This is a genomic window from Streptomyces sp. NPDC017056 (genome assembly GCF_044332485.1).
Lineage (GTDB): Bacteria > Actinomycetota > Actinomycetes > Streptomycetales > Streptomycetaceae > Streptomyces.
This window is the reverse complement of sequence record NZ_JBIRPD010000006.1, coordinates 288,358-331,335: the sequence shown is the minus strand read 5'-3', so window position 1 is coordinate 331,335 and position 42,978 is coordinate 288,358. Positions and strand designations below refer to the sequence as shown.

38 protein-coding genes and 3 tRNA genes are annotated in these 42,978 nt (G+C 73.1%); 13 read left to right on the top strand and 28 right to left on the bottom strand.

Features of this window, described 5'->3' with window-relative positions:
* Positions 1-90: 90 nt before the first annotated feature.
* The 6 genes from ACH4OW_RS13875 to ehuB all read right to left on the bottom strand — a co-directional run bounded on the left by ACH4OW_RS13875 (position 91) and on the right by ehuB (position 4,388).
* A tRNA-Lys gene (locus ACH4OW_RS13875) sits at positions 91-164 on the bottom strand.
* A gap of 65 nt (positions 165-229) precedes the next feature.
* Positions 230-988 (bottom strand): IclR family transcriptional regulator C-terminal domain-containing protein, encoded by a 759-nt coding sequence (locus ACH4OW_RS13870; RefSeq protein ID WP_360123038.1) that lies wholly within the window; start codon positions 986-988, stop codon positions 230-232.
* Positions 989-1,266: 278 nt separating this feature from the next.
* Positions 1,267-2,091 carry an ectoine/hydroxyectoine ABC transporter ATP-binding protein EhuA gene (gene ehuA, locus ACH4OW_RS13865; protein WP_360123035.1) on the bottom strand — a complete coding sequence of 275 codons (825 nt, stop codon included), beginning with the start codon at positions 2,089-2,091 and terminating at the stop codon, positions 1,267-1,269.
* On the bottom strand, positions 2,081-2,734 hold the full coding sequence (gene ehuD / locus ACH4OW_RS13860; protein ID WP_360123032.1) for an ectoine/hydroxyectoine ABC transporter permease subunit EhuD: 654 nt from the start codon (positions 2,732-2,734) through the stop codon (positions 2,081-2,083). Before ehuD ends, ehuA begins: the two co-directional genes overlap by 11 nt.
* Complete coding sequence (ehuC, locus tag ACH4OW_RS13855) at positions 2,731-3,462, bottom strand: ectoine/hydroxyectoine ABC transporter permease subunit EhuC (RefSeq protein WP_398027547.1); 732 nt, start codon at positions 3,460-3,462, stop codon at positions 2,731-2,733. The genes ehuD and ehuC overlap by 4 nt, the downstream gene beginning before the upstream one ends.
* Complete coding sequence (gene ehuB / locus ACH4OW_RS13850) at positions 3,459-4,388, bottom strand: ectoine/hydroxyectoine ABC transporter substrate-binding protein EhuB (protein ID WP_398027545.1); 930 nt, start codon at positions 4,386-4,388, stop codon at positions 3,459-3,461. Before ehuB ends, ehuC begins: the two co-directional genes overlap by 4 nt.
* A gap of 268 nt (positions 4,389-4,656) precedes the next feature.
* Here ehuB and ACH4OW_RS13845 point away from each other — a divergent pair, with 268 nt between their 5' ends.
* On the top strand, positions 4,657-5,157 hold the full coding sequence (locus ACH4OW_RS13845) for a DUF3830 family protein (RefSeq protein WP_360123023.1): 501 nt from the start codon (positions 4,657-4,659) through the stop codon (positions 5,155-5,157).
* Here the strand turns inward: ACH4OW_RS13845 and ACH4OW_RS13840 are convergent.
* On the bottom strand, positions 5,138-6,562 hold the full coding sequence (locus ACH4OW_RS13840) for an amidase (RefSeq protein WP_398027543.1): 1,425 nt from the start codon (positions 6,560-6,562) through the stop codon (positions 5,138-5,140). The genes ACH4OW_RS13845 and ACH4OW_RS13840 overlap by 20 nt on opposite strands.
* Positions 6,563-6,613: 51 nt before the next feature.
* Positions 6,614-7,579: a D-2-hydroxyacid dehydrogenase gene (locus tag ACH4OW_RS13835; protein WP_360123017.1), complete on the bottom strand. Its 966-nt coding sequence runs from the start codon at positions 7,577-7,579 to the stop codon at positions 6,614-6,616.
* Positions 7,580-7,787: 208 nt separating this feature from the next.
* Between ACH4OW_RS13835 and ACH4OW_RS13830 the strand changes: the two genes are divergently transcribed.
* From ACH4OW_RS13830 to ACH4OW_RS13820, 3 genes are all read left to right on the top strand, one after another.
* Positions 7,788-8,714 (top strand): decarboxylase, encoded by a 927-nt coding sequence (locus tag ACH4OW_RS13830; protein WP_360123014.1) that lies wholly within the window; start codon positions 7,788-7,790, stop codon positions 8,712-8,714.
* Positions 8,715-8,869: 155 nt separating this feature from the next.
* Positions 8,870-9,610: a decarboxylase gene (locus ACH4OW_RS13825; RefSeq protein WP_398027541.1), complete on the top strand. Its 741-nt coding sequence runs from the start codon at positions 8,870-8,872 to the stop codon at positions 9,608-9,610.
* 111 nt (positions 9,611-9,721) lie between these two features.
* On the top strand, positions 9,722-10,834 hold the full coding sequence (locus tag ACH4OW_RS13820) for an LLM class flavin-dependent oxidoreductase (RefSeq protein WP_398027539.1): 1,113 nt from the start codon (positions 9,722-9,724) through the stop codon (positions 10,832-10,834).
* A gap of 4 nt (positions 10,835-10,838) precedes the next feature.
* Here the strand turns inward: ACH4OW_RS13820 and ACH4OW_RS13815 are convergent, their stop codons facing one another.
* Positions 10,839-12,752 (bottom strand): EAL domain-containing protein, encoded by a 1,914-nt coding sequence (locus ACH4OW_RS13815; protein WP_398027537.1) that lies wholly within the window; start codon positions 12,750-12,752, stop codon positions 10,839-10,841.
* 361 nt (positions 12,753-13,113) lie between these two features.
* Between ACH4OW_RS13815 and ACH4OW_RS13810 the strand changes: the two genes are divergently transcribed.
* The gene (locus ACH4OW_RS13810; protein ID WP_398027535.1) at positions 13,114-14,364 is read left to right on the top strand and encodes a M6 family metalloprotease domain-containing protein; all 1,251 of its coding nucleotides are present in this window, start codon (positions 13,114-13,116) and stop codon (positions 14,362-14,364) included.
* An 83-nt stretch (positions 14,365-14,447) separates the two neighbouring features.
* On the opposite strand, the gene ACH4OW_RS13805 is transcribed toward ACH4OW_RS13810, so the two are convergent.
* From ACH4OW_RS13805 to ACH4OW_RS13775, 7 genes are all read right to left on the bottom strand, one after another.
* Positions 14,448-14,521: transfer RNA gene (locus ACH4OW_RS13805), tRNA-Lys, on the bottom strand.
* A gap of 68 nt (positions 14,522-14,589) precedes the next feature.
* The gene (locus ACH4OW_RS13800) at positions 14,590-15,285 is read right to left on the bottom strand and encodes a hypothetical protein (RefSeq protein WP_398027533.1); all 696 of its coding nucleotides are present in this window, start codon (positions 15,283-15,285) and stop codon (positions 14,590-14,592) included.
* Positions 15,286-15,530: 245 nt separating this feature from the next.
* Positions 15,531-15,914 carry a hypothetical protein gene (locus tag ACH4OW_RS13795; RefSeq protein ID WP_360122996.1) on the bottom strand — a complete coding sequence of 128 codons (384 nt, stop codon included), beginning with the start codon at positions 15,912-15,914 and terminating at the stop codon, positions 15,531-15,533.
* Positions 15,915-16,170: 256 nt separating this feature from the next.
* Positions 16,171-17,529 carry an AAA domain-containing protein gene (locus ACH4OW_RS13790; RefSeq protein ID WP_360123318.1) on the bottom strand — a complete coding sequence of 453 codons (1,359 nt, stop codon included), beginning with the start codon at positions 17,527-17,529 and terminating at the stop codon, positions 16,171-16,173.
* A 26-nt stretch (positions 17,530-17,555) separates the two neighbouring features.
* Positions 17,556-19,109 carry a hypothetical protein gene (locus ACH4OW_RS13785; RefSeq protein WP_398027531.1) on the bottom strand — a complete coding sequence of 518 codons (1,554 nt, stop codon included), beginning with the start codon at positions 19,107-19,109 and terminating at the stop codon, positions 17,556-17,558.
* Positions 19,100-20,383, bottom strand: a complete 1,284-nt coding sequence (locus ACH4OW_RS13780) for a hypothetical protein (protein ID WP_398027529.1) — start codon at positions 20,381-20,383, stop codon at positions 19,100-19,102. The genes ACH4OW_RS13785 and ACH4OW_RS13780 overlap by 10 nt, the downstream gene beginning before the upstream one ends.
* Positions 20,280-21,206, bottom strand: a complete 927-nt coding sequence (locus tag ACH4OW_RS13775; protein WP_398027527.1) for a phosphatase PAP2 family protein — start codon at positions 21,204-21,206, stop codon at positions 20,280-20,282. Before ACH4OW_RS13775 ends, ACH4OW_RS13780 begins: the two co-directional genes overlap by 104 nt.
* A gap of 301 nt (positions 21,207-21,507) precedes the next feature.
* Between ACH4OW_RS13775 and ACH4OW_RS13770 the strand changes: the two genes are divergently transcribed.
* Complete coding sequence (locus ACH4OW_RS13770; protein WP_360122987.1) at positions 21,508-22,101, top strand: histidine phosphatase family protein; 594 nt, start codon at positions 21,508-21,510, stop codon at positions 22,099-22,101.
* A gap of 42 nt (positions 22,102-22,143) precedes the next feature.
* On the opposite strand, the gene ACH4OW_RS13765 is transcribed toward ACH4OW_RS13770, so the two are convergent.
* A complete protein-coding gene (locus ACH4OW_RS13765; RefSeq protein WP_398027524.1) occupies positions 22,144-23,640 on the bottom strand; it encodes a tetratricopeptide repeat protein in 1,497 nt (498 codons plus the stop codon).
* Positions 23,641-23,871: 231 nt separating this feature from the next.
* On the opposite strand from ACH4OW_RS13765, the gene ACH4OW_RS13760 reads away from it, so the two are divergent.
* Both ACH4OW_RS13760 and ACH4OW_RS13755 read left to right on the top strand, forming a co-directional pair.
* Positions 23,872-24,420 (top strand): hypothetical protein, encoded by a 549-nt coding sequence (locus ACH4OW_RS13760; protein ID WP_398027522.1) that lies wholly within the window; start codon positions 23,872-23,874, stop codon positions 24,418-24,420.
* A gap of 63 nt (positions 24,421-24,483) precedes the next feature.
* Positions 24,484-25,350, top strand: coding sequence for a fused MFS/spermidine synthase (locus ACH4OW_RS13755; protein WP_360122981.1), 867 nt, complete (start codon positions 24,484-24,486; stop codon positions 25,348-25,350).
* 12 nt (positions 25,351-25,362) lie between these two features.
* Here ACH4OW_RS13755 and ACH4OW_RS13750 read toward each other — a convergent pair whose 3' ends face one another.
* A complete protein-coding gene (locus tag ACH4OW_RS13750; protein ID WP_398027520.1) occupies positions 25,363-25,938 on the bottom strand; it encodes a hypothetical protein in 576 nt (191 codons plus the stop codon).
* Between the two features lie 129 nt (positions 25,939-26,067).
* Here ACH4OW_RS13750 and ACH4OW_RS13745 point away from each other — a divergent pair, with 129 nt between their 5' ends.
* From ACH4OW_RS13745 to ACH4OW_RS13735, 3 genes are all read left to right on the top strand, one after another.
* Positions 26,068-26,763, top strand: coding sequence for a response regulator transcription factor (locus tag ACH4OW_RS13745; RefSeq protein ID WP_398027518.1), 696 nt, complete (start codon positions 26,068-26,070; stop codon positions 26,761-26,763).
* Positions 26,764-26,800: 37 nt separating this feature from the next.
* Positions 26,801-28,240, top strand: coding sequence for a HAMP domain-containing sensor histidine kinase (locus ACH4OW_RS13740; RefSeq protein WP_360122975.1), 1,440 nt, complete (start codon positions 26,801-26,803; stop codon positions 28,238-28,240).
* 184 nt (positions 28,241-28,424) lie between these two features.
* Complete coding sequence (locus ACH4OW_RS13735; RefSeq protein ID WP_398027516.1) at positions 28,425-29,471, top strand: chitinase; 1,047 nt, start codon at positions 28,425-28,427, stop codon at positions 29,469-29,471.
* A gap of 65 nt (positions 29,472-29,536) precedes the next feature.
* Here the strand turns inward: ACH4OW_RS13735 and ACH4OW_RS13730 are convergent, their stop codons facing one another.
* The 4 genes from ACH4OW_RS13730 to ACH4OW_RS13715 all read right to left on the bottom strand — a co-directional run bounded on the left by ACH4OW_RS13730 (position 29,537) and on the right by ACH4OW_RS13715 (position 34,280).
* Positions 29,537-30,991 (bottom strand): GH1 family beta-glucosidase, encoded by a 1,455-nt coding sequence (locus ACH4OW_RS13730; protein WP_360122969.1) that lies wholly within the window; start codon positions 30,989-30,991, stop codon positions 29,537-29,539.
* 103 nt (positions 30,992-31,094) lie between these two features.
* Positions 31,095-31,937, bottom strand: a complete 843-nt coding sequence (locus ACH4OW_RS13725; protein ID WP_360122966.1) for a carbohydrate ABC transporter permease — start codon at positions 31,935-31,937, stop codon at positions 31,095-31,097.
* 9 nt (positions 31,938-31,946) lie between these two features.
* Positions 31,947-32,945, bottom strand: coding sequence for a carbohydrate ABC transporter permease (locus ACH4OW_RS13720; RefSeq protein ID WP_398027513.1), 999 nt, complete (start codon positions 32,943-32,945; stop codon positions 31,947-31,949).
* A gap of 3 nt (positions 32,946-32,948) precedes the next feature.
* Entirely contained in the window at positions 32,949-34,280 is a 1,332-nt protein-coding gene (locus tag ACH4OW_RS13715; protein ID WP_398027511.1) for an extracellular solute-binding protein, read from the bottom strand.
* A gap of 193 nt (positions 34,281-34,473) precedes the next feature.
* Here ACH4OW_RS13715 and ACH4OW_RS13710 point away from each other — a divergent pair, with 193 nt between their 5' ends.
* Positions 34,474-35,532 carry a LacI family DNA-binding transcriptional regulator gene (locus ACH4OW_RS13710; protein ID WP_398027509.1) on the top strand — a complete coding sequence of 353 codons (1,059 nt, stop codon included), beginning with the start codon at positions 34,474-34,476 and terminating at the stop codon, positions 35,530-35,532.
* Between the two features lie 173 nt (positions 35,533-35,705).
* On the opposite strand, the gene ACH4OW_RS13705 is transcribed toward ACH4OW_RS13710, so the two are convergent.
* The 3 genes from ACH4OW_RS13705 to ACH4OW_RS13695 all read right to left on the bottom strand — a co-directional run bounded on the left by ACH4OW_RS13705 (position 35,706) and on the right by ACH4OW_RS13695 (position 39,692).
* Entirely contained in the window at positions 35,706-37,121 is a 1,416-nt protein-coding gene (locus ACH4OW_RS13705; RefSeq protein WP_398027507.1) for a glycoside hydrolase family 6 protein, read from the bottom strand.
* A 199-nt stretch (positions 37,122-37,320) separates the two neighbouring features.
* The gene (locus ACH4OW_RS13700) at positions 37,321-38,478 is read right to left on the bottom strand and encodes a glycoside hydrolase family 5 protein (RefSeq protein WP_398027505.1); all 1,158 of its coding nucleotides are present in this window, start codon (positions 38,476-38,478) and stop codon (positions 37,321-37,323) included.
* A gap of 239 nt (positions 38,479-38,717) precedes the next feature.
* Complete coding sequence (locus ACH4OW_RS13695) at positions 38,718-39,692, bottom strand: AraC family transcriptional regulator (RefSeq protein ID WP_398027503.1); 975 nt, start codon at positions 39,690-39,692, stop codon at positions 38,718-38,720.
* A 124-nt stretch (positions 39,693-39,816) separates the two neighbouring features.
* Between ACH4OW_RS13695 and ACH4OW_RS13690 the strand changes: the two genes are divergently transcribed.
* Entirely contained in the window at positions 39,817-40,467 is a 651-nt protein-coding gene (locus ACH4OW_RS13690) for an NAD(P)-dependent oxidoreductase (RefSeq protein WP_398027501.1), read from the top strand.
* Positions 40,468-40,586: 119 nt separating this feature from the next.
* On the opposite strand, the gene ACH4OW_RS13685 is transcribed toward ACH4OW_RS13690, so the two are convergent.
* From ACH4OW_RS13685 to ACH4OW_RS13675, 3 genes are all read right to left on the bottom strand, one after another.
* Positions 40,587-40,662 (bottom strand) — tRNA-His (locus ACH4OW_RS13685).
* Positions 40,663-40,773: 111 nt separating this feature from the next.
* On the bottom strand, positions 40,774-41,379 hold the full coding sequence (gene orn / locus ACH4OW_RS13680; protein ID WP_398027499.1) for an oligoribonuclease: 606 nt from the start codon (positions 41,377-41,379) through the stop codon (positions 40,774-40,776).
* A gap of 5 nt (positions 41,380-41,384) precedes the next feature.
* On the bottom strand, positions 41,385-42,851 hold the full coding sequence (locus ACH4OW_RS13675) for a helix-turn-helix domain-containing protein (protein ID WP_360122939.1): 1,467 nt from the start codon (positions 42,849-42,851) through the stop codon (positions 41,385-41,387).
* Positions 42,852-42,978 lie beyond the last annotated feature (127 nt).

The window sequence follows — 42,978 nt, the reverse complement described above, 5'->3', positions numbered from 1 at the left end:
GGCGGGGGCGCGGGCCGTGTGCGGCCGGCGGGCAAACGACCCCCGGGGGGGGGCCGGGGGGGGGGGGCCCCCCCCCCCCCCACTCTCAGGTGCGCCGCCAGGGACTCGAACCCCGGACCCGCTGATTAAGAGTCAGCTGCTCTAACCAACTGAGCTAGCGGCGCGCGCTGACAAAAGAAATACTACCTGGTCCCGAGGGGTGCTCCCGACCACCCGCGCGACCGCGGCCTCAGAGCGTCAGCGACAGCAGTACCGGAGCCGCCCGCCGGTTCAGCGCGTCGGCGGCCGAGCGCAGCCGGTGGGCGTGCTCCAGCGGCATCGACAGCGCCAGGCAGCCGACCGTGGCGCCCGCCGTGATCGGTACGGCCGCGCAGACCGTGCCGACCGCGTACTCCTGGAGGTCCAGCATCGGGACCGTCGGCGGCTGGCTGTCCAGCTTGTGGAAGAGCACCTTCTCGTTGGTGATCGTCCGCGAGGTGAGGCGGGCGGTCTTGTGGCGGGAGAGGTGGTCCATCCGGCCGTCGTGGTCCAGCTGCGCGAGCAGGCATTTGCCGACCGCGCTGGCATGTGCCGTACGGCGGAATTCCGCCCACTCGTTGACCTTGGGCGCGCGCGGCCCGTCGGCGTAGTGCAGGATCCTGACCTCGCCGTCGATGTAGCGGCTGATGTAGACCGCCGCGCCGACCGAGTCGCGCAGCTCGACGAGGGTGCGCTGGAGCTTGGCGCGCAGCGCGTCCTCGCGGTCGCCGCCCGAGCCGAGCAGGACCAGCGACTCGCCGACGACGTACGCACCGTCGGCGACCTGTGCGACGTAGCCCTCGCGGCGCAGCATGGCCAGCATGTGGGCGAGGTGGCCGGTGGGCAGGCCGGTCTCGCGGGCGACCTGGACGTCCGTCACGCCGTCGGCGTGCCGGGCGATGGTTTCGAGCACGCGGAGGGCGTACTGCACCGAGTGGAACGGCGCGGTCGGCTCGGGCTTCAGCGCCACGGTGTCCCCCTAGCAGGTTGTGACCGTTTGCGTCGCTGCCGTCGCTGGCGGTCACGACCGACGAACATTACCGGCCGATCCCGGGCAGCGGGGCACGTACCACGATAGCGGTCAAAGCCGTCCGCTGGAGGGGGTCTTGACCGAAAAGGGTGCCAACCCATGCACGTGTACTGGGGTGTGGTCCGCTGGCATATGTCGGCGTCATTCCGGGTGGGTTCCGGCGGGCGGACCCGCCGGACACACGTCCGAACATCCGGCGGGCCCGCTCCGTCCGGCGCTCAGAGCACCGCGCTCAGGAACTCGCGGGTGCGGTCGTTCTCCGGCTCGCTGAAGATCTTCTCCGGGGTGCCGAACTCGATGACCCGCCCCTGGTCGAACATCATCACGCAGTCGGAGATGTCACGGGCGAAGTTCATCTCGTGGGTGACGATGAGCATCGTGATGTCGGTGGTGTGCGCGATGTCGCGCAGGACGTCCAGGACACCGGCCACCAGCTCCGGGTCGAGCGCGCTGGTCACCTCGTCCAGCAGCAGCACCTGCGGACGCATGGCCAGCGCCCGCGCGATGGCGACCCGTTGCTGCTGGCCGCCGGAGAGCTGCGACGGGTACTTGTCGATGTGCTGGGTCAGGCCCACCAGGTCCAGCAGCCCGCGGGCCCGTTCCTCGGCGGCGTCCTTGGACAGGCCCAGCACGTGCACCGGCGCCTCGGTGATGTTGCGCAGCACCTTCATGTTGGGGAAGAGGTTGAACTGCTGGAAGACCATCCCGATGTTCTTGCGCACCTCCCGGCAGTGCTTCTCGCCCGCCGGCACGAGTTTGCCGTTCTTCTCCTCGTGGGTGAGGTACGCGTCACCGACCTTGATCGTTCCTTCCTCCGGCTTGAGCAGCGTCATCAGCAGCCGCAGGATCGTGGTCTTGCCCGACCCGGACGGCCCGATCAGCGTCACGTGCTTGCCGGAGTAGACCGTCATGTCCAGCGAGTCCAGGACGGTGTGCGCGCCGAAGCGCTTGGTGACCCGGTCGAAGCGGACCAGCTCGGGCCCGTCCTCCTCGGTGCCGACCGTGGGTTTCGTGGGCTGCGCGGGAGTGCTGTCAGCGGACAAGGCGACGCTCCAGGGCTCGCAGGGCAAGAGAAGTGGGGTACGAGATCACGACGAACAGGACGCCGACGACGGTGATCGGCTCCATGTAGTCGAAGGTGGTCGCGCCGATGCTGTTCGCCTCGAAGAGCATCTCCGCGACCGTGATGGCCGCCAGCATCGGCGTGTCCTTGAACATCGCGATGACGTAGTTGCCGAGCGCCGGGATCACGCGGCGGAACGCCTGCGGCAGGATCACCGAGGTCCAGGTGCGCCGGCGCGGCAGGCTGAGCGCGGTCGCCGCCTCCCACTGGCCCTCCGGTACGCCGTCGATGCCCGCCCGGTAGACCTCGGCGGTGTACGTCGAGTAGTGCAGGCCCAGGCCGATCACGCCGGTGGTCAGCGGGTCGAAGGTCAGGCCCCACCCGGGCAGCACGAAGAAGAGGAAGAACAGCTGTACCAGCAGCGGCGTGTTGCGGACGAACTCCACCACGACGCTGACCGGCCACGTCACCCAGCGGCTGGGGGAGCGCAGGAGCAGCGCCCACACCAGGCCCAGCACGAAGGCCACCAGCGAGCCGAGCAGGGTCGCCTGGACGGTGACCAGCAGCCCGCGGAGCAGGTCGGGCAGGATGTCGCCGACGTACTCCCACGACCAGTTGTTCACGGCTTACCTCCTGGGGTGGCGATCACCTGGGGGCCTTGCTTCTCGACCGGCAGCCGCCGCGAGAGCCAGCCGGACTTCTCCGGGGCGCGGCCGATCGACGCCTTGGCCCGGCGCTCCAGCAGGCGCATCACCCGGGTCACCACGAAAGCGATCACGAAGTAGAGGACCAGGATGATCCCGTAGACCTGGGCGCTCTGGCCCGTGGAGAGGCGGGCCAGCTTGGCCTGGAAGGTCAGCTCGCCGATCGAGAGCAGCGAGGCCAGGGCCGTGCCCTTGAGCAGTTCGATCAGCAGGTTGTTGAACGGCGGCATCATCTCGGGCACGGCCTGCGGCAGGATCACCTTCCGCAGCCGCTGCCAGGGCGTGAAGCTCAGCGCGATCGCCGCCTCACGCTGGGCGGGCGCCACCGCCTGGACGGAGCCGCGCACCACCTCGGAGCCGTACGCGCCGTAGGACAGCCCGAGCGCCAGGGTGCCCGCCCAGAGCCCGGCCAGCTGCCAGCCCAGCAGCGGCAGCGCGAAGAACAGCCAGAACATCAGGACCAGCGCCGAGGTGCCGCGGAAGAACTCCACGTACACGCCGGACAGGAAGCGGACGATCCACAGCCGCGACGTACGGGCCAGGCCGATGCCGAAGGCGACGACGGCGGCCAGGGCGGCGCTGTAGACCATCAACTGGACGGTGATCCACACCCCTTTGAAAAACAGTTCCCACAAGGCTCCGGTCACCGGGCACAGAGCTCCTTCGCCGTGAGGTCGGTCATGAACTCCTCGGTGAACCCGAAGGGCCGGGCGATGCGCAGGAGTTCGCCGCTCTTCTTCATCTCGTGCAGCTCACGGTTGAAGGCGTCCCGCAGCTTCGTCTCGCCGATCCGGAAGCCGTAACCGCCGCCGTCGCGCTGGGGTTTGCCGCCGACCTCCGGTGTGAAGGGGCGGGTCATCTCCACCTTGGGGTGCTTGCCGGTCTTCAGTGCCTCCATCATCGTCAGCGCGGTGCCGGCGAAGCAGTCGATGCGGTCCGCCTCCAGTGCCTCCATGCCGGCGATCTGGTCGCCGTACGTCTGGATCTTGTCCTTCGCGACACCGTTGCCGACCGCGTAGTCGATCTCCGCGTACCCGATGCCGGTGCCCATGCGGAGGTCCCCCTTGGCCACGTCCTCGTAGGAGGCGATCTTCTTCGGGTTGCCCTTCGGCACGAGGAAGCCGTCCTTCGACTCGTAGTCCGGGTCGGAGAAGAGCACGGCCTGGCAGCGGGCCTTGTTGATGAACATGCCCGCCACGATCACGTCGTACTGGAAGGAGTGCAGTCCGGGCACGAGGGCGCCGAACTCGACCGGCACCGGCTCGAAGCGCTGCACCCCCAGCCGCTGGAAGATCGTCTTGGCGACGGCCGGTGCCTCGCCGGTCAGTTCGCCCTGGCTGTTGATCGACGCGTAGGGCGGCTCGCTGGCGATGCCCATGCGCACGACTTTCCTGCTGCGAAGATCGTCGAGTAGGTGTCCCCCGTCCGTAGCTCCGGTGATGTCGACCTGCGAGCAACCGGTCGTCGCCCCCAGCGCACCTGTCAAACCCAGCGCCGCCGCCCCTGCGAGCAGTGAGCGGCGGCGGAACCCTGAAGCGGTGTTTCCTGAGCTGTTCCCCTGTGGTGGAGCCATGGGCGCGCGACTACCCGGACGGGCCGAAAACATGCCGGTCGTTTCCAGCCCTTGATGCAAGCGGTGCGGGAGCGTGGCGCATGTCGGTCATGCGTACATACGACACCAGTTCTGGGACGGTAACTGCTGGGGCGGGGTGGCTTGTTGACGCCCCTTGCGGACGGCCGGACGGCGTGCGCGGCGACCCGCGCGCCGGGCCCCGCGTCCTGTGTGCATTGCGCCGTCCGCTGGTCCACTATGGGTCCGCAAAGCACCGTTAGGAGGCAAAATGGTCGACCGTTTCATCGAAGTCTCCCTCGACAAGCGGGGCGTGAGCTGCACCGCCAAGCTGCTCGACGACCGCGCGCCGGTCACCTGCAAGGCCGTCTGGGAGGCGCTGCCGCTCGGCGGCGACGTCTACCACGCCAAATACGCCCGCAACGAGATCTACGCCCTCGTCCCGCCGTTCGCCCCGGAGGAGCCCCCTCTGGAGAACCCGACCATCACGCCCATCCCCGGCGACCTGTGCTACTTCACCTTCACCGAGACCCAGTTGGGCACCGCCTCCTACGGTTACGAGAGCCAGGCCAAGCACCAGGGCCGCGCCACCGTCGTCGACCTCGCGCTCTTCTACGAACGCAACAACCTGCTGATCAACGGTGACGCGGGCTGGGTGCCGGGCATCGTGTGGGGCGCGGTCGTGGAAGGGCTGGACCGGATGGCCGACGCCTGCCAGGACCTGTGGCGCGCCGGCGCCCTGGGGGAGACCCTCAGCTTCCGCCGGGCGTAGGAGGCGCGGGGATCGTGGCGGCCCCCGACGTATAAAGGGCGTGCGCGGCGCGCAACACCAGCGCGTCCGCGTGCCGCGCGCCCACCAGCTGCACCCCGATCGGCAGCCCGTCGCCGTCCACGCCGCACGGCACCGTGGCGGCGGGCTGCTGCGTCATGTTGAAGGGGTACGTGAACGGGGTCCACCCCGTCCACCGCCGGTGCGCCGACCCGGCCGGCACCTCGGCGCCCGCCTCGAAGGCGGTGATCGGCTCGGTCGGCGTCACGAGCAGGTCGTACGTGCTGTGGAAGCGGCCCATCGCCACGCCCATCGCCATCCGCACGTCCACCGCCGCCAGGTAGTCCAGCGCGCTGCGCCGCGCGCCCTCGTCGCAGATCTCGCGCAGGCCCGGGTCGAGCAGTTCCCGGTCCGCCGCGCCCAGGTGCTGCACCACCCGGGCCGCCCCGCTGAACCACAGTGTGTGGAACTCCTCCACCGGGTCCGTGATCTCCGGGTCGGCCTCCTCGACGTGCGCCCCCAGCTCGGCGAGCCGGTCCACCGCGCGCCGCACCGCCGCGGCGATCTCCGGGCGCACCGGCACGTCCCAGCCCAGCGTCGGGCTGTAGGCCACCCGCAGCCCGGCCACCGGCCGCGCCAGCTCCTCCCGGAACGAGCCGGCGGGCGGCGCCAGCTGCGACCAGTCCCGCCAGTCGGCCCCGGTGATCACGTCCATCAGCAGCGCCGCGTCGGCCGCGTCCCGGGTCATCGGCCCGACGTGCGCCAGCGTCCCGAAGGGGCTCGCGGGGAACAGCGGCACCCGCCCGTACGTCGGTTTCAGCGCGAAGATCCCGCAGAACGAGCCGGGGATGCGCACCGACCCGCCGCCGTCCGTGCCCAGGCTCAGCGGCCCCGCGCCCAGCGCCACGGCCGCCGCGCTGCCGCCGCTCGACCCGCCCGCCGTCCGGGACGGGTCGTACGGATTGCCGGTCACCCCGTGCCGCGGGCTGTCCGTGACGCCCTTCCACCCGAACTCGGGCGTCGTGGTCTTCCCCGCGAACACCGCGCCGTGCTCGCGCAGCCGGGCCACCGACGGCGCGTCCGCGTCCCAGACCGCGCCCGTTTCGCGCACCGTCCGCGACCCGCGCAGCGTCGGCGCGCCGCGGGTCAGGAGCAGGTCCTTGACCGTGGCCGGCACCCCGTCCACCAGCCCGGCGGGCCGCCCGGAGCGCCACCGCTCCTCGGACGCCCTGGCGGCGGCCAGCGCGCCGTCCCCGTCGATCCGGGTGAAGGCGTTCACCCGGTCCTGCGCGTGCCCGGCCCGTTCGAGCACCGCCCGCACGGCCTCGACCGGCGAGAACTCGCCCGCCGCGTACCCGGCGACCAGCCGCACCGCGGAACAGTCGGCAAGATCCGTCACATCAGCCATCCCGGTCTCCCTCCACCTCCACGAACACTCCGGCTCCACGGTCCCGGAGAATCAGGCGCCGGGTACGTATCCGAGCCGCTTGTCCACCACATTGGTGAGCGGCTCGCCCGCGGCCCACCGGTCGAAGTTGTCCATGAACTGCTCGGCCAGGGCGTCGCGCCAGCCCAGCGTGTCGCCGCTCATGTGCGGGGAGACGATCAGGTGCGGTACGTCCCACAGGGGGCTGTCCGAGGTCAGCGGCTCGTGCTCGAAGACGTCCAGGGCGGCCGCCGCGATCCGCCATTCGCGGAGCGCCGCGACGAGGTCGTCCTCGACGACGAGCTGCCCGCGCCCCACGTTGACGAAGCGGGCCCGCTGCCGCATCCGGGCGAAGGCCGACCGGTCGAACATGCCGCGGGTCTCGTCGGTCAGCGGCGCCGCGCACACCACCCAGTCGGCCCGGCCCAGCAACCCGTCCAGGGCGCTGTTGCCGTGCACCCGGCCGAACTCCGGATCGTCCGGGCGCTCCCGTCGGCCGACCAGCTCGACCTTGACACCCAGTGCCAGCAGCGTCCGCCCGATGGCCCGGCCGATCGGCCCCGAGCCCACCACGACGGCGCGGCTGCCCGCCACCCGCAGGGTTTCGCGGTGCTGCCAGCGGCGCTGGCGCTGGAGTTCCCAACTTCCGTAGAAGTCCTTGGCCATGGCGATCACCAGCCCGGCCACGTACTCGGCGATCGGCTGCTCGAAGACGCCGCGCGCGTTGGTCACCAGGGTCTGGTCCGCGGCCAGCTCCGGGCACATCAGCCGGTCGACGCCCGCGCTGGCGGTGTGCACCCAAACGGGTCGCGGGCCGCCGCCCGGCCAGGCTTCGCGGATCGCGTCGGAGGTGAAGTCCCAGGCCAAGAGCACATCGGCGGAGCCGAGTTGGGTGGCCAAGGTCTTGTCGTCGGCGTGGACCACCCGGGCCCGGCCCGCTAGGCGGTCCAGCTTCGGAGGCGGGTCGGAGCCAAGGACAAGGACGGTGCTTTCGGACATAGGCCAGAAACCGTTCTGAAACGTGTGCCCCTTTGAATGAAAGGAGGCGCCGACAGATGCCTGAGATGCGAGGATTGACCACGCTAAGAAGTCGTAACTACCGTGTCAACAACGGCTCTGTCCCGACGTCCCCGGCCCGTGCCGGAAGCACCACAACCCCTGGCCAATGGCCTAGCCCTTACCAGCCCTTCGCTCTTCTGGGGGCAGCATGGACGTCTCTTTTCTGGGGGGCCCGAAGCCTCAGCTCGGCGTGGGTGTCGTCGCTCCCTTCGACTTCGCCCTGGACCGCGAGCTGTGGCGCTGGGTCCCCGACGATGTGTCCCTCCACCTCACCCGTACTCCTTTCGTGCCGGTCGAGGTCAGCCTCGACCTGGCCCGCCTCGTCAGCGAGCACGAAACCCTCCACGCCGCCGTCCAGGCGCTGTGCGCGGTCTCCCCGCAGGTCGTCTCGTACGCCTGCACCTCGGGCAGCTTCGTCGGCGGCATGGCGGGCGAGCGCGCCATGTGCACCGCCATGACCCAGGCGGGGGACCGGCTCCCGGCGCTCACCACCTCCGGCGCGCTCCTCGAAGCGCTGCGCGAGATCGGCGCGCGGCGGATCGCGGTCGTCACCCCCTACACCAAATCCGTGACCGACTCCCTGGAGGAGTACCTGAAAGAGGCCGGCATCACCGTCACCGGCCGCGCCTACCTCGGCCTGACCCGGCACATCTGGAAAGTGCCGTACCGGGACGTCGTCGACATGGCCCGCCAGGCCGTCGTCGGCGCCGCCGACGCCCTGTTCATCAGCTGTACGAACCTGCCGACGTACGACGTCATCCCCCAGTTGGAGGCCGAGCTGCGGATGCCGGTCCTGTCGGCCAACCAGGTCACCATGTGGGCCTCGCTGCGGGCCATCGGCGCGGACGCGGTGGGCCCCTACCAGGCGCTCGTCGACCCCGTCGCCAGACGCGGACCGGCCGCCATGACCTCCTCCTGGGCCCCCGAGGACGGGGCGGGGATAGTGCGGCGCGGCACTCCCGAGGCCGCGTTCGCCGGGTCGGCGGTCCCTTCGCCGGAGGCGGAGCAGGCCGACGGACTGGACGCGCCCCCCTTTCATCCCCCGGAGGAACCGGGCCCGCAGCCGGGCCGCTGACGCGCACGTGCGGCGTGCGCGCGGCCGCCGTCCGTGCGCCACACCCCGACGGCGTGCCCGGCGCGACCGCGCCCGGCCGAGCGCGTAGCAGCACGGACCGGAGCGCGCACGAGTACGCACCCCCACCCGCACCCCCACGCAGTCAGGAGACATGCATGGCATCCACGGTCGGCTTCCTCTACCCCGGCCACTCCGCCGAGGACGACTACCCCCGCCTCGAAACCCTCCTTGGCAACGGGCTGCGCCTCCCGCTCGTCCACACCGACATCGGCGAGGACGCCCACCGCGTCGACGCGCTGCTGGAGATGGGCTCCGCCGCGCGGCTCGCGGCCGGCGTCGAGGAGCTGAGGAGCCGTGGCGCCGAGGCCGTCGTCTGGGCCTGCACCAGCGCCAGCTTCGTCTTCGGCTGGGAAGGCGCCCGGAAGCAGGTGCGCGAGCTGTCGGCCACCGCGGGGCTGCCCGCGTCCAGTACGTCCTTCGCCTTCGCGCACGCCGTACGCGCCCTGGGCGCCGAGCGCGTCGCCATCGCCGCGACCTACCCCGACGACGTCGCCGAGTGCTTCATGGCCTTTCTGAAATCCGCTGGCACGGAGGTCGTCTCGACGCGCGGCAGCGGGATCGTCACCGCCGCCGAGGTCGGCACCTGGGGCCTGGAGGAGGTGCTGCTGCTCGCCCGTACGGGGGACCATCCCGACGCGGAAGTGGTGCTGCTGCCCGACACGGCCCTGCACACCGCCGAGTACCTGCCCGCCATCGAGGCGGAACTGCGCAAGCCGGTGCTCACCGCCAACCAGGTCACCGCCTGGGAGGGGCTGCGGCTGCTGGACCGTACGGTCGCCTGCCCGGCGCTGGGCACGCTTTTCGCGAAGCCGTCCGTGCCGGCCGCGGCGGGATAGCCGCGGCGGGTCCGTCCGCCGGACCGCCCTCCTCGCCCGCCCGGGAATAACCGGAGAACTACTCCGGTTGTCCTTCCGGCAGACCAGAGCGACGCGAGGAGGGCCCGCACCGTGAGCGGCGACCACGACGAGAACCGGGACAACGACGGCATCCGGGGCACCGCCCACGGCACCGCGCCCGTACCCCTGTCCGTACTCGACCTGGTGACCGTGGGCACCGGGCACACCGCCACCGAGGCCGTACGGACCGCCGTCGGCATCGCCCGCACGGCCGAGCGCCGCGGCTTCCACCGGTACTGGGTCGCCGAGCACCACTCGATGCCCGGCGTGGCCTCCTCGTCCCCCGCGGTCCTGCTGGCCCACCTCGCCGCGCACACCGACCGCATCCGCCTCGGCTCCGGCGGCGTGATGCTGCCCAACCACGCGCCGCTGGTGATCGCCGAGCAGTTCGGCACCCTGGAGGCGATGGCCCCCGGCCGCGTCGACCTCGGCCTCGGCCGCGCGCCCGGCACCGACGGCGCCACCGCGGCGGCGCTGCGCCGCACGGAGCGGCTCCACGAGGGCGCCGACGAATTTCCCCAGCAGCTCGCCGAACTGACGCGCTTCCTGGACGACGACTTCCCCGACGGGCACCGCTACAGCCGCATCCACGCGGTACCGGGCCCGGTACAGGCGACGTCCCCCGGCGGCGTCCAGTCGGCGCACCGGCCGCCGCTGTGGCTGCTCGGCTCCTCCGGTTTCAGCGCCCAGCTGGCGGGCCGCCTGGGCCTGCCGTTCGCCTTCGCCCACCACTTCTCGGCCGCGAACACCATCCCCGCGCTGGACCTCTACCGCGAGTCCTTCCGCCCCTCGGCGGTCCTGGCCGAGCCGTACGCGCTGATCGGCGTCGCCGCGCTGGCCGCCGAGGACGAGAAGGAGGCGCACCGCCAGATCCTCACCGGCGCGCTGTCCATGATCCGGCTGCGTACCGGGCGCCCCGGGCTGGTGCCCAGCCCCGAGGAGGCCGCGGCGTACGCGTTCAGCGGGATGGAGCGCGACTTCGTCGACAGCTGGCTGTCCAACATCGTTTACGGCACCCCCGACGCGGTGCGCGGCGGCCTCGACGACCTGGCCAAGCGCACCGGCGCCGACGAGCTGATGATCACGGCCAACGCACACAGCGGCGCGGCCAGGCTGCGTTCGTACGAGCTGATAGCGGACGCGTACGGGTTGCCGGAGGCGTAACGCACTACGTCCCGGTCCGCCGGGCCGTGCCGACCAGGTCGGGGACCCGGTCGGGGGACACCGGGCGGGAGTACAGCCACCCCTGCCCGGTGTCGCAGCCGATGCGGCGCAGCCGTTCGGCCTGCTCCGCGCTCTCCACGCACTCCGCCGTGACCGTCAGGCCCAGCCGGTGGGCGAGCGCGACCAGCGCCTCCACGATCGTCTCGTCGGCCGGGTTGGGGTGCTCCTGCGAGCGGAAGCCCCGTACGAAGGAGCCGTCCAGCTTCAGTACGGACACCGGCAGCCGGCTGAGGTAGGCCAGGTTCGAGTAGCCGGTCCCGAAGTCGTCGATGGCGATCCGTACGCCCATGTCGCTGAGCGCCTGGAGGGCCTGCAGCGGGCGCCCGGCCGAGCCCATCACGGCCGACTCCGTCAGCTCCAGCTGGAGCAGGGCGGGCGGCAGCCCGGTCTCGGCGAGGATGCCCGCCACGTCGGCGACCAGGTCGGAGTCCCACACCTGCCGTACGGCGACGTTCACGCTGACGAACAGGGGTTCGGCGCCGGGGCGCTCCAGCTGCCAGGCGCGGGCCTGGTGGCAGGCCCGTTCCAGGACCCAGCGGCCCAGCTCGACGATCGAGCCGTTCTCCTCGGCCAGTCCGATGAACCGATTCGGCGACAGTGTGCCGAACTGCGGATGCCGCCAGCGCACCAGGGCCTCGACCCCCTGCGCCCGCCCGTCGCCGAGCCCGACCAGCGGCTGGTACTCCAGCGTGAACTCGCCGCGGTCCACCGCGGGGCGCAGCGTGCTGGACAGCGCCTGGCGGGTCATGCGGTGCGCGTTGCGCTCGGGGTCGAAGAGCGTCCAGCGGGCCTTGCCGTCCTCCTTGGCCCAGTACAGCGTGGTGTCGGCGGCCTGCATCAGGCCGGTCGCGGTGGTGCCGGTCGCCGCGCGCTCCACGACGCCGATGCTCGCCGAGACCGACAGCCGCTGCCCGGCCAGGTCGAACGGCCGCTGGAGCGCGTCCAGCACGCGCTGGGCCAGCTCCGCCAGTTGTTCGGTGCCGGCCGAGTCCTCCACCAGGAGCGCGAACTCGTCGCCGCCCAGCCGTGCCACCAGGTGGCCGCTGCTGCCGCGTACCGCGCCGCGCTCGGCCAGGCTTTCGGCGCAGTGCGTCAGGCGCTGGGCCACCGCCCCGAGCAGCCGGTCGCCGACCCGGTGGCCGAGGGTGTCGTTGACGGCCTTGAAGCCGTCCAGGTCGAGATAGCACAGGCCGACCCGGCCCGTGCCGTGCGGCTCGAAGGCGGCCGACTCCAGCGCGCCCGCCAGCCGCTCGAAGAACAGCGCGCGGTTGGGCAGCCGGGTCACCGGGTCGTGCATCTGGAGGTGGCGCAGCCTGGCCAGCAGGTCGTGCCGGTCGCTGATGTCGCAGACCGACAGCAGGACGCACTCCTCGTCCGGCAGCGGCTCGACCGTCACCTCGGCCCACAGGAACTGCCCGTCCGGATGTTTCAGTCGTCGGGTGCAGCGCAGCCGCTCGCTCTGGCCGCACAGCACCTCGCGGTACGCGGACCAGATGCGCGGGTCGGTGCCCAGCTCGGTCAGGTCGGCCGCGGTCGCGGCGACCAGGTCGCCGGGCGCCGCGCCGACCAGCTCGCCGAAGGCGGGGTTGGCGGCGAGCACCAGGCCGTCGCGGTTCAGTACGGCCAGCGGGACGCGGGCGGCCTGGAAGGCGGCGCGGTAGTCGCGCAGCGAGGCCGCGGAGCCGTCGCCGGCGTCGGGTCCGGGGCGGCCGCCGGCCCGTGGGTCGCCGGGGGCTCCGGGCCGGTTGCCGGGTCGTGGCCGGCCGTCGGCCGCGGTGGGGCCGCCGGCGGGTGCCGGGCCGGAGGCGCCGTCCGGGCCTCCGGCGGATTCTTTGGTCGGTTCATTACGCTCCGTCACCGCGGAGAGCGTCGTTCCGGGCGCGCGGCCCGTGCCGCCGGGGTATCCGCTCACTGCTCGCTCCCGCATGGCGCTTGTCTCGTGATGGAGGGGGGAATCCGCGCTGGAAAGTGTGGCGATCATAGAGGCTGCCGCAAGGGCCTATCCAGCGGCGTAACCGTGATCATCGGCACCCATGGCGGAAGTTTGGCCATTTCCGTCCGGCTGTGTTCATGCGTATCCGGTCAACGATCGATAGTGACTTTCCGTTACGGGGTGGGGAGTTGGGCCGGTCACTCGTCTGGGGCCCCGGAACAGGACGGAAGCGGGCGAATCGCCACAAGGTGGTGAGGGTGCTCCGAATCCGTACCGGGAGGTCGATGTGCCACGCGCCCAGCAACCTCCGGAGGTGGACCGTCACACGCTGCGCCGGGTGGCCGCGGTGGCCACCTCCCTCAGCGCGGTCATAGCGACCTCCGTCATCGCAGGACCCGCCACCGCGTCCGAGGTCACCCTGCCCTGCGCCCTCGCGCGCACCGACGCCCACCACTCCGAGGGCCTGGACACCTGGAACCGGGCCTACCCCCGGCCCGCCCGCTCCCTGAACGCCGTCATGGTCTTCCTGTCCTTCCCGGACTCCGACCCGGTCGCCGACCCCGCGGAGCTGGCCGCCGACTACTTCCCGGCCACCTCCCGCTTCTTCGAACGCGCCTCCTACGGCCGCTTCACCCTGCGCCCCGCCGTCCAGCGGCGCTGGGTGCGGATGCCGCAGCCCTCGGGCTCGTACGGCATACGCAGGGACTGGGACGCCGACCGCCGCGGCGCCTACCTGCGCGACGCCGTCGCCGCCGCGGACGACACGGTGGACTTCAGCCGCTACGACGTCGTCTACCTCGTCGCCGACCCGGACGCGGCCGGCGTCGACTCCGACGCCACCAAGGTCGTCAACCTCGACCGGCCGCTGCGCGCCGACGACGCGGACCTGCGCCGGTTCGTCACCGTCTTCGAGCAGAGCCCGCCGGACCGCAACGTGCTGGCCCACGAGACCGGCCACGTCTTCGACCTGCCCGACCTCTACCACCGGCCCGTGGACGGCAAGGGCGACTGGGACACCTACGTGGGCGACTGGGACCTCATGGGCAGCCAGTTCGGGCTGGCCCCCGACCCCTTCGCCTGGCACAAGTGGAAGGTCGGCTGGCTCGGCGACGGGCAGGTGGCGTGCGTGGCCCTCACCGGGCGGCGGCGGGCCGCCGTGCACACGCTGCGGCCGCTGTCGGCCCCCATGGGGCCGGGCGACGAGCGGCGGCCGCGGCTGCTGGCCGTACGCACCGGGCCGCGCAGCGTGCTGGCCGTCGAGGCGCGCGGCGCCGCGGGCAACGACCACGGGGTCTGCGCCGAGGGCGTACTGGTCTACCGGGTGCGCAGCGAGACCGCGTCGGGGAGCGGGCCGGTGGAGGTTCTCGACGGGCACCCCGGTACCGAGGCGTGTTGGGGGACTTCCGTCTACCCGCAACTTGCTGATGCGCCGCTGGGGGAGGGCGAGAGCCTGGACGACACGGCGGACGGGGTGCGGGTACAGGTGTACGGGCGGTCGTCCTCGGGGGACTGGACGGTCAAGGTGGGGCGCAGCTGAGGCGGGCGCTTGCGCGCTTGCACCCGTCCGCGCCCGGGCACACGAAAAAGGCCCCCACCGAGGTGGGGGCCTTCTTCTGTCGGTGCGCCGCCAGGGACTCGAACCCCGGACCCGCTGATTAAGAGTCAGCTGCTCTAACCAACTGAGCTAGCGGCGCCTGCTGACGTGGAAAACATTAGCATCCTGATCCCGTGGCGCAAAAATCGATTCCGCTCGCCGGGGCTCTCACCGGCGCCTGAACGGGACGACGGCGGGTGCGGCGAGCTTTTCGGGGCCGCGGCCCGGGGTGGCGGGGGCGGCCGGGCCGGGCGCCTCGCCGGTCTGCGGGGCCGGTCGCACGGGGGTGCGGGCGGCGCGTATGCAGGCCCAGAGCAGCGTGCCGGGGCCGGGCAGCCAGGGGTGGCGCACCTCGGGGGCCACCAGCCAGCGGGAAGGGGCGGGGGCGTCGGTTCCGGCGGGGTGGTACGGCCGGTCGGGTTGCTGGGGCCGGTGGGGGTAGAAGGGCGGGATGGTCACCGCGTCGCCGGTGCCGTGGCAGAGCAGCGGCGGTACGGAGCCCGACCACTCCTCCCAGCCGAGCAGCGCGGGCAGCCGCCGGGCCGTACCGGGCTCGGCGAACAGCAGGACGCGGCCGCGGTGGGTGGCGACCGGCCCCGACCCGGGCCCCGCCGACCACAGGCGGTCCACCATGCGGCGGCCGAAGAGCGCGGGTGCGTTGATCACGTCGAAGACGGTGCCGCACGGCAGGGTGCTCGGCGCGTCCGGGCGGGCCGCCCACCGGTCGTGCGCGCTCTGCGGGCACGGGTCGGCGGAGGCGAGCCAGTCGGCGCCGGGGAGGGTGACGTAGGCCGCGCTGTGGAAGGGGACGGGGGCCGGGGCGGGGCGTCGGGGGCGCTCGTGCTCGGATGGCCAGTCGCTCATGGGGGACAGGTCTACCGGTCGGTGGCGTTCCGTTTCTGCGGAATGGCCGAAATCGGGACAGGACGGGGCGGTGTGGGGTATCTTCTGGCGCCGCATATGCCAATGGCCCATGATCAACGGCCCACGATCACGGTGCCGGGTGATCGTGGGCCGTCATGACGGGTGCCGGTGGGGCGGCGTGCCGGAAAAGCGGGCGCGTCCCGCGCGCTCCCGGAGCCGTACCGGTCGGTGCCGGTCGGTGCCGGTCAGTCCGCGGCGTCGAGCCGGCCGTTGTCGCTCCGCAGCAGGCCGCGGCCGAACTCGACCATCTTCGCCGCGTAGTCCTCGGTCCAGTCGGCGCGCTCCGCGATCACCGGAAGCGGCAGCCGGTCGAAGCGCTTGGGGTCGGCGAGCCGGGCCGCCGCCACCGCCTGGAACTCCGTGGCCCGGTCCGCCGCCGCGCGGAACGCGAGCGCCAGCTCGGTGGAGCGGGAGAGCAGTTCCTTGGGGTCCTCGATGGACTCCAGGCCGAAGAAGTGCTCGGAGTCGGCCGTGGCCTCCGGAGGCTCGAAGAGCAGCGGAGCCGGTTTCAGGCGCCGGGGCGCGGGGGCCGTCCCGCGCTGCTCGGGAGCCGGTTGCGGCTCGGACATGTACGTACCTCCTGAGTCGTGTGCCGCGTTCCATTGTCCCGCGCCGCGCAAGTGCGCCTGAGACGCGCCCGGTACGGGGACCACCGCCCGCCGTGGACGGCGCGCCCGCACGCCGCGCGCCCTCTCGCCGCGCTCCGCACCACCGCCGTACGACCGTACGCGGCGCACGCCGCCAACCGCGCGCCGCCCGCCGCCGTGTCCGCCCCCCCGGGGCCGGACCCGCCGCCTGGGCCGGTCCCGCCGCCCGACGACACGCCTAAGGCCGCCACGCCACCCGGTGTTCGTTCAGATGGGCCAGCACCGAGTGGTTCGCCTCCCAGCCGTCCGGGAACTTGACCGTGACGCCCAGCTGCACGGGCTCCGCCGACGGGTGTTCGTCCAGCAGCTCCGCCACGCCCGCCCGGCAGACCACGATGCAGGCGTGCCGGTGCCGCGAGGCCAGCACGCACAGCCGGCCCGTCTCCAGGTGGAAGGCGGTCGCGTCCGGGCGGCCGGAGAGCGGGTGCAGGAAGACCGTGACGTCGAACTCCCGGCCCTGGAGCCGGTTGGCGGTGTCCACCGCCACACCGGTGACGCCGAGCCCGGCCAGCGCGGCCCGCACGGCGGCGGCCTGGTCGCGGTGGGCCGTGCCGACCGCTATCCGGGCGGCCGTCAGGGGCGCGGGGTCGGGGCCGCGCTCGCTGGTCGCCGCGCCACCCCGGTCCAGCAGCCGCCGCACCACCCGGGCGATGGCGTGCACCGCCTCCGGGTCCGTACGCGGGGTGTGCCGGGCGGGCAGTTCGAGCAGGCCCCAGCCGGACTCGGCGGCCTCGTCCAGCACCCGGTCCACGCCCGAGCCGTCGGAGGGCACACCGAAGGCGAGCCGCCGGTCGCCGTGGTCCGTGCCGCTGCGGAACGGCGTATACGGGTAGAACGCGTCGGAGACCAGCCGCGCGGCGGAGGCGGGCAGCCGCCACGATACCGGCAGCCGGTGCTGCGGCAGGCCGGGGTTGTGCGCCAGCAGGGTCGTCACGGCGCTGGCCGACGGGTCGTAGGCGAGCCCGGCCCACTGGTCGGCGCCGACCACGCTGAACGGGTCCAGCTGCCCCGGGTCGCCCACGAACAGCGCCCGCTCGAACAGGCCGCCGACGGCGAGCAGCGCGTCCGAGCGCATCTGGTACGCCTCGTCCACGATGGCGTGCTGCCACGGCTCGTCGACCTTCGTGTAAGCCCACTTGGCGGCCGTCGAGACGACGATGTCCAGCCCGGCCAGCTCGGCGACCCTGGCCGACGTGCGCACGGCGGGCAGGTCGGCGAGCGCCGGGTCGAACGCGCCCGGCTCGCTGCTGTGCAGCCGGCCCACCGGCAGCTCGGGGTCCTTCTCGGCGATCCGCAGCACCAGGTCGTCCACTTGGGCGTTCGTCTGCGCGACGATCATCAGGGGCCGTCCGGCCGCGGCCAGTTCGCGGGCCGCCCGCACCACCAGCGTGGACTTGCCCGCGCCCGGCGGCGAGTCGACGACGACGCCGCGGTGCGTGCCGTGCAGCGTGCTGCGCACGATCGCGTCGGTCGCCTCGGCGGCGGCAGCGCCGGGGTCGAAGGGCGCCGCGCCGTCCGGCCGCCTGGCGGCGGGCACGTCGGGGTGCGCGGGGCGGGCCTCGGTCACAGGAAGTCCTCCGCGGTGACGGGATCGGGCAGGTCGGCGGGGCGCACGGCGGGATCGGCAGCGGGCGGCCCGCCGTGCGTCCACGGCGTGTCCTCGGGATCGGGCAGCTCGGGGCCGCCGCGCGGCTGGTGCTCGAACAGGGTCCAGCACACCCGGTCGCCCACCTCGGGGACCGAGCCCGGCTCCGGGGTCTTCCCGCGCCCCATCCCACCGGTCAGCCGGACGGTCAGCCCGCCGGGGCCGTCCGGCGCGTACGCGACGAACTCGGCGGGCTGGCTTCTGCCTTCCGGCAGCGGGCGGTAGAGCTTGCCGCCCTCCGTGAGCTGCGGCCGGTCGTCCGTGCGCAGCGTCACCAGCGGGCGCGGCATCGGCCGCCTGCCCTCGGAATACGCCATCTCGACCCCGGTCACCTCGCCCACCAGGGCCTCCCCGGCGAGCCGGCGGGCCGCCATCACCAGCGGGTCGTCCAGCGCCTCCTGCGCGTCCAGCTGCGCCTGGGCGGTCTCGCGGGAGGAGAGCTTCTGCGCGGCCGTGATCGCGTCGTCCCGCTTGGGCTGCGGCGGCTCGCCGGCCCGTACCCGGTCGCGGTGCGCGGTGTAGGACCAGCGGTCGCGCTTCCAGCGGTCGGCCACCCGCGCGCCCTCCGGCAGGGCCCGCAGCAGGTCGATGCCGTGCCACACGGCCTCCCAGGTCGGGCGGAGCTGGCCTTCGACCAGTTCGCGCACCTCGTCCTCGGCGCCGGGCAGCCCCGCGTCGTACCGGGCCATCGCGGGGGCGAGGCGCTTGTTGTCGAAGGCGGGGTCCGTGGCCGGGCCGGCCGGCGGGCACAGCAGCTGGCCCGCCGCGTCCCGCGCCGACTCCGCGCGCTGTGCGGCCGCCGCGCCGTGCTCGCCCTGCGGCGGGTCTATCCAGGCGAGCAGCGCTCCCAGGTGCTGGTCCTCCAGGTTGCTCTGGCCGGTCGCCCAGTGGCGGGCGAGCAGTCCGGTCATCGGCAGCAGCAGGCTCGCGCCGGGCACCCGGGCGCGCTCGCCGAAGTGGGTGAACCAGCGGCCCAGCAGGGGCACATGGGGCGGTGCCGGGTGCGGGGTGTCCGGTTCCTGTTCGGCGGTCCTGCGGAAGCGCATCGACCGGCCCAGCAGCCGGACGTACGCCACGCCCGCCGCACTCGGCACGATCACCTGCGGCGCGTCGGCGCACAGCTCGACCTCGACCGGCACCTTCTTGCCCGTCTCGGGGTCGGTCTCCTTGCGCTCCTCCAGTTCGACGGTGTCGGCGTACCCGTCCACGTACGGCAGTACGGACTCGGCCAGTTCGGCGAGGAAGGCGAAGCGCAGGTCACGGTCGCGCGGCTGGGGCACCGTGAGCAGCAGCGGCTTCTCGCGGTCCGTGCCGACCAGCGCGCCCAGCGGCGCACCGGCCTCGCCCGAAGTCGTCAACGGGACGAAGACCAGCGGCCGTTCGGACAGGTGCCGGTGCCGGACCGTCGTCAGCGGCTGTGCGCGGCCCGCCGCCACGGCCTCCATCCTGGCGAGCACCTCGGTCAACGACATGCCGGCACCTCCTCGGGGCCCTCGGTCCGGTCCTCGCCCCGGTCACCGCACCGGGCGGCGGCCAGGGCCTCGGCGCGCAGGGCCGCGGCCCTGCGCAGCGCCTCGGCGGCGGGCGCGTCGGGGGAAGCGCCGTCCTGGGACGAGGTGGCCCCGGCCGCCGCCAGCACCTCCTCGACGGTCCGCAGCCCGCCCAGCTCACCGCGCACCCCGCGGCCCAGCGACTCCACGGCACCGGCGGCGCGCGCCCGCCCCCGGCAGTGGAAGGCCAGCTCACAGGCGGCCAGGCACTCGGGTGCGTACGCCGCCTCCACCGCTTCGACCGCCTCGGCCAGCTCGGCGGCGGGCCGGGTCGCCGTCTTCCCGTCGTCCGCGAGGCGCAGGTCGAAGGTGGTGCCGGGCGGGAGCCGGCCGGCGATGTCCTCGACCTTGGTCAGGCGCTGCAACTGGCGCCGGGTCGTCGCCAGTTGCTTGCGGATGTCGACCGCCTCGGCGGTGGGCAGGTTCGCGAAGTCCTTGGGGCAGACCAGCAGCACCCGGTCCCGGACGGTCACCGCACGGCCCGTGCCGGCGAGCACCTGCTCGGCCACCCGCTGCAACGCCAGTACGTAGACGGCGGCCTGCCGGGCCGCGGCGCCCACCTTGGCCGGGTCGGCGGCACCGTCGATCATCGGGAAGGACTTGATCTCCACGACCGTCCAGCCGCCGTCCGGATGCACCACGACCGCGTCCGGCTCCAGGTAGGCGGGCGAACCGGCCACCTCAAGGGTGAGCAGGGGGTGGTCCAGCAGGGTCCAGCCCCCGGCGGTGGCGGCGTCGCGCAGGGCGAGGGCCGTACGGGCCGCGCGGCCCTCGGGGCCGGCGGCGGACAGGTCGGGGAGGGACACCCGGCCGGGCTCGGGCGCCTCGGCGCCGCCGCCCATCCGCTCGTACAGCAACCGCAGCAGGTCGGCGCCGCCGTCCGCCTTGACGCGGGCCTCGAAGGCGTTGCCCCGGGACAGGGCGAACTGCGACTGGCCGAAGGGCGCGGGCGAGCCGAGGGCGCCCGCCAGCGCGGCCTTGTCGACCCCGGCGCCGTCCAGCAGCGCGCGGCGCCGGCAGCCGGGGTTGGCGGCCAGCGCGGCGAGCGCCCGGGCGTCCAGCGGCCGTGGTCGTACACCGGGGCCGCGCAGCTCACCGAGCCGCTGTCGCAGCCCCGTCGTCGGCCGTGGCGGCGCGGTCGGCTGCTCCGGCGGCCGGTCGGCCGCGGCGGGTCGGCTGTCGCGGTATACGTTCACCCGCGGAAGTCTCGCATCCGCCACTGACATCCGCGTGCGTACCGGGTGCCCCGCCGGCCCCGAGCCGTGCGCGCACGCGGTCCGCGGCCCGCAGCGCCGGGCGGGTCAGCAGCAGGCCCAGCCCCATCACGGCCGTACCGGCGAGCGCGTCGAGCAGGTAGTGGTTGGCGGTGCCCATCACCACCAGCACGATGAGCAGCGGGTACGCCACCCCGAGCGCCCGCGTCGACCGCTTGCGGCCGAGCTTCCACAGGACCACGCCGCACCACAGCGCCCAGCCCACGTGGAGGCTGGGCATCGCCGCGAACTGGTTCGTCATGCCGCCGAGCCCGCGCGGCGCGCTCGCGTCCCCGCCCCACCAGCCGTACGAGGCGAACCGCGCCATGGTGTCGGCGAACCCGCTGCCCGCGTCCAGGAGGCGCGGCGGCGCGGTCGGCAGCAGCGTGAAGCCGACCAGCCCGATGAGGGTGGCCAGCATCAGCCAGGTGCGCAGCGTCCGGTACCGCTCGGGCCGCCGGTGCCACAGCCATATGAGGACCGCGGGCGTGACCAGGTAGTGCAGCGAGGCGTACGCGAAGTCGGCGGGTATGCCGAGGGCGGGGGTGGCGGTGAAGAGACGGTTCAGCGCGCGCTCCGGGTCGAGCCGCAGCAGCTCCTCCCACCTGAGGATGGTCTGCCCGTGCCCGGTGGCGGTGTGCGCGTCGCCGCGGGCCACGAGCCGGCCGGCGGAGTAGGCCACGTACACGAGGGCGAGCAGTGGCAGTTCCGTCCACCAGCGGGGCCGGCTGCCGGGTGCCGCGTGGCGGCGCGCTGCGGCGTCCATCCTGGTCGTTCTCCAACGTGAGCAGCCCGTGACCGATCGGCTGCGGGCCTGGTGCGAGGGGTGCGCGGCGCGGTGCGGCACCCGGCGGCGCGAAAGACGCCGACCCTCAACCGTACGCTGTATAGCCGACTGGTGCGACCGCGGGAGGGGGCACCGCCGGGCGCCGGGCGCATGCGCGATGATGGAACGGACGGACTCGTTCAAAGGTGAAGCGCCAAACGGCGGCAAGAGTCGAGCAACAAGAGCCCCGAAACGGGCTCCGAGGACGGAAAAGCCGAGCAATCGGCCAGAGGTATTCCCCATGGCACCGCGCATTCTGCTGGCCCGGCACGGGCAGACGGAGTGGTCCCTCTCCGGCAAGCACACCGGACATACGGACATTCCGCTCCTGGAGGAGGGCCGCCGCGGCGCCAAGCTCCTGGGCGAGCGGCTGCACCGCGCGCCCTGGGACGGGCTGCCGGACGTCGAGATCCGCACCAGCCCCCTGGTGCGCGCGAAGGAGACCTGCGAGCTGGCCGGCTTCGGCGACCGGGCGCAGGACTGGGACGCGCTGATGGAGGTCGACTACGGCGCGTACGAGGGCCTGACCCCGGCCGAGATCAAGGCCGGCCGCCCGGACTGGCTGATCTGGCGCGACGGCGTCCCCGAGGGCGAGACGCTGGCCGAGGTCGCGGCGCGGGCCGACGAGGTCGTCGCGTGGGCGCGCTCGGCCGACCGCGACGTGCTGGTCTTCGCGCACGGCCACATCCTGCGCTCCCTGGGCGCCCGCTGGCTCGGGCTGGACGTCTCCTTCGCCGCCCGCATCCGCCTCGAACCGACGTCCCTGTCGGTGCTGGGCTGGGCGTACGGGGAGCCGGCGATCGAGCGCTGGAACGACACCGGCCACCTGGGCTGACCACCCCCGGCCCGCTGGGCGGGCCCCGCGCCCGCCCGCCTCTCAGGCCGTATGCGCGTCCGCCCGCCGCCCCGCGTGGCCGCCGGGCGCCTGCTGCGTTCCCTGCCGGGCCCCCTTGCGGCCCTGCGACCGGGCCGCGGCGTACCGGTCCAGGAACGCGCCGACCTCGTCGTCCCCGCCCCCGGCCGCACGCCGGTACGGCCGCAGCACCCGCGCCGTCGAGTCGAGCATCGTCCGGATACGGGCCGACCGGACGTCCTCCAGGAGCACGAGCACCCGCGTCCCGGCCGCCGCCGCTTCCTCCGGGGCCCGGCTGTGCGCGAGATCACCCGCCAGTTCCGCGGTGAACAGGGCGATGTTGCGGGTGAAGTGCGGGTCCTGGAGCGCCACCGCCCGGCGCGCGTTCGCCGCCGCGCGCTCCTGCTCGCCCAAGGCCGACCAGCACTGCGCCTCCAGGCCCGCCAGCTCGGCCTCCCCGTAGAAGGACATCCACTCCGGGTCGCGGTCGCCGGGCCCCTCGGCGAAGAGCCGCTGCGCCCGCAGCAGCGCCCGCTCGCAGTTCCTGCGCTCGCCCAGCCCCGCCCAGCCGCCCGCCTCGCGCAGCGCCAGCAGCGACAGCAGGCGCGGCGACCCCGACTTCTTGGCGGCCTGCTGCGCGGCCTGTGCCGCGCGCACGGCCTCCCGGGGGCGGTTCGCGTCCCGCGCCAGGAACGCCGTGTTGCAGAACGCGTGCGCCTCCAGGGCGGCGTCCCCGGCGACCCTGGCGGTGGCCAGCGCCTCGGCGTAGTGCGAGCGCGCGTCCCCGAAGCGCCCCGAGTCGTGCGCCAGCCAGCCCACGGAGATGGCCAGTTCGCCCGCGCCCGCGTGCAAGCGGTCGCTGACCGACCGGCGGTGCACGCCGGCGTCCAGCAGCTCGTACGCGGCGCGCAGCGGCTTGGCGGCGCGCCGGTACAGCCCCTCGCCGCCGTGCCGGTCGTCCAGCACCCGGATGCGGCGCACCGCCTCCTCCACCGCCGCCGCCTCGCTCTCGCCGGCCCGGCCGCGGGCGCCAAGTACGCGGGGGGCGGCGGCCTGCGGGGTGGACGGGGCCAGCGCGGTGAGCCCCAGTGCGGCGGCCGGGCCGCCCGTGATGAACGCGCGGCGCAGCACGTCGCCCTCCTTGCCGGTCTGGATACCTGTATCGCGGTGGCCGGGCCCGGACGCGCCCGCGGCCTGCGGCCCGTTGCCGGCCGCCGTACGGGCCTTGCGGCCGCGTACCGTCTCGCGCGGCGCGAACCCCAGGTCGCCGAGCGTGAGCCCGGGGAACATGTGGCGGAACACCCGTTCGTAGGCGTAGTTCGGGCACCGGATCTCCCCGGCCTCGACGCGGCCGACGTACCGGGCGTCGCACGCGACCTGTTCACCGATCTCGCGGGCCGCCCGGCGCACCGCCGCGGCGAACTCGCCCGGCGACAGCCGGCCGCGCAACTGCCGGAAGGCGCTGTTCGGCTGTGCGGGAACATCCCGGGACGACGCTGATCTCGCGGCTGGCGACGCCATGGCAGACCCTCCGAGCCCTCTCCGTGGCAGTGCCGCGGCCTGGCGGTGCGGCGCGACGACCGTACTAGCTGTGACCGGCCCGACACGCAGGGTTTGGCTACAAAACGGATATCTCACGCACGATCCGCCATGAACTGCCATTCTTTGCGGCGTCACACCGCCGTAGCCGTTGACGTGTCCGGACGTTGAACAGGAGGCAAAGGCAGCGGCGCGTGCGAGGAGGGGTTCTCCGTGTGGGAGACCGGTGTGGGCAACGGCGTCAACACCGCCGTGGGCGGCGAGGCGGGTACGGACGGTACGGCGCACGGCGGTGTCATCGGGCGCGCGGCACACACCAACGGGCGGGCCGCCAAGGCGGGTTCGCCGGCCGCCGACCGGCGCTGGCCCTCCGCGGAGCGCAGCGTGCTCCCCGAAGCCCCCAGGACCTGCGACCTGGTGACCGTGCCGGCCCGCCAGGGCCTGGAGGCGGTCGACATCCTGCGGCTGCGCGACGGCGTCGGCCCGGTCCTGCACGACGGCGCGTGCGACACCCTCGGCTTCCTGGTGCCACCGGGCACGGCCGACGGCTGGGACCTGCCGGGCAGCGCCTGTACGCAGACCTACCGGCGCGCGGTGGCGGACGAGGACGCCGGCGACGCCCCCGCCGAGCCCCCCGTCACGGGCACCGACTGGCTGGTGGCCCCCGAAGGGGCATACGGCGCGGCCACCGACCCCGCCGTCCTGCGCGAGGCCCTCGGCGAGGCGGCCCGCACGATCGAGGCCGTCGACCGCTGCCAGTGAGCCTCGCTCCCTGCCCGCCCCCTCCGCACGGCCTGACCTGGGGATACGCGGCATACTGGAGGGATGGCGAAGAGCAGGCGCGGCCGGTCCCGTACGGGGCCCGAGGCCGTGGTGGAGACCGTGGACGGCGGCGTGGCCGAGCTGCGTCCCGACCGTGACCGGCCGCGCGGCTGGACGCTCTTCATCGACGGTGCCCCGCAGTCGCACGTGGACCTGGACGACCCGACGTACCTGGACTTCGTGTACCAGCGCAGGCTCGGCCACATCGTCGACCTCGCCGCGCCGCCCGGCAGGCCCCTCCAGGTGGTGCATCTGGGCGGCGGCGCGCTGACGATGGCGCGCTACGTCGCGGCCACCCGGCCCCGCTCGACCCAGCAGGTCGTGGAGATCGACGCGCCGCTGGTCCAACTGGTCCGCCGCGAACTCCCCTTGGACGGCGGCTGGCGGATCAGGGTGCGCGGCGCGGACGCGCGCGAAGGGCTCGCCAAGATCCCGGACGGCTGGGCGGACCTGGTCGTCGCGGACGTGTTCGGCGGCGCCCGCACCCCCGCCCACCTGACCAGCACCGAGTTCGCGGGGGAGGTCGCGCGGGCGCTGCGGCCCGGCGGCTGGTACGCGGCGAACCTCGCGGACGGCCCGCCGCTGGCCTTCGTACGGGCGCAGGTCGCCACGGTCCGTACCGTCTTCCCCGAGGTGTGCCTGACCGCCGATCCGGCTGTCCTGAGGGGCAAGCGCTTCGGGAACGCCGTCCTGCTCGCCGCCACCGGGGAGCTTCCGGTCGCCGAACTGACCCGGCGGGCCGCCACCGACCCGCAGCAGGGCCGCGTCGAACACGGGCGCGCCCTCCTGGACTTCACCGGGGGAGCGCAGCCGGTGACGGACGCGACCGCGGTGGCCTCCCCGGCGCCGCCGCCCGCCGTCTTCAAGTGAACGGCACGTCCTTCACGTCGCGTGACTGTCCGTCTGCACCATCGGTGCGTGCCCGTTCCACGCGCAGATCACCGACACGTGGCCCGCGCCGCCCGTGAAGTCGACCCGGATCCAGGTGTCCTGCTTCCACACCTGCATCTGCCAGCCCGTGTCCGGGGTGGCCGACACCAACTGGGCGGACGCGGTGCCCATGTCGAGGACCACCCGGCCGCCGGCGGTGGCGTAGCTCTGGACCGAGCCGCTGGTGGCGGGGGAGGTGCCGCCGGGCGGCGGGTGCTGACCCGGCCCCGCGGCGTTTCCGCCACCGCCGGGGCCTGCGGCCTTGGGAGGTTCTGCCGCTTTCCCGGTCTTCCCCGGGCGGGCGGAGGCGGAACCGGACGGTTTGGGGCGGTGCGTGGAGGAAGCGCGCGGTGCGACGTCGTCGTCGGTACCGGCGTGTCCGGGCGGCGCGCTGTCGGACAGGGGGAGCGCGCGTGGCGGGTCGTACGCCGTGCCGGCCAGCACGGTGTGCACGCCGAACCACGACAGGGTGACGGACGCGCCCGTCGCCAGCGTCCAGGCTGCCGTGTGAACCAGTCCTCTGTGCATCCGGCCCATACTGCACCACGTGCCGGAGGCGGTCAGCGGGCCGGATACGGAGTCCGCGGCGTCAACTCCGGGTCCCACGGCGTCAACCTCAGGTAAAGAAAAGCACTCGAATGGCGTACGGTGCCGCCCATGGCAAGTGTGCTCGTCGTCGAAGACGACCAGTTCGTGCGCTCGGCCCTCATCCGGCACCTGACCGAGGCGTCCCACACGGTGCGCAGCGTCGGTACGGCACTGGAGGCGCTGCGCGAGGTGGCCCACGTCGGCTTCGACGTCGTCATCCTGGATCTCGGCCTGCCCGACCTGGACGGGGCCCAGGCCCTGAAGATGCTGCGCGGCATCACCGACGTACCGGTGATCATCGCCACGGCGCGGGACGACGAGGCCGAGATCGTCCGGCTGCTGAACGACGGCGCCGACGACTACCTCACCAAGCCCTTCTCGGTGGAACACCTCTCCGCCCGGATGGCCGCCGTGCTGCGCCGGTCCCGCGGCGGCGCGGCCCCGGGCGGCGAGCCGCCGTCCCGGATGCTCCAGGTGGGCGGCCTGTGCATCGACCCACTGCGCCGGCAGGCCGAACTGGACGGTACGGCGCTCGACCTGACCCGGCGCGAGTTCGACCTGCTGGCCTTCCTCGCCGGCCGCCCGGGCGTCGTCGTACCCCGCAGGGAACTGCTCGCCGAGGTCTGGCAGCAGTCGTACGGTGACGACCAGACCATCGACGTCCACCTCTCCTGGCTGCGCCGCAAACTGGGCGAAACGGCCGCCCGGCCGCGGTATTTGCACACCCTGCGCGGGGTGGGCGTGAAGCTGGAGCCACCGCTGTGAAGCCGGCGCGGGCCGCGGCCCCCCGGGAGCCGGCGCCGTGAGATGGGCCCTGGTCAAGGTGTGCCTGGCCGTCACCGCGATGGTCGTGGTGGCCTTCGCCGTACCGCTCGGGCTCGTCGTCAAGGAGATGGCCAAGGACCGCGCGTTCTCCAACGCCGAGCGGCAGGCGGCCACCATCGGCCCCGTCCTGGCCATCACCACCGACCGCACCCAGCTGGAGCGCGCCGTCGCGAGCGCCGAGACCGGGCCCGGCGGCCGCGTCGGCGTCCACGTGCCGGCGGACCGGAAGGGCGCGCCGCCCGCCGAGATCGGCTCGCGGCGGGCCAGGGCCGAGGACGTCGAGGCCGCCCGCGAACTCGGCCGCGCCTCCATCGCCCCGGTGCCCGGCGGCTCGGTGCTGCTCCAGCCCACCGCGGTCGCCGCCGGCATCGCGGTGGTCGAGGTGTACGTGCCGGACGCGGCGCTCACCAACGGCGTCGGCACGTCGTGGGCGGTGCTCGCGGGGGTCGGCCTGGCGCTCGTCGTCGGCTCGGTCGCCGTCGCCGACCGCCTCGGCACCCGTATGGTGCGGCCCGCCGAACGCCTCGCGGGCGCCGCCCACGACCTCGGCAAGGGCAAGCTCGGCGTACGGGTCAGGGAGGACGGCCCCAGGGAACTCCGCTCGGCCGCCGCCGCGTTCAACGCGATGGCCGACCAGGTCGTCCAGCTCCTGGCCAACGAACGCGAGCTGGCCGCCGACCTCTCGCACCGCCTGCGTACGCCGCTGACCGTGCTGCGCCTGAACGCGGCCTCGCTCGGCGAGGGCCCTGCGGCCGACCAGACGCGCGAGGCGGTCGCCCAACTGGAGCGCGAGGTCGACCAGATCATCCGTACGGCGCGGCAGCAGAGGGCGCACGCACAGCAGGTGGCCGCGGCGGCGGGCTGCGACGCGGCCGAGGTGATCCGGGAGCGGATGGACTTCTGGTCGGCGCTCGCGGAGGACGAGGGGCGCACGGTGCGCGTCGCGGGCGCGGACCGGCCGGTGCGCGTCCCTGCCGCGCGCCCCGATCTCGCCGCGGCGCTGGACGCGATGCTGGGCAACGTCTTCCGGCACACCCCCGAGGGCACCGCCTTCGCGGTGGACGTGCACAACGCCGAGGACGCGGTGATCGTCCTGGTGTCGGACGCCGGACCCGGCATCGCCGACCCGGACGCGGCCCTGCGGCGCGGCCACGGGGACGGCGGGGACGGCTCCACCGGGCTCGGCCTGGACATCGTGCGGCGCCTCGCGGAGTCGACCGGCGGGGACGTGCGCATCGGGCGGTCCGTGCTGGGCGGCACCGAGGTGCGGGTGTGGCTGGCGCTGGACGGCGCGCGCACGGCGCGCGCGGGACGCCGCCGGCGCACCGGTCGCCGCCTGCGCCGTCGGCTGGGCCGGCGCCTGGGCCGGTCGCGGGGGCGGCGCGCGGCCGGCCGTACGCAGGCGAGCGGTGAGTGAGCGGACCCGCACTCTCTGCCGTACCGGTTGCCGCCGCGCTTAACCGGTCCCTTTCGGTCCCTTAAGGCCGTCCTAAGCCTTGCGGCTGCCGTCGCGTAATGGGCTTTTGTCCGTTTGCTGATCGCTAGCGTGCGGGACGCACCACCGCACCTCCGTCCCCCCATGACGAACAGGCAGGCACGACATGAGTTCCTCGGCACACCGCCGCCGCATGAGCCGCAAGGCCAAGCTGGTCGGCGCGGCCTCGGCCGCCGCGCTGGCGGCCGGCGGCGCCTTCGCGGTCGCCGGTTCGGCACAGGCCACCAGGGCGCCGGAAGCCGGTACGACGGCCAAGGCCGGCGCCGCCTTCTCCCCGTACGTCGACACCTCCCTGTACCCCGCGTACGACTTGGCCGACACCGCGAAGAAGACCGGCGTGAAGACCTTCAACCTCGCCTTCGTCACCTCCGGCGGCGGCTGCGAACCCAAGTGGGGCGGCTCGGGCGCCCTCGGCGACGACGCGGTGGCCAAACAGATACCCGCCCTGCGCAAGGCCGGCGGCGACGTACGGGTCTCCTTCGGCGGCGCCAACGGCTCGGAACTGGGCCTGGCCTGCAAGTCGGCGGGCGAACTGGCCACCGCGTACGGCAAGGTCGTCGACCGGTTCGCGCTGACCAAGGTCGACTTCGACATCGAGGGCGGCGCGCTGCCGGACGCCGCCGCCAACACCCGCAGGGCCCAGGCCATCGCCCAGCTCCAGAAGAAGCACCCCGGCCTGGACGTCTCCTTCACGCTGCCGGTCATGCCCGAGGGCCTGACGCAGGACGGCGTGAACCTGGTCGCCGACGCCAAGAAGAACGGCGTGCGGATCTCCGCCGTCAACATCATGGCGATGGACTACGGCGCTTCCTACGACGGCGACATGGGCACGTACGCCGTCCAGGCCGCCACCGCCACGCAGAAGCAGCTCAAGAAGACGCTCGGCCTCACCGACGCGGCCGCCTGGAAGACCGTCGCCGTGACGCCGATGATCGGCGTCAACGACGTGCAGAAGGAGGTCTTCAAGGTCGACGACGCCCGGGAACTGGTGAAGTTCGCCCAGCCCAAGCACCTGGCCTGGCTGTCGATGTGGTCCTCGACGCGGGACAAGGCGTGCCCCGGCGGCCCGCAGAACTCGGCGCAGCCGACGTGCAGTTCCATCGCGCAGGGCCCGCTCGACTTCACCAAGGCGTTCGGCACGTACAAGGGCTGACACCCCGTGCGGAGCCCCCCTGGCGGGACACAGCGGCCACCCCCCACCGCTGTGTCCCGCCGCCCTTATGAGGCGGTCGCATCGGGGCTCAGGGCGGGCAGCGCGTTGGCGCGCGCGACGTCCGCGTACCAGTGCGCGCTCGCCTTCGGCGTACGGGCCTGGGTGGTGAAGTCCACGTACACCGCGCCGAACCGCTTGCCGTAGCCGTACGCCCACTCGAAGTTGTCCAGCAGCGACCACTGGAAGTAGCCGCGCAGGTCGGCGCCCTCGCTGAGCGCGCGGTGCGCGGCGGCGAGGTGGGAGTGGAGATAGGCGATGCGGTCCTGGTCGTGCACCGCCCCCTCGGCGTCCGGCCGGTCGTCGCAGGCCACGCCGTTCTCCGTGATGAACAGGGGCAGGCCGGGCGCCTCCCGGCGGTAGCGCATGAGCAGGTCGTAGAGACCGGTCGGATCGATGGACCAGCCCATCTCCGTACGGTCGCCCGGCGGTTGGTGAAAAGCCACCCGGTCGGCCCCTGGCCAGGGCGAACGCACCCCGGCGCCGTGCCCGTCGTGCCGCGGCACCGGGGCGTTGTCAGTGCTGCCTGATACCAATGTCGGTGTGTAGTAATTGATGCCCAGCGCGTCGAGGGGGTGCTTGATGACGGCGAGATCGCCATCGCGGACGAAGGACCAGTCGGTGATACGCGCGGTGTCCGCGAGGAGATCGGCGGGGTACGCGCCGCGCAGCAGGGGCCCGGTGAAGATACGCGTCGCCAGCGCGTCGATCTGCCGCTGAGCGTCCAGGTCCCCGGGCGCGTCCGAGCGGGCCCGTACGGCGGCCGGGTTGAGGCTGATCATGACCTGGCCGCGGGCGGGCAGCGTGGCGCGCAGCGCCTGGGCGGCGAGTCCGTGCGCGAGGTTGAGGTGGTGGGCCGCGCGCAGGGCCGCCTCGGGGTCGCTGCGGCCCGGCGCGTGCACACCGGACCCGTAGCCCAGGAAGGCGCTGCACCACGGCTCGTTGAGGGTGGTCCACCACTCGACGCGGTCGCCCAGCGCCTCGGCGACGATCGCCGCGTAGTCGGCGAAGCGCTGCGCGGTGTCCCGGTGCGGCCAGCCGCCTCCCGAGGCGGAGCCGCCGTGGATGTCGGCCTCCAGCTCCTGCGGCAGGTCCCAGTGGTAGAGGGTCAGCAGCGGCCGGATGCCGTGGGCGAGCAGGTCGTCGACGAGACGGCGGTAGAAGTCGAGCCCGCGCTGTACGGCCGGTCCGCGGCCGGTCGGCTGCACCCGCGGCCAGGAGACGGAGAAGCGGTAGGCGCCGAGCCCGAGGGCGGCCATCAGCTCCACGTCCTCGTGGCGCCGGTGGAAGTGGTCGACGGCGACGTCACCGGTGTCGCCGCCGGCGACCTTGCCCGGCGTGTGGCTGAAGGTGTCCCAGATCGACGGGGTGCGGCCGCCTTCACGGGCGGCGCCCTCGACCTGATAGGCGGCGGTGGCCGCACCCCAGAGGAAGCCGGGCGGGAAACGGAGGGGGCTGGACATGGCGGTACTCCCGTTCACGAGGGCGCTGCACACGGCGCGGGCCGTGCGGAGCGCGTGGCGCGAGTGGTGCATGTGGTGCGGGTGGTGCATGTGGTTCGCGAGGTCAGCCCTTGACCGCGCCCTGCATGATCCCGCCGACGATCTGCTTGCCGAACAGGACGAAGGCGACGAGCAGCGGCAGGGTGCCCAGCAGCGCGCCCGCCATGATCACGGACTGGTCGGGGATGTAGCCGCGGCCGAGGCCGGTCAGCGCGACCTGCACGGTCGGGTTGCCGTTCTGCGTCAGCGCGATGATCGGCCAGAAGAAGTCGTTCCACGCCTGGACGAAGGTGAGCAGCCCCAGCACCGCCATCGCCGGCCGGGCCGCGGGGAAGACGACGTGCCACACCACGCGCCAGCTGTTCGCGCCGTCCGTCCGCGCCGCCTCGATCAGCTCGGTGGGCAGCGCCTGCAGCAGGTACTGCCGCATGAAGAAGACACCGAAGGCGCTGACCAGGGTCGGCAGGATGACGGCCTGCAACTGGTCGGTCCACTCCAGCTCGGCGATGGTCATGAACAGCGGCACGACGCTCAGCTGCGGCGGCACCATCATCGTGCCGATCACCAGCAGGAGGAGCAGGTTCTTCGCCCGGAAGCGGAGCTTGGCGAAGGCGAACCCGGCGACGGTGGAGAAGACCACCGTCCCGGCCGCGATCGTGGTGGCGACCACCGTGGTGTTCAGCAGGGCGGCGCCCATGTTGGCGTCGGTCCAGGCCGTACCGAGGTTTTTCAGCAGGTTCCCGCCGAACCAGAAGGGCGGCGGGGTCTCGGCGAGCCGCGCGTTGTTGCGGGAGGCGGCGACGGCTGTCCACAGCAGCGGGAAGAGCGAGCCCGCGGTGAAGAGGACCAGCACCGCGTAGGTGACCTTCCCGCCGTGCAACTGCCGGCCGGCGCGTCGTGCTGTCATGGCTTCCCCTCACTGGTCGGCGCGCAGCCGGCGGGCGATCAGCGCGTTGACCGCGGCGATCACCAGCAGGATCAGGAACATGGTCCAGGCGATGGCCGAGGCCCGGCCGAGGTGGAGGTTCACCCACCCCTGCTCGTACAGGTACAGGCCCAGCGTCTGGTACTGGTGGTCGGCGCCGCCCGAGGCTCCGGCGCTGCCGCTGAACAGCAGCGGCTCGCCGAACAGCTGGGTGGCGCCGATCGTCGAGACGACGCAGGTGAAGAGGATCGTCGGGCGCAGCGAGGGGACGGTGACGTGCCGGAACTGCTGCCACCTGGACGCCCCGTCGAGCGCCGCGGACTCGTACAGGTCGTGCGGCACGGCCTGCATGGCGGCCAGGTAGATCAGCGCGTTGTACCCCGTCCACCGCCAGATGACGATCGTGGAGACCGCCAGCTTGGCGCTCCACGGGCCGTTCTCCCAGTCGATCCCTTCGATGTCGACGGTGCCCAGCAGCCAGTTGACCATCCCGTAGTCGCGCCCGAAGAGCAGCACGAACACCAGCGTCGCGGCGGCGACCGAAGTGGCGTACGGCGTGAGCACCGCCACCCGGAAGAACATGGAGCCGCGCAGCCGGTAGTTGAGCAGGTGCGCGATGCCCAACGCCATCAGCAGCTGCGGGACGGTGGAGACGACGCCGATGACGAAGGTGTTGCCAAGGGCGTTCCAGAAGAAGTCGTCGCCGAGCAGCCGGGTGAAGTTGCGCAGCCCGGCCCACTCCATGTCGGTGGGCGCCGTCAGCTCCACCCGGTGCAGGGCGGCCCACCCCGTGTACAGCAGCGGGAAGAGCCCGAAAACGGCGAAGAAGAGGAAGAAGGGCGCGATGTAGGCATACGGGCTCCAGCGCAGGTCCCGGCGGTAGCGGCGGCTCCGCCGTGCCCGCCGGCGGACGGCGGCGGCGCTGTCGGCACCGTCCGCCGGGGCGCCGCCGGGCACCGCCGGGCGGGGAGTCCGGTTGGTCACGGCCATCGCTCACTGGTCCAGCGCGTTGTCGATCGATGCGACCGCCGCCCGCCAGCCCTGCTCCGGCGTCTTGCCCTGCTGGTCGACCTGGAGAACGCCCACGTCGGTGATGTTCTGGTTGACGGTCAGGTCTTTCGGGCCGAGCACCTGCGTGGGGATGCCCTCGGCCGCCGCGGCGAAGATCTTTCCGATCGGCGCGTTCCCGAAGTACGGATGCTTGGCGTCCGCCACCTGGGGGAGCGAGTATGCCGCCCGCGCGCTGGGGAAGCTCGCCTGCTTCGCGAAGAGCTTCGCCTGCTGTTCGGGCGCGGTCAGCCAGGCCGCCAGCTTGACCGCCTCGCTCTTGTGCCGGCCCGCCTCGGGCACGGCCAGGAAGGAACCGCCCCAGTTGCCCGGCTTGGGCGCGGCGGCCACGTCCCAGACGTCCTCGCCCTGCTTCCCGGACTTCTCCTTGATGTAGCCGAGCATCCACGGCGGGCAGGAGACCGTCGCGAAGCGGCCGTTGGCGTACGCCTGGTCCCACGACTTCTGGAACTGCTGCAGCCGGGCGGTCATCTTCCCCGTCGCCGCGCGCATCGCCGCGTCCCACGCCTGCCGCACCGACGGGCTGTCCTTGTAGACCAGCTTGCCGCTCTTGTCGTAATAGCGTTCGGCGCTGCTGGAGAGCACCGCGTTGTAGACGCCGGCCGCGGAGTCGACGAAGGCCGTGCCGCCCGGGGCCTTGGCCATGTACCGCCGGCCCGTGTCGAGGTACTTCTTCCAGTCGCCCGCCCACAGCGCGGCTACCGCGTCACGCTCGGTCGGCAGCCCGGCCTTGGCGAAGAGGTCCTTGCGGTAGCAGACCGCCATCGGCCCGATGTCGGTGCCCAGGCCCACGGTCTTCCCGCTCCGGTCCGTCGCCTGCGCCCACTTCCAAGGGATGAAGTCGGCCTTGCGCACGCCCGGCGCCTTCGCGAGGTCGACGAGCTTGCCCGCCTGGGTGGAGGCGACCTCGGCGATGTTGTTGACCTCGATCGCCTGGATGTCGGCGAGCCCGCTGCCGGTGCTCAGGTGGGTGAGCAGCTGCGGGTAGTAGTTCTCGTTCCGTTCGATGGAGGTCTCTTTGATCGTGACGTCCGGGTGCTGCTTCATGTACGCGTCGTAGAGACCGGCCTGCTTGTAGCCGAAGACGCCGAAGACGCCGACCGTCACGGTGGTCTTCCCCGCGCCGCCGCCCGGCGACCCCGACGCGCCGGACCGGTCGCTGTCCTCGGCGCAGCCGCCGAGCAGCCCGGCCCCGAGCACGGCGACGGCCGCGCAGGCCACGGCGCGTCCACGGGTGCCGCGGATCGTTGTTCGCATTGCGTCTCCTCCTGGTGCCCTGCCGACCTCGGGTGCGGGAATCGGGGTGTCCAGTACTGTGGGAGCGCTCCCAGTCGTGATGAAGTGAAGAGTCGCCGTTCCCCCGGAGCGTGTCAAGGGATCGCGCGCCAACACCCCTGCGGCGGTTCGTTGTTGAATGTGGGGCCAGGAGCCCGGGCAAGCGGAGGCGACGATGACACCAGACGGACGGCGAGGGGGCGGCCGGCCCACTCTCGAACAGGTCGCCGCGCGCGCGGGCGTCGGCCGCGGCACGGTCTCCCGCGTGATCAACGGCTCGCCCAAGGTCAGCGAACGGACCCGGACCCTGGTGCAGCAGGCCGTCGCCGACCTCGGCTACGTCCCCAACCGCGCCGCCCGCGCCCTGGCGGCCAACCGCGCCGACACCGTCGCCCTGGTCGTACCGGAAACCGAGACCCGGCTCTTCGCCGAGCCCTACTTCTCCGGCATCATCCGCGGCGCCGGCAGCGAACTGGCCGACCACGACATGCAGTTGCTGCTCACCCTGATCCGCACCTCCAAGGAGCGCCGGCGGTTCGCCGACTACCTGGCCGGCCACCGCGTGGACGGGGTGCTGCTGGTCTCCGTGCACGGCGACGACCCGCTGCCCGACCTGCTGGCAGGCATGGCGATACCGACCGTCCTCAACGGCCGCCGCTCGGCCGGGGAGACGGCCGCGTACGTGGACTCCGACAACGCGGGCGGCGCGCAGGCCGCGGTGGAGCACCTCATCGGCCGCGGCCGGCGCCGGGTCGCCACCATCGCGGGGCCGCCCGACATGTACGTGGCCCACTGCCGCCTGGACGGCTACCGGCAGGCCCTGCGCGTCGCGGGCCGCCCCGAGGACCCCGGTCTGATCTCGCACGGCGACTTCACGGAGGAGGGCGGCCGCCGCGCCATGCGCGAACTGCTCGCCCGCCGCCCGGCGCTGGACGCCGTCTTCTGCGCCTCGGACGTGATGGCGGCGGGCGCCCGCCGGGAGCTGCGCGAGACGGGCCGCCGCATCCCGGACGACGTGGCCCTGGTCGGTTTCGACGACTCCGCGATCGCCCGCCACATGGACCCGGCGCTCACCAGCGTCCGCCAGCCGATCGAGGAGATGGGGCGGGCGATGGCGCGCCTGCTGATGGAGCAGATCACCGGCCGCGGCGGGCCGGCCTCGCGCGTCCCCGCGTCCCTGGCCGCCGCGCACCTGGTGCTACCGACCGAGCTGGTCCGCCGCGCCTCGTCCTGAGGGCGGCGCGTACGGCCCCGGGCCCAGGCAGCCGCGCGAACGGGAGCACGCGAACGGGAGCGCCCGGGCAGGAGTGTCCGGACGCGCGCGAACGGGAGGGGCGTAAGCGAACCGCCGCCCCTCCCGCCCGTTCCCCGCGCCGCAGCTACAGGGACCCAGCTACCGCGCCCCGGCTACAGGGCCGGATACGCGTTCTTCAGCAGCTCCCGGAACTGCGCCGGGAACCAGTGCCCGGACAGCGGCGCGTCCGGCAGCGCCCCCGACCGGTGGTAGTTGTTGCGCGGATTGCCCTCGTACGCCGGGTCACACATCCGGTCGAAGCCCTTGCCCTCGTCGTTCGGGATCGCCGTGCTCGAACCGTCCGACTCGCCCGGCGGCTTCATCCACACGTACGCGTCGATGCCCGCCGCCGGCGCCGTCCGCGGGCGCTCGCCCAGCCCTGCCCCAGCCTGGTTGCACCAGTTGCCGACGTGAATCCTGCGGTCGTACCGGCCCCCGTCCACGAACGCGTCCACGCTCGTGCGCGGCCCGGGGCCGGCGGGCCGCGCACTGCCGCCCCAGCCGTTGCGCGAGGTGTCGATCAGCATGCCGACGTCCGCGCGGAACCCGGCCCGCACCGCCTCCTGGCGGAACGCCTGGGCGAACGACCGCTCGTCGGCGTAGCGGTTCCAGTCCACCCACTTCGACTCGCGCACCGAACGGCCCGCCACGCTGTCGCCGAGGGCGAAGTTCCGCTCCTCCAGCGCGCTGTAGTTGGCGGTGTTGGTGATGAAACCGTGCACCTTGTCGACCGTGCTGCCCTCAGCCGTGGCCGCTTGGTACAGCAGCCGCGCCGAGGCGCCGAAGTTGTCGTCCCAGCCGATCCAGCCGTGGTGTCCGGCATCCACGTAGTTGTAGACGTTGGGGACCGCGCCGAGCTTGTTGAGCGCGTACCCGACGCCTTTGACGTAGTTGCCGTTGGCGAGCATGGCGTCGCACTGCGGTGTGGCGGTGGCGCGCCCGCCCGTGTTGGTGACGAGGTTGGGCAGCGAGTCGAGCTCGACGGTGGTCACGATCCGCAGGGACGCGTACTTCGGGTCGGCGAGGACGGCGGCGATGGGGTCGATGTAGCGGGTCTTGTACGCGTCGATCTCCGTCGGGCCCAGTTCGCCGTTGGAGGCGAGGGCCGCGCAGTCCCGCCCCGGCAGGTTGTAGATCACCAGCTGGACCACGAGCGGCTTGCCCGCCGCCTGGCGCAAGGCCGTGTCCAGGTGGCCGCGCAGCCCCATCGTGCCGCCGGTGCCGCCGATCGCCGCGATGCGGTTGAGCCAGACGCCGGTGGGCTGCCCGGCGACCTTGCCGCCGCCGGGCTCGGCCGCCGCCTTGGCCGACCACTCCGGGTTCACGTACACCCCGGCGCCCGCGTACGGGTTGTCGACGCGCGCGGCCGTCGCCGCGTGGGCGGTGCCGGGCAGGGTGTCGGCGGCCCCGGCGGCGACCAGCAGCGCGCAGGCCGCGAGCGCGGCGGCGCGGACGGTCCGGACGGGGCGGCGTGGGGTGCGGGAACGGTTCTGCTGCGGTGCGGGAAGCTGTTCAGCGATGCGTCTCATGTGCGGGTCGTCCTTTCTCGATGGGGAAGTGACATGCCTTGAGGAACCAGCGCCCTGCCGGACCAGCGCTCCACCGGACCAGCGCTCCACCGGACCAGCGCCCTGCCGAACCAGGGGCCCGGCATTCGGTTCACGGCCTGGCATCCGATTCAGGGATCCGGCCCGGCATCCCGTTCAGGAGCCCGGCCCGGCAGCCGGTTCAAGAAGCCGCAGCCCGGCTCAGCGCCCGCAGGTGGTCGCGGAGCCCGGCGCCGTACGTGGTGGGCGTCCCCGCGTAGTCGCGGATCAGCGCGGGGCCGGCCGCGCAGTCCCAGGTGTTCCAGGTCCAGCCCAGGTACGAGGCGCGGCGCCCGTCCAGCCACCGCATGGCGCGGTCGGTGAAGCCGTGGGCGCAGGTGTTCTCGCCGATCTCGCCCGCGACGAGCGGTACGCGGTCGGCGACCGGGCCCAGCGTGCGGGTCCAGCAGTTCTCGTCGGCGCAGGCGTTGAAGTTGTAGCCGTGCCAGGCGGCGGCCAGGTTGCCCGCCGGGTCCTTCGGCGCGTACGCGAGCCACCGGCCGAGGTCGTTGGCGTACGCGAGGCCGCCGGCCAGCACCGGGTTGCGGGCGCCGGTGGTGCGGACGGCGTCCAGCAGCGTCTGCATGCCGGCGACCTCGTAACCGATGCCGGGGCAGTTTCCGCCGTCCCGCCAGCAGGCCCACGCCCGTTCGGTGTCCGGCGTGGCCCGGTCCGGGTACGGCTCGTTGAACAGGTCGAAGACCACCTCGGGCGCGCCCTTGAAGGCGGTGGCGACCGAGGACCAGAAGGCGGGGGAGTAGCGCCGGTCCGGCATGGGCTTCTGGCAGCTCGCGTGCTCGTCGGCGCAGCCGGCCGAGGGGCCGGTGTAGCGGCCGTGGCTCCAGTGCAGTTCGAGGATCGGTGTCAGGCCGTGGGACGTGAGCCGTCGTACGTAGTCGCGTACCGCAGAGGTATAGGCGGCGCCCGCGTACCGGGGGTCGATGTTCGCCGTGCCGAGCCAGCACTCCTCGTTGAGCGGGACGCGCACGGCGTTGGCGCCCCAGCTCGCGATGGCCGCGACGGACGTGTCGTCCACCGGCCCGTCGAAGATCCCGCGGCCCTGTACGCAGGAGAACTCGGCGCCGGAACGGTTCACCCCGAGCAGGCGGCGCTCGGCGCCTGCGGGGTCGGCGAACCGGTTGCCCGCGACGTGCAGCCGGGGTGGCGGCGCCGGGTGGGAGGCGGCGGGTGCGGCTCCGTCCGGCGCGGTGGGGGCGGGCGGCCCGGGCGGCGGCGCGGCGCCCGGAAGCGCGAGCAGCGCGGCCACCGCCAGGGCGTACCAACGTACGGGTCTGCGCATGAGCGACTCCTCGGATCGTGCGCGGGCGCCATGGCCCGCGACGGATGGAATCGCTCCCACTGGTTGCTCGGAGGCTAGTGCCAACTGCGCGGGAAAAACAGGGGAGTTCCGGAACTGTGCGTACCAAGTGCGGCGTCACGTCCCGGAAGTCTCCCTCTTGACGGACCGCCCGCCCGTCCCGATGCTTGGGAGCGCTCCCACTGGTACAGCGGAATCCTCGCGGCCACGGCGCCCCCTGATCACGCCGGGCCGCGCACCTCCGTACGGAAGGAGATCGGCGTACTGCCCGTGCGGTGCTGGAAGAACTTCGCGAAGTTCGCGGCGTCGGCGAAGCCGAGGCGTACGGCGATCCGGGCCGCGGTCTGGTCCCCGTGGGCCAGCAGGCGCTTGGCCTCCAGCACCACACGGCGGTCGATGAACTCCTTGGCGCCCACTCCGGCGGCGGCCGCGGTCGCGCGGGAGAGAGTGCGGGGCGAGTAGCCGAGCGCCCGCGCGTAGTCCTCGACGCGGCGGGTGCGCGTGAAGCCGCGCTCGACCGCGTCACGGAAGCGCAGGAAAGTTTCCCCCGCCTCGCAGACGCCGTCCCCGTCCCGTACGTCCCCGTCCTGCGCGCCTCCTTCCCGTACGTCCCCGTCCTGCGTGCCTCCTTCCCGCGCGCCCCCCGCGGGCGCCGACAGCCGGGAGGCCCGCAGCACCAGTACGGCCAGCAGGTGCCGCAGCACCTCGATGTGCAGTTCCAGCGGCAGGCCGCGCAGGGCGCCGAATTCCTGGTGGAGGTGGCGCAGGGCACTGTCCACCGCCTGCGCCTGTACCCCTTCCGGGTGGTGCACCGCGGGGCCGAACCAGTCCTCCAGGCGGGCCGCGGCCGCCGTGGCCGGATCGAGGAAACCGGATTCGAACAGCACCAGCCGGCCTTCGGCCTCCGACAGGTCGCCGAAGTGGTGGACCTGCCCCGGACGCACCCACATCCAGTCATTCACGGACAGCTCATACTTTCGGAAGTCCACCGTGTGCCGGAGCCGCCCCCGGTCCACCACGAACAGGTGGTGGAAGTCCGGGCGGTGCGGGACGGCGAGGGTGCAGGTGTCCGCGCGCCCGCGCAGCTCGGCGAGGGTCAGCACCTCCACCCCGGCCGGCCGCCCGGCGGGCGCCGTGAACGCCACCGCCGGGATGCTCTCCCCGCCGTCTTCGGAAGCGTGTCGTTTTTTCACCATCAGTGGTCCTGTGCCTACCCCGGTATGTCCTGCTACTGCCTCTAGCGTAGAAGACGTCAGCGCGGCTGATGACGGAAAAAGGAAACCCAGAGCGCGCCCCGACAGGGGCACAGGGAGAAGTGAAATGTCCAAGATTGCGATTTTCGGAGCCAACGGCACCATCGGCAGCCGCGTCCTCGACGAGGCGCTGCGCCGCGGCCACCAGGTCACCGCGGTCGTCCGCGACCCCGCGAAGATCTCCAAGAACGACCCGAACCTGACCGTGATCACCGGCGACATCCTCGACCCCGCCTCCGTCGCGGCGGCGGCGCAGGGGCAGGACGTGCTGGTCAGCGCGGTGGGTGGCGGCGACGGGCCGGGCCACATCGCGACGATCAAGCCCGCCGCCGAGGCCCTGGTCGCCGGCCTGCGCAGCCTCGGCGAGGCCGCACCCCGGCTGGTCACCGTCGGCGGCGCCGGCTCGCTCCGCAAGTCGGACGGCACGCAGGTCTGGGACGCCGAGGGCCTGCCGGAGTTCCTGCTCCAGATCATGCACGCGCACGGCGACGCGCTGGACTACTACCGCACCGTGACGGACGTGCGGTGGACCAACGTGAGCCCGGCGGCCCTGATCGAGCCCGGGGAGCGTACGGGCACCTACCGCACCGCCCTGGACGACCTGGTCGTCGACGCGGACGGCACCAGCCGGATCTCCGCCGAGGACTACGCCGTCGCCCTCCTCGACGAGGTCGAGAAGCCGCAGCACGTCGGCGAGCGCTTCACCGTCGGCTACTGAGCCGCCGCCCGTACGGCAGGCGCCCGGTGCGGAGGGCGCCCCGTACAGCCCCGCCTGACAACCGCAGGCACCAACGACTAGGGCCCCCGGACGCTTTCACGTCCGGGGGCCCTACTCGTTGGGGTGAGTAACGGGACTTGAACCCGCGACATCCTGGACCACAACCAGGTGCTCTACCAGCTGAGCTATACCCACCATGACCGGTGCTGTGTGGTGTCTTGTTCCCCACCGGCTGAGAAAAAGTGTACAGGGTCTGAAGGGGTGCTCGCTCCCGGCTCCGGGGGGAACCGGGAGCGAGCTGCGTCACTACGAGTCCGCGGGCAGGACGTACTTCGCCGCGATGGTCTTCGCGGTGTCCGAGTCCGGGCCGGGCTGCGGCACGAAGACCGCCTCCCGGTAGTAGCGGAGCTCCGCGATGGATTCACGGATGTCCGCCAGGGCGCGATGGTTCCCGTTCTTCTCCGGACTGTTGAAGTACGCCCTCGGGAACCAGCGCCGGGCCAGTTCCTTGACGGACGACACGTCCACGATCCGGTAGTGCAGGTGGCTCTCCAGCTCCGGCATGTCGCGGAGCAGGAAGCCCCGGTCGGTGCTGACGGAGTTGCCGCACAGCGGTGCCCGGCCGGGTTCCGGTACGTGCTGCTTGATGTACTGGAGCACCTGTTCCTGCGCGTCCTCCAGGGTGGTGCCGCTGTCCAGCTCGGCCAGCAGCCCGGAGGAGGTGTGCATCTGGCGCACGACCTCCGGCATGGTGGTCAGGGCCTCGGCCGGGGGGCGGATCACGATGTCCACCCCGTCGCCCAGGACATTCAGCTCCGAGTCGGTGACCAGGGCGGCCACCTCGATGAGCGCGTCGTTCGCCAGCGAGAGCCCGGTCATCTCGCAGTCGATCCACACCATGCGATCGTTCATACGTCTCACCCTACGGGGCGTTCCCGTTGGCTGGGCAGCACCGGGCGGCCCCCCGGCCGTCCGGGGGACTGCTCCGGAACCCGGGGCGCATAGGCGTCGGATTCCGGTTTGCCCGGTTCCGTCGGCGCGAGAGCCGTGGCCTGGCTGTGCACCGGCTGGCCGTGGCCCGCCGTACTGTGCCCCGGCTGGCCGCCCGACCCGTGGCCGCCCGGACCGTACCCGCTCTGCGGGTGGCCGCCCGGACCGTGCCCTCCTTGCGGGTGACCTTGCGTGTGACCGGCCGGGCCCATTCCCCCTTGGACGTGGCTCGCCTGGCCGTGGTGCAGCTGGCCGTGGCCGGCCGGCAGGTGGCCCGCCGCGGCGGCGGCGAACCGGTCCGCGCCGGCGCCGGGACGCTCGCCGCGCTCCGGCCGGTCGGCCCGGCCTGCCTGCTCGGGCACCCCGTTCTGCGGCCTGCGCGCGCGGTACGCCGCGCGGTAGGCCGCGGGAGAGGCACCCAACTGGCGCCGGAAGTGGCCGCGCAGCGCGACCGGCGACCGGAAGCCGCAGCGTCCGGCGACCTCGTCCACGGAGTAGTCGGAGGTCTCCAGCAGCCGCTGGGCCTGTAGAACGCGCTGGGTGATCAGCCACTGCAGCGGAGCGCTCCCGGTCAGGGACCGGAAACGGCGGTCGAAGGTGCGGCGGCTCATGTACGCGCGGGCCGCCAGCGTCTCCACGTCGAACTGCTCGTGGAGGTGTTCCAGCGCCCAGGCCACGACCTCGGCGAGCGGATCGGCGCCGATCTCCTCCGGTAATGACCTGTCCAGGTACCTCTGGTGCCCCAGGTCCGACGCGGTGCGCCGGGGCGGGACCACCAGCCGCCGGGCGAGCGCGTTGGCCGCGTCCGCCCCGTGGTCGGTACGGACGATGTGCAGGCACAGGTCGATGCCGGCGGCGGTCCCCGCGCTGGTCAGCACGTCGCCGTCGTCGACGAAGAGCTCGCGGGGATCGACGTGGACGGACGGGTAACGCTTGGCGAGCGTCGGCGCGTACATCCAGTGGGTGGTCGCGGGCCTGCCGTCGAGGAGCCCTGCGGCGGCGAGCACGAAGGCCCCCGTGCAGAGCCCGACGATGCGGGCCCCTTCTTCGTGCGCCCGGCGCAGCGCGTCCAGCGCGGCCGGTGGTGGTGCCTGTGTGATGGACCGCCAGGCCGGCACGACGACCGTGCCCGCGCGGGCGATCGCCTCCAGCCCGTAGGGGGCCGACAGTTCGAGCCCCCCGGTGGTGCGCAAAGGCGCATCTTCGCCCGCGCACACAAGTAGTCGGTACCGCGGAACACCCGCGTCCTGGCGGTCGATGCCGAAGACCGAGAGCGGAATGGAGCTCTCGAAAATCGGGCCGCCACTGAAGAGGAGCACCGCGACTATTTCGCGGCGTCGTCGGGCGGCGAGCTTGCGTGCGGCATCTGGTACGGCAGCGGAGTCCTGGCTCATGGCACTTAAGCCCCCCTCGGTCGTCTCGCCCTCTCGGTCCTGCACTGTTCCCCCGCCGTGATTGCCAAGATCGAATCTACTGCGTCCCGTGAGGATGGAGTGCCAAGTTCACCACCCGCTCGTATGT

What these genes read in the sequence shown, in the direction of transcription:
- ehuB (WP_398027545.1), bottom strand. Translation starts at nt 4,388, where the DNA reads ATGGCTCCACCACAGGGGAACAGCTCAGGAAACACCGCTTCAGGGTTC.
- ACH4OW_RS13845 (WP_360123023.1), top strand. Translation starts at nt 4,657, where the DNA reads ATGGTCGACCGTTTCATCGAAGTCTCCCTCGACAAGCGGGGCGTGAGC.
- ACH4OW_RS13840 (WP_398027543.1), bottom strand. Translation starts at nt 6,562, where the DNA reads ATGGCTGATGTGACGGATCTTGCCGACTGTTCCGCGGTGCGGCTGGTC.
- ACH4OW_RS13835 (WP_360123017.1), bottom strand. Translation starts at nt 7,579, where the DNA reads ATGTCCGAAAGCACCGTCCTTGTCCTTGGCTCCGACCCGCCTCCGAAG.
- ACH4OW_RS13830 (WP_360123014.1), top strand. Translation starts at nt 7,788, where the DNA reads ATGGACGTCTCTTTTCTGGGGGGCCCGAAGCCTCAGCTCGGCGTGGGT.
- ACH4OW_RS13825 (WP_398027541.1), top strand. Translation starts at nt 8,870, where the DNA reads ATGGCATCCACGGTCGGCTTCCTCTACCCCGGCCACTCCGCCGAGGAC.
- ACH4OW_RS13800 (WP_398027533.1), bottom strand. Translation starts at nt 15,285, where the DNA reads ATGAGCGACTGGCCATCCGAGCACGAGCGCCCCCGACGCCCCGCCCCG.
- ACH4OW_RS13795 (WP_360122996.1), bottom strand. Translation starts at nt 15,914, where the DNA reads ATGTCCGAGCCGCAACCGGCTCCCGAGCAGCGCGGGACGGCCCCCGCG.
- ACH4OW_RS13785 (WP_398027531.1), bottom strand. Translation starts at nt 19,109, where the DNA reads ATGTCGTTGACCGAGGTGCTCGCCAGGATGGAGGCCGTGGCGGCGGGC.
- ACH4OW_RS13775 (WP_398027527.1), bottom strand. Translation starts at nt 21,206, where the DNA reads ATGGACGCCGCAGCGCGCCGCCACGCGGCACCCGGCAGCCGGCCCCGC.
- ACH4OW_RS13770 (WP_360122987.1), top strand. Translation starts at nt 21,508, where the DNA reads ATGGCACCGCGCATTCTGCTGGCCCGGCACGGGCAGACGGAGTGGTCC.
- ACH4OW_RS13765 (WP_398027524.1), bottom strand. Translation starts at nt 23,640, where the DNA reads ATGGCGTCGCCAGCCGCGAGATCAGCGTCGTCCCGGGATGTTCCCGCA.
- ACH4OW_RS13755 (WP_360122981.1), top strand. Translation starts at nt 24,484, where the DNA reads ATGGCGAAGAGCAGGCGCGGCCGGTCCCGTACGGGGCCCGAGGCCGTG.
- ACH4OW_RS13750 (WP_398027520.1), bottom strand. Translation starts at nt 25,938, where the DNA reads ATGCACAGAGGACTGGTTCACACGGCAGCCTGGACGCTGGCGACGGGC.
- ACH4OW_RS13745 (WP_398027518.1), top strand. Translation starts at nt 26,068, where the DNA reads ATGGCAAGTGTGCTCGTCGTCGAAGACGACCAGTTCGTGCGCTCGGCC.
- ACH4OW_RS13735 (WP_398027516.1), top strand. Translation starts at nt 28,425, where the DNA reads ATGAGTTCCTCGGCACACCGCCGCCGCATGAGCCGCAAGGCCAAGCTG.
- ACH4OW_RS13730 (WP_360122969.1), bottom strand. Translation starts at nt 30,991, where the DNA reads ATGTCCAGCCCCCTCCGTTTCCCGCCCGGCTTCCTCTGGGGTGCGGCC.
- ACH4OW_RS13725 (WP_360122966.1), bottom strand. Translation starts at nt 31,937, where the DNA reads ATGACAGCACGACGCGCCGGCCGGCAGTTGCACGGCGGGAAGGTCACC.
- ACH4OW_RS13720 (WP_398027513.1), bottom strand. Translation starts at nt 32,945, where the DNA reads ATGGCCGTGACCAACCGGACTCCCCGCCCGGCGGTGCCCGGCGGCGCC.
- ACH4OW_RS13715 (WP_398027511.1), bottom strand. Translation starts at nt 34,280, where the DNA reads ATGCGAACAACGATCCGCGGCACCCGTGGACGCGCCGTGGCCTGCGCG.
- ACH4OW_RS13710 (WP_398027509.1), top strand. Translation starts at nt 34,474, where the DNA reads ATGACACCAGACGGACGGCGAGGGGGCGGCCGGCCCACTCTCGAACAG.
- ACH4OW_RS13705 (WP_398027507.1), bottom strand. Translation starts at nt 37,121, where the DNA reads ATGAGACGCATCGCTGAACAGCTTCCCGCACCGCAGCAGAACCGTTCC.
- ACH4OW_RS13700 (WP_398027505.1), bottom strand. Translation starts at nt 38,478, where the DNA reads ATGCGCAGACCCGTACGTTGGTACGCCCTGGCGGTGGCCGCGCTGCTC.
- ACH4OW_RS13695 (WP_398027503.1), bottom strand. Translation starts at nt 39,692, where the DNA reads ATGGTGAAAAAACGACACGCTTCCGAAGACGGCGGGGAGAGCATCCCG.
- ACH4OW_RS13690 (WP_398027501.1), top strand. Translation starts at nt 39,817, where the DNA reads ATGTCCAAGATTGCGATTTTCGGAGCCAACGGCACCATCGGCAGCCGC.
- orn (WP_398027499.1), bottom strand. Translation starts at nt 41,379, where the DNA reads ATGAACGATCGCATGGTGTGGATCGACTGCGAGATGACCGGGCTCTCG.
- ACH4OW_RS13675 (WP_360122939.1), bottom strand. Translation starts at nt 42,851, where the DNA reads ATGAGCCAGGACTCCGCTGCCGTACCAGATGCCGCACGCAAGCTCGCC.